The sequence below is a fragment of the Klebsiella sp. C360 genome (assembly GCF_048822415.1).
Classification (GTDB): Bacteria; Pseudomonadota; Gammaproteobacteria; order Enterobacterales; family Enterobacteriaceae; genus Klebsiella; species Klebsiella quasipneumoniae.
The window spans coordinates 114,187-157,412 of sequence record NZ_JBMEZZ010000010.1 but is presented as its reverse complement, the minus strand read 5'-3'; the positions used below and the strand labels follow the sequence as shown (position 1 = coordinate 157,412).

Genomic DNA, 43,226 nt, shown 5'->3' with positions numbered 1-43,226 from the left:
GCGGGGTTTTTTGCTGTGTGGGGTATATTTCCCCGCTGGCGCTGCGCTTACCGGGGCTACGGATCCTCGGCCACCTGCTGGCCGAGGGGACATCAATGCCGCAAAGTTACCGACGTCAATCGTAGTCTGCTTCAGCCTGCTGCTCATGTATCAAATTCAATAACGGATACGGTTGACCCAGATCGTCCGTTTCAGAGCGACCTGTCACTTTGAAACCCATTCTCTGATAAAACCCGACCGCTTGTTCATTCTGCTCATTTACGTTGGTCGTCAGTGTTGGCGTTAACGACAGCGCATGCGCGATCAGCAATCTCCCCACACCGCAGCCGCGGACATCAGGATCGACGAACAGCGCATCCATATGATCTCCGGTCAGCAGCATAAAGGCGATCGGCTGGTCCTCCGTGTTAACCGCCACCCACAGCGGAGCCTCCGGTATAAAGGCACGTACCAGCTCCTCCAGCTCTCTCCGATACGCTTTTGACAGAAAATCGTGCGTGGCGTCGACTGACCGACACCAGATCGCAATCAGTTTATCCCCTTCATCAGGCCGGGAACGGCGGATGCTAATAACCATATTTTCTCCTTTTCTTCATTCTTATATTCTAACTCAATGCGCGCCGTGAAATTTTCTCACCGTGAACATGCAGACTCGACATTCACCCGATTCCTGGTTATCTTCAGCTATCTGGATGTCTAAACGTTTATACGTATGCTATGAGGTAATAGAGTTATGCCAATTCGGGTGCAGGACGAGCTACCAGCCGTCAATTTCTTGCGCAATGAAAACGTCTTTGTGATGACGACAACGCGTGCAACAACTCAGGAAATCCGCCCCCTGAAGGTGTTAATCCTCAACCTAATGCCGAAGAAAATCGAGACGGAGAATCAGTTCCTGCGTCTGCTGTCGAACTCTCCGCTACAGGTGGACATCCAGCTATTACGTATCGATGCGCGTGAGTCACGTAATACGCCGGCGGAGCATCTGAATAACTTTTACTGCAATTTCGATGAGATCTGCGATCAGAACTTCGACGGCCTGATCGTCACCGGCGCTCCCTTAGGCCTGGTTGAATTTAATGATGTCGCTTACTGGCCGCAGATCAAACAGGTGCTGGAGTGGGCCAAGGATCACGTCACTTCGACGCTGTTCGTCTGTTGGGCGGTTCAGGCCGCGCTGAATATTCTGTACGGCATTCCCAAGCAGACCCGCGCCGAAAAGATTTCTGGCGTTTATGAACACCATATTCTTCATCCACACGCTTTACTGACCCGCGGTTTCGACGACTCTTTCCTGGCCCCACACTCACGCTATGCTGACTTTCCTGCAGGGCTTATCCGGGATTATACCGATCTCGAGATCCTCGCGGAGACGGAAGAGGGCGATGCGTATCTGTTCGCCAGTAAAGATAAGCGTATAGCCTTTGTCACCGGCCACCCCGAGTACGATGCCAATACCCTGGCAAGTGAATATTTCCGCGATGTGGAAGCCGGTTTGAACCCTGAGGTTCCCCACAACTATTTTCCGCAAAACGACCCGCAGAACAAACCGCGCGCCACCTGGCGGAGCCACGGTAATCTGCTGTTCGCTAACTGGCTGAACTATTACGTCTACCAGATTACACCATACGATCTGCGTCATATGAATCCAACGCTGGAGTAATACTCCGCACGAAACGATCCTAAAGCGTTTCAGCACTTTGCCTCTGGCACCTTCGGGTGCCTTTTTTATTTCCGAAATTCACCTCATGGCTGATGATAACTTTAATTTCATTGTTATCAATATGTTAATCTCATTTTAAAATTAAAATGGAAATTGTTTTTGATTTTGAAAATTAATTGAGTAGTCTTAATTGTGCTGAGCGAAAACTGCACAACGATCTTTCGCTCGCTTCCAGCGGATCAACCAAGAGGAGCAGCACAATGACGCAGCAGGCGACAATCACCGATGAACTGGCCTTTAGTCAGCACTATGGCGAGCAGGAGAAGCAGATCTTAACGCCTGAGGCGGTAGAATTCCTGACGGAACTGGTGAGCCGCTTTACGCCGGCGCGCAATAAACTGCTGGCCGCGCGTCTGCAGCAGCAGCAGGCCATTGACGATGGGCAGCTGCCGGATTTTATTTCGGAAACTGCTTCCATTAGAAATGGCGACTGGACCATTCGCGGTATCCCGGCGGATTTGCAGGATCGCCGCGTTGAAATTACCGGCCCCGTCGAGCGCAAGATGGTCATTAACGCGCTGAATGCTAACGTAAAAGTCTTTATGGCGGACTTTGAGGATTCGCTGGCGCCGGACTGGCGTAAAGTCATTGATGGCCAAATCAACCTACGCGATGCCGTGAACGGGACCATCAGCTACACCAATGAGGCTGGCAAAATCTACCAACTGCAGCCCAATCCCGCTGTGCTGGTATGCCGTGTGCGCGGCCTGCACCTGCCGGAAAAGCATGTGACCTGGCGTAATGAGGCCATTCCCGGCAGTCTTTTCGATTTTGCGCTCTATTTCTTTCATAACTACCAGGCGCTGCTGGCGAAAGGAAGTGGTCCCTACTTCTATCTGCCAAAAACCCAGGCCTGGCAGGAGGCGGCATGGTGGAACGATGTCTTCAGCTTTACTGAAGATCGCTTTGACCTGCCGCGCGGCACCATCAAGGCCACGCTGCTGATTGAAACACTGCCGGCGGTGTTCCAGATGGATGAGATCCTGCATGCGCTGCGCGATCATATTGTCGGCCTGAACTGCGGCCGCTGGGACTATATCTTTAGCTATATCAAGACGCTGAAAAACCATCCTGACCGCGTACTGCCGGACCGCCAGGTGGTGACGATGGATAAACCCTTCCTCAGCGCCTACTCACGGCTGTTGATTAAGACCTGCCACAAACGCGGGGCGTTTGCGATGGGTGGAATGGCGGCCTTTATCCCGAGTAAAGAGGCCGAGCGTAACCGTCAGGTGCTGAATAAAGTCACCGCCGACAAAGAGCTGGAGGCGAACAACGGTCACGATGGCACCTGGATCGCCCATCCTGGACTGGCGGATACCGCCATGGCGGTGTTTAACCGCGTGCTCGGCGACAAGCCGAATCAGCTCTCGGTGACCCGTAGCGAGGACGCGCCAATTACCGCCGAACAGCTGCTGGCCCCCTGCGAGGGCGAGCGCACGGAAGCCGGGATGCGCGCCAACATCCGCGTGGCGGTGCAGTACATCGAAGCCTGGATCTCCGGCAACGGCTGTGTACCGATTTATGGCCTGATGGAAGACGCCGCGACGGCCGAGATCTCGCGCACCTCTATCTGGCAGTGGATCCATCATCAGAAAACCCTGAACGACGGCACGCCGGTCACGAAAGCGCTGTTCCGCCAGTGGCTGGCGGAAGAGCTGATGGTGATTCAGGAGGAGCTGGGAGAGCACCGCTTCAGCCATGGCCGCTTTGACGATGCGGCGCGGCTGATGGAGCAGATCACCACCTCCGACGAACTGATTGATTTTCTGACATTACCGGGCTACCGCCTGCTGGCCTAATCGCCAGATGGTGTTGTTCGCCATTTAGTCCTTCACCAATGACGCCTGGGGAGCCAGGAAATAATATGGAGCATCTGCACATGAAAACCCGTACCCAACAAATCGAAGAATTAAACAAAGAGTGGACGAACCCGCGCTGGGAAGGGATTACCCGCCCGTACAGCGCGGAAGAGGTGGTGAAATTACGCGGCTCGGTGAACCCGGAATGCACGCTGGCGCAGCTTGGCGCAGCGAAAATGTGGCGTCTGCTGCACGGTGAGGCGAAGAAAGGGTACATCAACAGCCTTGGCGCGCTGACCGGCGGCCAGGCCTTGCAGCAGGCGAAGGCCGGCATCGAAGCCATTTATCTCTCCGGCTGGCAGGTGGCGGCGGATGCTAACCTGGCGTCCAGCATGTACCCGGATCAGTCGCTGTACCCGGCCAACTCGGTACCGGCGGTGGTGGATCGGATCAACAATACCTTCCGCCGCGCCGATCAGATCCAGTGGTCAGCCGGGATTGAGCCGAACGATCCGCGCTTTATCGACTACTTCCTGCCGATCGTGGCGGATGCGGAGGCCGGTTTCGGCGGCGTCCTGAACGCCTTTGAGCTGATGAAATCGATGATTGAAGCCGGTGCAGCGGCTGTTCACTTCGAAGATCAGCTGGCGTCGGTGAAGAAGTGCGGTCATATGGGCGGTAAAGTGCTGGTTCCAACCCAGGAGGCGATACAGAAACTGGTGGCGGCGCGTCTGGCTGCCGACGTGATGGGGGTCCCGACGCTGGTGATCGCCCGTACCGATGCTGACGCTGCCGATTTAATTACCTCTGACTGCGATCCGTACGATCGTGAGTTTATTACCGGAGATCGCACCAGCGAAGGGTTCTTCCGCACCCATGCCGGGATCGAGCAGGCGATCAGCCGCGGGCTGGCTTACGCGCCGTATGCGGACCTGGTGTGGTGTGAAACGTCGAAACCGGATCTCGAGCAGGCGCGTCGCTTTGCCGAAGCCATTCATGCGCGTTTCCCGGGCAAACTGCTGGCCTATAACTGCTCGCCGTCGTTTAACTGGAAGAAAAATCTCGATGATAAAACCATCGCCAGCTTCCAGCAGCAGCTGTCGGACATGGGGTACAAATACCAGTTTATTACCCTCGCCGGGATCCACAGCATGTGGTTCAACATGTTCGACCTCGCCCATGCCTACGCTCAGGGTGAGGGGATGCGCCACTATGTTGAAAAAGTGCAGCAGCCGGAATTCGCCGCCGGGCCGGAAGGCTATACCTTCGTCTCGCATCAGCAGGAGGTGGGCACCGGCTACTTCGACAAGGTCACTACCATTATCCAGGGCGGCGCCTCGTCGGTGACGGCGCTGACCGGCTCGACCGAAGAAGATCAGTTTTGAGCCATGCCCGGTGGCACGACGCTCACCGGGCCTGTGAAGGGATCCAGACCGGATAAGCGAGCGCGCCATCCGGCCTGACGTGGTACCGGATGGGGGAGTTCGATGACGCGTGGTCTGGAATTACTGATTGCCCAAACGATATTGCAGGGATTTGACGCTCAGTATGGGCGTTTTCTCGAAGTGACTTCCGGCGCGCAGCAGCGCTTTGAACAGGCCGACTGGCATGCGGTGCAGCAGGCGATGAAACAGCGGATCCATCTCTATGACCACCATGTGGGTCTGGTGGTGGAGCAGCTGCGCTGCATCACGGAGGGAAAAAGCACGGATGCCGACTTTTTGCTGCGGGTGAAAGCCCACTACACCCGTTTGCTGCCGGATTACCCTCGTTTTGAAATTGCCGAGAGCTTTTTCAATTCGGTCTACTGCCGCCTGTTTGACCACCGCTCGCTGACCCCCGAGCGGCTCTTTATTTTCAGCTCGCAGCCCGAGCGTCCTTTTCGCACCCTTCCGCGCCCGCTGGCGAAAGATTTCTATCCAGAGCGCGGCTGGTCGCACCTGCTGGGTAAAGTGCTGTCCGATCTGCCGCTGCGGCTGCCGTGGCAAAATAAAGCGCGGGATATCGGCTATATCATTGCCAGTCTGCAGGAGGCGCTGGGGGAGGAACCGCTCGCCACCTGTCATCTACAGGTCGCCAATGAGCTGTTCTATCGCAACAAAGCCGCCTGGCTGGTGGGCAAACTGGTGATGCCGATGACCACGCTGCCCTTCTTGCTGCCGATCCATCGCAGCGACGAGGGCGAGCTGTTTGTCGATACCTGCCTGACCACCCATGCCGAAGCGAGTATCGTTTTTGGCTTCGCGCGTTCCTATTTTATGGTTTATGCGCCCCTGCCCGGCGCTCTGGTGGAATGGCTGCGCGAGATCCTGCCGGGTAAAACCACGGCCGAGCTGTATATGGCGATTGGCTGCCAGAAGCACGCCAAAACCGAAAGCTATCGCGAATATCTGCACTACATCGCTCGCTGCGATGAGCAGTTTATCGAGGCGCCGGGCATTCGCGGGATGGTGATGCTGGTGTTTACCCTGCCGGGGTTTGACCGGGTGTTCAAGGTGATCAAAGACCGCTTCGCGCCGCAGAAGGAGATGACCGCCGCCCACGTGCGCGCCTGCTATCAGCTGGTAAAGGAGCATGACCGCGTCGGGCGGATGGCGGACACGCAAGAGTTTGAAAATTTCGTGCTGGAGAAACGACAAATCGCGCCAGCGCTGCTGGCGCTGCTGCAGGCGGAAGCGGGGAACAAACTGACCGACCTCGGCGACCGGATTGTCATCAGTCATCTGTATATTGAACGGCGAATGGTGCCGCTCAACCTGTGGCTGGAGCAGGTTAACGGCCAGGCGCTGCGCGATGCGGTAGAAGAGTATGGGAATGCTATCCGCCAGCTGGCCGCCGCCAACATCTTTCCCGGCGATATGCTGTTTAAAAACTTCGGCGTCACCCGCCACGGCCGGGTGGTGTTCTACGACTATGATGAAATCTGCTATATGACGGAGGTGAATTTCCGCCAGATCCCGCCGCCGCGCTATCCCGAGGATGAGCTGGCCAGCGAGCCGTGGTACAGCGTCTCGCCGGGGGATGTGTTCCCGGAGGAGTTCCGCCACTGGCTGTGCGCCGACCCGCGCATTGGGCCGCTGTTTGAGGAGATGCATGCCGACCTGCTGCGTGCCGACTACTGGCGCGAACTGCAGACGCGGATTAAAAACGGTCATGTGGAAGATGTCTATGCTTACCGGCGTAAGCAGCGTTTTAGCGTGCGCTATGGCGCCGACAGTAGGCCGGATAAGGCGTTTACGCCGCCATCCGGCAAGGTGCGCCGATCTGCCTGATGGCGCTACGCTTATCAGGCCTACTTAAAATGCCCCTGCGGGGCATTTTTTTATTTAACCCCGCCGTATGCCAGCGTGACCTCTTTCGCGGCCTTAATGACCAGCGCGCCCAGCTCGGTCACCCGATCATCGGTCATGCGTGAGATGGGACCGGAGATGGAGATTGCCGCGAACGGTTCGCGGTGTTCATCATAAATGCAGGCGGCGACGCAGCGCAGGCCGAGCGCGTGCTCCTCGTCATCGAACGAGTAGCCCCGCTTGCGGGTCTGCGCTAAATCTTCCTTCAGATGCAGCGGCGAGACCAGCGTGGCATGCGTATAGGCATGCAGCCCTTTACGGTGCAGCAGGCTGGTCACCTGCTCTTCGCTCAGCTGCGAGAGGAACGCCTTCCCGGCGCCGGAGGCGTGCATCGGCAGTTTTCCGCCGATTGGCGCCGACATACGCATCAGCTGGGTGCACTGCACCTGGTCGATAATGATCGCCTGGTGGTCGCTCTGGTCAAGCACCGCCAGATTCACCGTTTCACCGGAATCCTCCATCAGCTGGCGCAGGATCGGGTGGACAATCGCCAGCAGATTGCGGCTTTGCAGAAAGCTGCTGCCGACCACGAAGGCATGCGCGCCGACGGCCCAGTGGCCCAGCTCGCCGACCTGGCGAACGAAACCCAGCTGCTGCATGGTGGTCAGCAGACGGTGAGTGGTTGAGTTGGGCAGACCCGCCTGCTGCGCCAGCTCGGTCAGCGCGACGCTGCTGTGGGACTCGGCAATCCATTCGAGCAATTTCAGGCCGCGGGTCAGCGACTGAACCTGACCGCCAGCCTGCTGGGCGGTGGCAGCCGCGGGTTTTCTGCCGCGTTTCGCGGGAACGGGGGTAGTGGCCATCGCGGACTCCTTTTTCTGTATCGTGGAAATGATTTTCGTTTTATTTGGCGATAATGCAATCACAACCGGACTCATCGGAGGAGTGAAGCTGAACATGTCTCATATTGCCCGTTGTTGTCTTTTCCGCTCCGGTGGTTTATGCCAGTATGGTTTGTTGGCTATTTGGCCTGTGTTGAGCGTTGTCGGGAGCAAGTGTGAGCAGCAAAGTTGAGCAACTGCATCAGCAGTTAAAAGAACGTATTCTGGTTCTGGATGGGGGCATGGGCACCATAATCCAGGGCTACCGTCTGAGTGAGCAGGACTTTCGCGGTGAGCGCTTTGCTGACTGGCCGTGCGACCTGAAAGGCAACAACGACCTGCTGGTGCTCAGCAAGCCCGAGGTGATCCGCGAGATCCACGACGCCTACTTCGAGGCCGGCGCGGATATCATTGAGACCAACACCTTTAACTCGACGACCATTGCGATGGCGGATTACCAGATGGAATCCCTGTCGGCAGAGATCAACTTTGCGGCGGCGAAGCTGGCCCGCGCCAGCGCCGACGCCTGGACGGCCCGCACGCCGGAAAAACCGCGCTACGTCGCGGGCGTGCTTGGCCCAACCAACCGCACCGCCTCTATTTCGCCTGATGTGAACGATCCGGCGTTCCGCAATATTACCTTTGACCAGCTGGTGGCTGCGTATCGCGAATCCACCCGAGCGCTGGTGGAAGGCGGCGTGGATCTGATCCTGATTGAAACGGTATTTGACACCCTGAACGCCAAAGCGGCCATCTATGCGGTGAAAGAGGAGCTGGAGGCGCTGGGCGTTGACCTGCCGCTGATGATCTCCGGGACCATTACCGATGCCTCCGGCCGCACGCTTTCCGGGCAGACCACCGAAGCTTTCTATAACTCGCTGCGTCACGCCGAAGCCTTATCGTTTGGTCTGAACTGCGCCCTCGGGCCGGACGAACTGCGCCAGTACGTCCAGGAGCTGTCGCGTATCGCTGAGTGCTACGTTACCGCCCACCCGAACGCTGGCCTGCCCAATGCCTTCGGCGAATACGATCTGGATGCCGATACCATGGCGGCGCAGATCCGCGAATGGGCGGAAGCCGGTTTCCTCAATATCGTCGGCGGCTGCTGCGGCACCACGCCGGAACATATCGCCGCCATGAGCCGCGCGGTGGCCGGCCTGCCGCCGCGCCAGCTGCCGGAGATCCCCGTCGCCTGCCGTCTTTCCGGCCTGGAGCCGCTGAATATCGGCGATGACAGCCTGTTCGTTAACGTCGGCGAACGTACCAACGTTACCGGCTCGGCGAAATTTAAACGCTTAATCAAAGAAGAGAAGTACAGCGAAGCGCTGGACGTCGCGCGTCAGCAGGTGGAAAGCGGCGCGCAGATCATCGATATCAACATGGACGAGGGGATGCTCGACGCCGAAGCGGCGATGGTGCGCTTCCTCAACCTGATTGCCGGCGAGCCGGACATTGCCCGCGTGCCGATCATGATCGACTCCTCCAAATGGGAGGTCATCGAAAAGGGCCTGAAATGCATTCAGGGCAAAGGCATCGTTAACTCGATTTCGATGAAAGAGGGCGTCGAACCCTTTATCCACCATGCGAAACTGGTTCGCCGCTACGGCGCCGCGGTGGTGGTGATGGCCTTTGACGAAGTGGGCCAGGCTGATACCCGCGAACGTAAAATTGAGATTTGCCGTCGCGCCTACAAAATCCTCACCGAAGAGGTCGGCTTCCCGCCAGAAGATATTATCTTTGACCCGAATATCTTCGCGGTGGCGACCGGTATCGAAGAACACAATAACTATGCCCAGGACTTTATCGGCGCCTGCGAAGACATCAAACGCGAGCTGCCGCACGCGCTGATCTCCGGCGGCGTCTCCAACGTCTCCTTCTCTTTCCGCGGCAATGACCCGGTACGTGAGGCGATCCACGCGGTATTCCTCTACTACGCGATCCGTAACGGCATGGATATGGGCATCGTCAACGCCGGCCAGCTGGCGATTTACGACGACCTTCCCGCCGAGTTGCGTGACGCGGTTGAAGATGTGATCCTCAACCGCCGCGATGACAGCACCGAAAGATTGCTCGAGCTGGCGGAAAAATATCGCGGCAGTAAAGTTGACGACGGCGCCAATGCCCAGCAGGCGGAATGGCGCAGCTGGGAGGTGAAAAAACGCCTCGAATATTCGCTGGTGAAGGGCATTACCGAATTTATTGAACAGGACACCGAAGAAGCGCGTCAGCAGGCCGCTCGCCCGATTGAGGTGATCGAAGGGCCGCTGATGGACGGCATGAACGTGGTCGGCGATCTGTTCGGCGAAGGCAAAATGTTCCTGCCGCAGGTGGTGAAATCCGCCCGCGTCATGAAACAGGCGGTGGCCTACCTGGAGCCGTTTATTGAAGCCAGTAAAGAGCAGGGCTCCAGTAACGGCAAAATGGTGATTGCCACGGTAAAAGGCGACGTTCATGACATCGGCAAAAACATCGTCGGCGTGGTGCTGCAGTGCAATAACTACGAAATAATCGATCTTGGCGTGATGGTCCCGGCGGATAAAATTCTCAAAACCGCCAAAGAGGTGAACGCGGATCTCATCGGCCTTTCCGGGTTGATTACCCCGTCGCTCGACGAAATGGTTAACGTGGCGAAAGAGATGGAGCGCCAGGGCTTTACCATCCCGCTGCTGATCGGCGGCGCGACCACCTCTAAAGCGCATACGGCGGTGAAAATCGAGCAGAACTACAGCGGCCCGACCGTTTACGTACAGAACGCTTCGCGCACCGTCGGGGTGGTGGCTGCGCTGCTCTCGGACACGCAGCGCGATGAGTTTGTCGCCCGTACGCGCAAAGAGTATGAAACCGTGCGTATCCAGCATGGGCGTAAAAAACCGCGCACCCCGCCGGTGACCCTGGCCGCCGCACGGGAAAACGATCTGGCCTTTGACTGGGAGAGCTACACTCCGCCGGTGGCCCATCGCCTGGGGATTCAGGAGGTGGAAGCCAGTATCGAGACGCTACGCAACTACATCGACTGGACGCCGTTCTTTATGACCTGGTCGCTGGCGGGCAAATATCCGCGCATTCTGGAAGATGACGTGGTTGGGGAAGAGGCGCAGCGCCTGTTCAAAGACGCTAACGAGCTGCTGGATAAGCTGAGCGCAGAGAAAACCCTCAACCCGCGCGGCGTGGTGGGCCTGTTCCCGGCCAACCGCGTGGGCGACGATATTGAAATCTATCGCGATGAAACCCGCACCCACGTGCTGACGGTGAGCCATCACCTGCGCCAGCAGACGGAGAAGGTCGGCTTCGCCAACTACTGCCTCGCCGACTTTGTGGCGCCGAAGCTGAGCGGCAAAGCGGACTACATCGGCGCTTTCGCCGTCACCGGCGGCCTGGAAGAGGACGCGCTGGCGGAAGCCTATGAAGCGCAGCATGATGACTATAACAAGATCATGATCAAGGCCATCGCCGATCGTCTGGCGGAAGCCTTCGCCGAGTATCTGCACGAGAAAGTGCGCAAGGTCTACTGGGGGTATGCGGCCAATGAGAACCTCAGCAATGAGGAGCTTATTCGCGAGAATTACCAGGGGATCCGTCCGGCGCCGGGGTATCCGGCCTGTCCGGAGCACACCGAAAAAGGCACCATCTGGCAGCTGCTGGACGTCGAAGCCCATACCGGCATGAAGCTCACCGAATCGTTCGCCATGTGGCCGGGGGCATCGGTTTCCGGCTGGTACTTCAGCCATCCGGACAGCAAATACTTCGCCGTGGCGCAGATCCAGCGCGACCAGGTCGAAGACTACGCGCTGCGTAAAGGGATGACCCCGGCGGAAGTCGAGCGCTGGTTAGCCCCTAATCTGGGATATGATGCGGACTAGTCGTCATCTTTCCTTACAACAAACAAGGCGCTCTGTGAGCGCCTTGTCTCTTTATTGAGGTTAACCCCTTATACTGAGATAGGTTCCAGAACGTCGGAACACCTATAACGATAAGGAGAAGCTGATTCCGTGTTAACTCTGCTACACCTGTTGTCCGCGGTCGCTCTGCTGGTGTGGGGCACGCATATCGTGCGTACCGGGGTGATGCGCGTCTATGGCGCTCGCCTGCGTACCGTTCTCAGTAGCAGCGTAGAGAAAAAGCCGCTCGCCTTCTGTGCGGGTCTTGGCGTGACTGCGCTGGTGCAAAGCAGCAATGCCACCACCATGCTGGTGACCTCGTTTGTCGCCCAGGATTTAGTGGGCCTCACGCCGGCGCTGGTGATGGTGCTAGGGGCCGACGTCGGTACGGCGCTGATGGCGAGGGTGCTGACCTTCGACCTGTCGTGGCTGTCGCCGTTGTTGATATTTATCGGGGTGATTTTCTTCCTCGGCCGCAAGCAGACCCGCGCCGGGCAGCTGGGGCGAGTGGGGATTGGCCTTGGGCTGATCCTGTTGGCCCTGGAGCTGATTGTGCAGGCCGTCCACCCCATTACCCAGGCCAACGGCGTGCAGGTGATTTTTGCCTCGCTGACCGGGGATATTATGCTGGATGCCTTGATTGGCGCCGTATTCGCGATCATCAGCTACTCCAGCCTGGCGGCGGTGCTGCTGACGGCGACGCTGACCGCGGCAGGAGCGATCTCTTTCCCGGTGGCGCTGTGCCTGGTGATTGGCGCCAACCTGGGATCGGGGCTGTTGGCGATGCTCAACAACAGCGCGGCGAACGCGGCGGCGCGCCGGGTGGCGCTGGGCAGCCTGTTGTTTAAGCTGGTGGGGAGCCTGATCATTCTGCCGTTCGTCCATCCGCTGGCCGCGGCGATGCATAAGCTACCGTTGGCCGAGTCCGAGCTGGTTATCTACTTCCACGTTTTTTACAACCTGCTGCGCTGCATCGCGATGGTGCCTTTTGCCGGACCGATGGCGAAGCTGTGCCAGCGCATGATCCGCGATGAACCCGAGCTGGATAACCATCTCAAACCCAAGCATCTCGACCCGTCGGCGCTGGACACCCCGGCGCTGGCGCTGGCCAATGCCGCGCGCGAGACGCTGCGCATTGGTGACGCGATGGAGCAAATGCTGGAGAGCCTGCATAAGGTGATGCATGGCGAACCGCGTCAGGAGAAAGAGCTACGCCGCATGGCGGACGATATCAACGTGCTCTACACCGCCATTAAGCTCTATCTGGCGCGAATGCCAAAGGATGAGCTGGCGGAAGAGGAGTCCCGGCGCTGGGCGGAAATTATTGAGATGTCGTTAAACCTCGAGCAGGCCTCCGATATCGTCGAGCGGATGGGCAGCGAGATCGCTGATAAATCGCTGGCGGCGCGGCGCGCCTTCTCGGTGGAAGGGTTAAAGGAGCTGGACGCCCTGTACGATCTGTTGCTCAGCAACCTGCAGCTGGCGATGTCGGTCTTCTTCTCCAGCGATGTGCCCAGCGCCCGTCGCCTGCGGCGCAGTAAACACCGGTTCCGCATTCTTAACCGCCGCTACTCGCATGCGCACGTTGACCGTCTGCATCAGCAGAACGTGCAGAGTATCGAAACCAGTACGTTGCACCTGGCGCTGCTGGGGGATATGAAGCGTCTGAACAGCCTGTTCTGCTCGGTGGCTTACAGCGTGATGGAGCAGCCGGATGAAGACGACGAAAGGGATGACTACTGAGACGGATTATTTTTCCGTCTATGTCGCTTCTTTTCTGGCGAGGTAGCCCTCCCGGGACGTGGCTGACGCCTTCCCGGGAGGGACATCCTAGCTTCTGGCAAACGCCGAGGCCTCTGCCACCAGCACGTTATCCGGTCGTACGCCGGTATAAAGGGCGAACTGCTCAACGGCTTGCAGGGCAATGACTTCCGCACCGCTGATGGTTTGCTTACCCCGTTGTTGCGCCAGGCGTATCAGCGGGGTTTCCGCCGGCAACGCGACCACGTCAAACACGACGCTGGCCTGGGCCACCATGGCCTCGCTGAACGCCAGCGTGTTGCTTTCCGCTCCCCCCGCCATGCCCAGCGGTGTGACATTGACCAGAATCTCGGCTGCGATCCCTTCCGGCAGGGGCTGCCACTGAAAGCCATACTGTTTTGCCAGCGCCAGGCCGCGCTGGCGATTGCGGGCCGCAATGATCACGTCACGGAAACCGGCATCACGGAAGGCGGCAATGACGGCTTTCCCCATGCCGCCGCTACCCTGAATCATCACTCTGGCGTTGGTATCGAGCCGATGGCTGGCGATCAGGCTTTTGACCGCGATGTAATCGGTGTTCAGCCCGGTTAACTTCCCGTCGTCATTGACGATGGTGTTGACGGAGTCGATGACTTTTGCCGACGGATCGATAGCGTCAAGAAACGGTATGCAGCTCTCTTTAAACGGCATGGAGACCGCACAGCCGCGGATGCCCAATGCGCGAACCCCTTTTACCGCCGCCTCAATATCCTTAGTCGTAAAGGCTTTGTAGAGGTAGTTCAACCCCAGCTTGTCATACAGATAGTTATGAAAGCGGGTGCCGAAGTTGCCGGGGCGACCCGCCAGGGAGATGCACAACAGCGTATCGCGGTTAATCATGCATAATATCCTCCGCGTGGGCCAGCAGATACGCTTCAGCCTCCTGGGACCAGATCCCATGGTGACGCGCCACAATCGCTGCCAGTTCGGGATCGGCGATCTCGCCCAGCGGCGTGAGCGGGAAGGCTTTTCCGGTATACACCAGCTTTTTTCCCCCGCCGATGGCAGGCAGATCGAGGGTGGTTTCGCCCGCAGCGTTCAGGCCGAGAATATGGGTGACCACTTTCGCCGTCTGGACCTTTTTCGCCTGCATCAGCGCCACCGCGGCGCGCATATCGTCAGTATTACCGCCGGAGGTGCCGACGTAGTGGGTAAAGGCGTAGTGCACGTCGTAGAAGTTGATCGGGGCGCTGAATTGCTTATCCTGGGGGCCAGCAAAGAAATTCAGGCAGCCGTCCGGGGCCAGCAACGAGGAGGCCAGGGTGATCAGCTGTTCGTTTGGCACAAACACGAAGATATCGTCGAAGCCATGGCCGCCGCTGAGCGCCAGCAGCGTATCGCGACTGGCCTCATGGCCGTCGAGGTAGTGGATCAGCGTCTGCGGCTCAGAGGGGTAATGACGGCGGGCGTAGCTGAGCTTCGGCTTATTGGTATCGGTCACTACCAGTAGTGAAGGATTGATGGGGCCGTGCAGCGCATAGTCGATGGCCAGCAGCCCCATCGGCCCCGTCCCGCCCAGGATCAGGGTGCGTCCCTGAGGACGGATCCCCATCACGTGGTTGTAACTCCCCTCCTGCAGATGATAGTTGGCGTTGAAGGCGCCAATGACGCAGGAGAGCGGCTCCACCAGCGATCCTTCAAACCAGGTATCCCCCTCCCAGGTGAGCAGGCAATCCTGCGCCATCACCTCATTGGGGATCACCACATGCGTGGCTTCGCCACCGATCCATGGGAATGAGTAGCCGGGGCAGTCGGGTCGGTCGGGCAACTGCAGGTTGGCCTGGATCACGTAGCGCTGCCCCGGCTGAAACTTATGCTGCCACTTTTTACCGACGGCAAGGATTTCGCCGCAGAATTCATGGCCGATAATAATAGGCCTGGTGGCCACATCATCAGGCACCTTTTTATGATCGGCACCCTGATTGGCCTCTTTCCATGAAGAAAGGCACAGGCTGTCAGTGACCACCCGGGCGAGGATCTCATCGTCCTGCATCGCCGGGAGGGTAAAGGTTTCCAGGCGCAGGTCACGTTTGCCATACAGGCGCAGAGCCGTTGTTGTTTGCATAAACCACCTCATCCCCTTCATCTTTCGGGGCTATGTTGTTGACGTCACCCCGGCATCGCCGGGGCGGAATAATCAGGACAGAAAGCCGAGGGCGTTGCCGATAATGCCTAAGCCGAAAAGGGCGAAAATCAGCCAGACCGGATTCACTTTCTTGTTCAGCAGACGCACCATCAGTAGCGTCAGGCCCAGCGCCAGCAGGCCGGGGCAGAGCTGATCGAGGATGTTCTGGACGGTCATCGTGACGGTGGCGCCGTCTGCACCGGGCGTTTGGGACACCACCAGCGGCACATTGATGGTGGTCCATTTGGTCACCAGCACCCCCATGACAAACAGGCCGAGAATGGAGGCGCCTTCGGTCAGCTTCTGCAGCAGGTTACCGCCCATATCGCTGACGATATTGACCCCTTTACGGAAGCCCAGTTGCAGGCCGTACCACTTCATTGCCAGCCGCACTGCATTGAAAATAAAGAAAAATAACAAAGGTCCCAGAATATTGCCGGAGAGGGCCAGCGAGGCGCCAAGGGCCGCGGTAATCGGCCGCAGCGTGCCCCAGACCAGCGGGTCGCCGACGCCGGCCAGCGGGCCCATCAGACCCACTTTGATGCCGTTGATAGCGCCATCGTCAATGGCCGCGCCGTTAGCCCGGGCCTCCTCCATGGCGGCGGTGACGCCGATCACCGGGCCACACACCGCCGGCGTGGTATTAAAGAACACCAGATGACGCTTCAGCGCCGCGACCTGATCGGCTTTGAGCGGATACAGGCGTTTGATCGCCGGGATCATGTCGTAGCAAAATCCCAGGCCATGAATACGTTCGAAGTTAAAGGAGGCCTGCTGGAGGTTGGAGCGGAGAAACATGCTCACCAGGTCGCCTTGCGTGATTTTTTTCTGTTCCATTTTCGGCTCCATTAGTCGTCAAGCTGGTCAAGGGCGGGGGCAGAGGGGGCAGTGGAGGCGGCGGGTTCAGCCTTACGCCACTGTGGATTGAGCTGGATGTAGATCAGCGCGATGATGACGCCCACGCCGCCGAAGGCCAGCAGACTGAAGTCGAGATAACCCCCGGCGAGAAAACCGAGGAAAAAGAAGGGCATCAGGTACTTCACACCCATCATTCGCAGCACCATCGCGTAGCCCACGACGACAATGAAACCACCGGCAATCTGCAGGCCGCGGGTGACGAATTCCGGGATCGCGCTGAGCATACTGCTGACCATATCCGCGCTAACGAACAGCGAGACCACCAGCGCCGGGATTGCCACGCGCAGTGCCTGCACCCCCAGTGCGGAGACATGCAGCAGGTCGATTGTGCGAAAGCGCGCCTCCTCGGCCGCTTTGTCCGCGGCGTGCTGGAACACCACGGTAATGGTACGGGCGAAAACGGTCAGCACCTGCCCGGCGGCGGCCACCGGCAGAGCAATGGCGATACCGGTGGCAATGCTCTGGTGGCCCACAATCACCAGAATGGCGGAGATAATGCTGGCCAGCGCCGAATCTGGCGACTGCGCTGCCCCCACGTTCATCCAGCCGAGGGCGATCAGCTCCAGCGTACCGCCGAGCATAACCCCGGTTTTTAAATCACCCAGGATGAGGCCAATCACGGTACAGGCGATAAGGGGCCGATGGGTCTGAAATTCATCCAGCACGCTGCCCATTCCGGCAATACAGGAAAAAATAAATATGGCTATTATCTGTAGGGTACTAATTTCCATAATTTATGACCTTTAAGGTGTGAGTCATCCTGCCTGCTACGGCATATCACAACAGGCGCTATTTTTTATTCGCAGAAAGCTGTTTCGTTAATTTTGTCGAGAATATTGACTGACGGATCTGATGCGACCACGCGTAAATCGAGTTTTACGCCCAGTTTATCGAGTTCACGGAATGCCTGAATATCCTGCTGATCCAAAGAAACGGCTTTGGTTAGCTGTTTTTTCCCGGGTCGCCAGGCCATGCCACCAATATTTAACGTGGCGATCTGCACGCCCTGGCGCACCATCATTAAAACATCGTGTGGATTGGTAAATAAATAAAAGACGGTCTCGTCCTGATATTGCGGGTTATGATAGACCGCAACCGCTTTTTCCAGACTGACAACGTTTACCTTCATGCCTGGCGGAGCCGCCTGGCGCAACAGGGTCCGGCGAACCTCATCGTTAAATACATCGTCATTGCAGATAATTATCCGCTGGGCGTTGGCGACTTTTGACCACACGGTGGTAACCTGGCCATGAATCAGTCGGTCATCAATACGGGCGAGGGTAATTTGCATCAGAACTCCTCCTCAACGGTTTCTGGCTGCTGCCAGACCACACAGCACTGACTGGCGATGGCCTGCAGATGCTGGCATAAGTCATCGGCGCTCAGGGTATGCTGGTTATCCACCAGCTCGAGCGCCAGCGGTAGCGACAGGCCGCTAATCACCCGGATCTGCGGGTGACGCATTGCCAGCCCGGCTGCGGCATTCCATGGGCTTCCGCACTGCAAATCTACCGCGATTACCCACTCCCCATCGGTGTGGGCGCTTACTAACTTTTCCAGGTTAATGGCGATATCCGCCGCGTTTTCGCCGGGGACAAACGCGACGGCGCTGACGTTAACCTCGCCGTACACCATGCGTACCGAATCAAGCATGGCCCCGGCCAGCTGGCCGTGGGCGCAGAAGATAGCGTGAACCATACTGCCTCCTTAACCGCGCGTTTTTCCGCCGGCAATGTTAGTGGTGACTCCGGTGATGTAGCTGGCGCGCGCTGACAAGAGATAGCAAACAAAATCAGCCACTTCCGAGAGCTTTCCTGCCCGCCCGATGGGAATGGCGTTTTTGGTATATCCCTCGCGAAGTTGCTCGACGGTGATATTGCGCGTCCAGGCCAGCGCCTCTTCATATTCCGGTGTCCGCAGGCCGGTTTTTTCGAGGATCCCCGGCGCAACGCCGACCACGCGGATCCCATATTTACCCAATTCTTTGGACCAGGAGCGGGTAAAGCTGTTGAGCGCGGCCTTGGTCGCGGCGTAGCAGCTTTGACCTTCAGAGCCTTCCAGGCCGCTCTCCGAAGAGACATTGACAATCACACCGGCGCGCTGTTTGATCATTTGACGCGCCACCGCCTGCGACATGAAAAACACCCCTTTCTGGTTGATATTGACCATTTTTTCAAAAGCGGCTTCGTTTAATTCATAGCGGCCGGCCGGTGCTTTTTCGTCGACTAATAAACGCGGGAAATTCACGCCGGCGTTATTGACCAAACCATCAATACGCGACCATCGCTGAATAATGGCATCGATAGTCTGTTGCACCTCTGTCGCGCTGGAAATATCCGTCGGCCAGAAGTGATAATTATCGCCGTTGTGATGACGATCGCCGCCATGAATATCAATCATCTGTACGTGAGCACCTTGTGATAATAATTCATCGACAATGGCCAGCCCAATTCCCGAGGCGCCGCCGGTCACGATAATGACGTTATCTTTTAAATTTAACCATGTATTCATTATTTACTCCCATTTCTTTAGATAAAGGGATCCCCCGCAGCGGGTGCTGCGTGAAATCATATCCTGTGTGTTATTTCAGTAATAACTCAGCCGTTTCTCTGTTTGTCACCAGACAATTAATATAGCGTCCGTGCAATGCGCCAAGAATGCCAGAGTATTTCTCTTCACCCATGGCGATGCCGATGGAATAGCGAGCCTGGCGCAGCTTCGCCATTTCGATCGACAGGGTTTTTTCGCTCATATTGGTATCGACTAACCCGCCGTTAATATCGTAGAAACGCGAGCAGATATCCCCGGCGACGTGGCGGGCGTTGAGATCGTCGCTCTCTTCGCTGCCGTAGAAGGCATGCCAGTTTGCGCCGTCGCGAATGGCCGGTGAACCAATACCCACCAGCGCCACATCCAGGCTGTCCCAGTAGGATGAGATGGTTTTAAAATGCTGGGACTGCATGATGCCGTTGCGGATCAGCGGGTTATCCAGCAGGGCTGGAAAATCGGCAAGGTGGGATTCCGCTTTCAGCCTGGCTGCCGCGCCGTAGGTTAAAGTGTTCACATGGTAGCGGCTCTCCAGTTTACCGGAAGGACCACCGATGATGGGGACACAGATCACCTGGCGTGACTGGCTGGCCTGCGGCAGGTTCTCCACCAGCGAACGCACGGCGCGGCCCCATGAAAAACCGATGATATCGCCTGGCTCCAGCAATCGGTCGACAAGCAGGGCGCCATGCTGGCCCATCGCACTCAGCTGTTCTTCTTCCAGCAGCCCATCGCTACTGGCAACCACCGCCTCTTTCAGGCCAAATTTTTGCTTGAGCTGTTGCTCGAGCCACAGGTTTTCATTGTAGTCATAGTTGATGGCGATGGTAACAATGCCCTGCTCGCGGCCGCGCTTCAGCAGGCGACTGATGGTGGTGCGATAGATCCCCAGCTCGCGAGCAATTTGCGCCTGAGTCATATCCTGCTCGTAATAGAGCTGGGCGATTTTGACAATCAACCGGATATCATCGCTGTTTTCCATGGTCATCTGCAGGCTCCTGCACATTTGTGCAAATCGCGGGTTTGTGCTGTTGATCTGATATAACCCTATTAGAGCCACCGTTTAAAGCGATTTTCTTTTATTTCATCACCCTAATCTGGCGAATAATCTTGCACATTTGCGTTATCAATAGCTGGTTGTTGGCACCTTTGTGCATTGCACGCTAAATCGCTGATTCTGTGATATTTCAGCGTGCAAAGTTGCCAGGCGTTGAGCGAGACACTTTTGTGAAAAAAGGCGTAGTCGATCACACCTTGCGCCGGAGGGCGCAAAGGCACATCTTTTTTCTCGCCCGCAAGGTAGGGTATATTTCGCTTTTACAGGAGAATCTATGCTGCCCGACTCATCAACCCGATTAAACAAATACATCAGTGAAAGCGGCATCTGCTCGCGTCGCGAAGCGGACCGCTTTATTGAACAAGGCAACGTCTTTATCAATGGCAAGCGCGCCACGATTGGCGATCAGGTGAAGCCTGGCGACCTGGTCAAAGTTAATGGACGGTTGATTGAGCCGCGCGAAGCGGATGATCTGGTGCTGATTGCGCTGAATAAGCCGGTCGGCATTGTGAGCACCACGGAAGACGGCGAGCGCGACAACATTGTCGATTTCGTCAACCACAGCAAGCGTATCTTCCCTATCGGCCGTCTGGATAAAGACTCCCAGGGGCTGATCTTCCTCACCAATCACGGCGACCTGGTGAATAAGATCCTGCGCGCCGGCAACGACCATGAAAAAGAGTATCTGGTTACGGTCGATAAGCCGGTGACCGATGAGTTCATTCGCGGCATGGGCGCGGGGGTACCGATTCTCGGGACCGTGACCAAAAAATGTAAGGTAAAGAAAGAAGCGCCGTTCGTTTTCCGCATCACTCTGGTGCAGGGGCTGAATCGCCAGATCCGTCGCATGTGCGAGCACTTTGGCTATGAAGTGACGAAGCTTGAGCGTACGCGGATTATGAACGTCAGCCTGACGGGGATCCCGCTGGGTGAGTGGCGCGATCTGACCGATGACGAGCTGATCGATCTGTTCAAGCTGATTGAAAACTCTTCTTCCGAAGCGAAGCCGAAAGCTAAGCCGAAGGCCAAAGCGGCGACCCCCGGCATCAAGCGCCCGGTGGTGAAGATGGAAAATAGCAACGATAAGGGCCGCCCGACTGGCAACGGCAAACGTTTCACCCAGCCGGGACGTAAAAAGAAAGGGCGTTAACGCCTGCCTCGGGTCGGCGTATTCGCCGACCAGGAAAAGGTCGCTTCCTTATCCGTCTTATAAGCCTGCTGTTTTTTCACCTGGCGGGCTTTCTTCGCTTCCGCTTCACGCTGGGCCATCAGCTTATCGATATATTCCTTTTTTACGCTGTTCGTTTCCGCATTGCTCAGCGGGCGGCCGTGCGCAATGCGCGCGCGGTCAAGCAGCGTTTTCAATTCGCGCTGTTCGCGCTCGGTCATCTCTTTTTGTGTAATACGGGGGAGTGCCATGGTGGTGCCCTCAGTCAGACCAGAGCACCCAGTGTACGGCAATGAATATTTTACTGATAGCCTGTATGGCAACTAAAGCAGGCACACGTCCGGGCCGGCGCCCGGACGTGTCACGCTCAGCGCTTGCTGGTTTTTTTGGCGATGGGCTTCCCTGACCAGTATCCGGCCAGCAGCGAACCGGACAGGTTATGCCAGACGGAGAACAGGGCTCCCGGCAGCGCCGCCAGCGGGCCGAAGTAAATTTTACCCAGCGCGGCCGCCAGGCCGGAGTTCTGCATCCCCACCTCGATCGCCAGCGTACGGCAGGTGGATTCATCAAAACCAAACAGACGTCCGCCCCAGTAGCCGCCGAGCAGGCCAATGGTGTTATGCAGGATCACTGCGATAATCACCACCAGGCCGACGGACGCGATATGGGCCGCGGAACCCGCCACCACCGCGCTGATGATCGCCAAAATGCACACCATCGAGAAAGCGGGCAGGAACGGCTCCACCGCTTTCACCACCTTCGGCAGCAGATGATGGACAATCAGCCCCAGGGCGATGGGAATGACCACAATCTGCAGAATGCTCAGCAACATCCCCATGACGTCGACCTGAATGTGCGCGTCGACGTACAGACGGGTCAGCAGCGGCGTCGCGATGACGCCGACCAGGGTGGAGACCGAGGAGATGGTCACCGACAGGGCCACATCCCCTTTGGCCAGAAAGATCATCACGTTGGAGGCCGTCCCGCTGGCGACGCTGCCCACCAGCACCATCCCGGCGGAGAGCTCCGGCGGCATATGAAACAGCAGCGCCAGCAGCCAGGCGGCGAGCGGCATCACCAGATAGTGCAGAAATATCCCTGCGGCGACCGGCGCCGGACGCGACAGGACGCGTTTGAAATCCGCCAGCTTCAGATGTACCCCCATACCGAACATAATCAGCATCAGCAGGGTGGTAACCCACGGGCCGATCGGGGTGAAGGTGGTGGGGGTGTAATAGGCCAGAACGGAGAGCAGCAGTGCCCATAACGGGAACAGCCGCGTCAGAGTTGCGAGCATGTTGTGTTCCTTGCGATACGCAAACCGGCCGCGCCGTCCCGGTAGGGCGGCGAGCAGGTCAGCTGGTTGTGTTGATGTTGTTATAAAAAAGCCGGGTTCGAGCCCGGCTATAGGTATTGTTTATCGTGCTAAGGAATTTTATTCAAACAAATTATGATGCAACGTCTGCACCACCTTCTCCGCATCGGCGCCAGGCACCAGGAAGCAGAGGTTGTGGCTGGACGCGCCATAGCAGATCATGCGGATGTTAAACGGATCAAGGACGCCAAACACCTCTTTGCCGACGCCGCAGGCTTTCGACAGTTCGTTGCCGATCAGGGCAACCAGCGCCAGGTCTTCTTCCACTTCCACGCGGCACAGCGAGGAGAGCTCGGTCAGCAGCGCCTGGGTCAGCAGGGTATCGCCCGCAGAGGTTGAGCCAGTGGTGTCCATGGTCAGGGCCACGCTCACTTCGGAGGTGGTGATCAAATCGACGGAGATGTTATGGCGCGCCAGAATACCGAACACTTCGGCGAGGAAGCCGCGGGAGTGCAGCATATTCAGGCTGTGCAGCGTCAGCAGCGTCTGGCGGCGACGCAGCGCCAGCGCGCGGAACAGCGGCGGGTTCTCGGTGGTTTTACACACCAGCGTACCGCCCGCTTTAGGTTCTTTACTGGAGCCGACAAATACCGGGATATCGCTGCGCACGGCAGGCAGCAGGGTCGCCGGGTGCAGCACTTTGGCGCCAAAGGTGGCCATTTCCGCCGCCTCTTCAAAGGCGATGACGTCGATGCGTTTCGCCGCAGGCGCGACGCGTGGGTCGGTCGTATAGATCCCGGGCACATCGGTCCAGATATCGACGCGGGTGGCATTCAGCGCTTCGCCGAGCAGAGCGGCGGTATAGTCGCTGCCGCCGCGGCCGAGGGTGGTGGTGCGGCCTTTCGCTTCGCTGCCGATAAAGCCCTGCGTCACCACCAGGCCTTCCGCCAGACGCGGCGTCAGCTGCTGCTGAGTCAGTTCGGCGACGGCGGCGATATCCGGTTCGGCGCGACCAAAGCGATCGTTAGTGCGCAGCACTTTACGGGCGTCAAACCACTGCGCCTGAATTCCGCGCTCACGCAGAATCTCCACAAACAGCAAGGTGGACATCAGTTCGCCATGGCTGACCAGTTCGTCAGTCAGCGCGCTAGAGGAGGCGAGCGCGGCGGCTTCCGCCAGCGTGGTGATATTTTCCAGCAGGCGCTCAATCTCTTCGCGGATCACGTTGGGATAGCGCAAACGCTCCAGAATATTGAACTGGATCTGGCGCAGAGCGTCCAGCTGGGAAAAACGTTCGGTGGGTTCCAGCCCTTCCGCTAAGGCCACCAGAATGTTGGTCACGCCGGCAGAGGCGGAGAGCACAACAATACGGGTATTGGCATCGAGCAGCGCCACATCAATGCTGCGGTTCATCGCGTCAAAATCAGCAACGCTGGTGCCGCCAAATTTGGCGACGACTAAATCTGTCATAACAACCTCGTGTCAGGGGGCCTGACTTATTAAAACGATTCCTGAACACCGATCCTGACAGGGGCTGGATGCCGCCGGATCGCAACAAAATGTCTTAATAAGCCAGGCCAAATTATTCAGCCATGGCACAAGGGAAGAGCGATAAACAGGGTGGCGCAGAATGATAAACAACTACGATGTCACCCAGAAGTGCTCCACCTTGTAGACCCGACTCACCGCTCTGGGCGCTGAAGTGTTCGGGTATGAAACGCCCGACTGCGAACGTTTCTGGTGACAACCCAGGGGATTCAGCCCCTGTGGCCGGTGAGGAGCGTAACCAGACGCTCTTTCACCTCGGCGTTGCTCCCCCTCACGTATTTTCGCCGGACTGGTTCCTCCAATACGGTTACCTGGGCAACGCACCTCTTCTGGCAATTACCGACGTCTTTCACCTGGCCGGGGGAATAAGGACATTATATCCCCCGCGAATACCCTTTCGCTGTAGCGTGAAATGCGCGAGCAATAGATACTTACAATACGTAAGCACTGCGGATATATAAAGGCTTAACGCCAGCTATGTCAACGCTGCGGTTATGCGGATTTTTCATGCCCCTGCCGCTAACAGAAAAAAGCCTTATGATAGCTATACTAATGGGGCTTTTTACTCCGTTTTGACCCGATTCCTGACCGGCGTCAGGGACAAGTCACAAAAATCATCACAATTTTCCGTCACCGGCGCTACAATCGACCGAAGTCACAATCTCAAATCAGAAGAGTATTGCTAATGAAAAACATCAACCCAACGCAGACCTCTGCCTGGCAGGCATTACAGAAACACTTCGACGAAATGAAAGATGTCACTATCAGCGAGCTGTTCGCCAAAGATAGCGACCGTTTTTCTAAGTTTTCCGCGACGTTCGACGATCTGATGCTGGTGGACTTCTCCAAAAACCGCATCACCCAAGAGACGCTGGCTAAACTGCAGGATCTGGCGAAAGAGACCGATCTCGCAGGCGCCATCAAGTCGATGTTCTCCGGTGAAAAGATCAACCGCACCGAAGATCGCGCGGTACTCCACGTCGCGCTGCGCAACCGCAGCAATACGCCGATTGTGGTTGATGGCAAAGATGTGATGCCGGAAGTGAACGCTGTGCTGGAGAAGATGAAAGCCTTCTCTGAAGCGATTATCTCCGGCAGCTGGAAAGGCTACACCGGCAAACCGATCACCGACGTGGTCAACATTGGTATCGGTGGCTCCGACCTCGGTCCGTTCATGGTCACCGAAGCGCTGCGTCCGTATAAAAATCACCTCAACATGCACTTTGTCTCCAACGTCGATGGCACCCACATCGCCGAAGTGCTGAAGAACGTCAACCCGGAAACCACCCTGTTCCTGGTCGCGTCCAAAACCTTCACCACTCAGGAGACCATGACCAACGCCCACAGCGCGCGCGACTGGTTCCTGGCGACCGCGGGCGACGACAAGCATGTGGCTAAACACTTCGCGGCGCTCTCCACCAACGCGAAAGCGGTTGGCGAGTTCGGCATCGACACCGCCAACATGTTCGAATTCTGGGACTGGGTTGGCGGCCGTTACTCCCTGTGGTCGGCGATTGGCCTGTCCATCATTCTCTCCGTGGGCTTCGACAACTTCGTTGAGCTGCTGTCTGGCGCGCATGCGATGGATAAGCACTTCTCCACCACCCCGGCGGAGAAAAACCTGCCGGTGCTGCTGGCGCTGATCGGTATCTGGTACAACAACTTCTTCGGCGCGGAAACCGAAGCGATTCTGCCGTACGACCAGTACATGCACCGTTTTGCCGCCTACTTCCAGCAGGGCAACATGGAGTCCAATGGTAAGTATGTCGACCGTAACGGCCACGCCGTGGACTACCAGACTGGCCCGATTATCTGGGGCGAGCCGGGCACCAACGGTCAGCACGCGTTCTACCAGCTGATCCATCAGGGCACCAAAATGGTACCGTGCGATTTCATCGCCCCGGCTATCACCCACAACCCGCTCTCCGATCATCATCCGAAGCTGCTGTCCAACTTCTTCGCCCAGACCGAGGCCCTGGCCTTCGGTAAATCCCGTGAAGTGGTGGAGCAGGAATATCGCGATCAGGGTAAAGATCCGGCGACCCTGGAGCACGTGGTGCCGTTCAAAGTGTTCGAAGGCAACCGCCCGACTAACTCTATCCTGCTGCGTGAGATCACCCCGTTCAGCCTCGGGGCGCTGATTGCTCTGTACGAGCACAAAATCTTCACCCAGGGCGCGATCCTTAACATCTTCACTTTCGACCAGTGGGGCGTTGAGCTGGGCAAACAGCTGGCTAACCGCATCCTGCCGGAGCTGAAAGACGGCAGCGAAGTCAGCAGCCACGACAGCTCCACTAACGGTCTGATTAACCGTTATAAAGCCTGGCGCGCATAACGCTTGTGCCGTTAAGACGAAATGCCGACCTTATGGTCGGCATTTTTTTTACAGCCGCCGCAGCAGGCGGGCTGGATTCCCCGCCCACACGCCTTTCTCGGTGATGGACTTCGTCACCACGCTGCCCGCGCCAATCACCACGCCGTCGCAGATGCTGACGGCCAGAATCGTGGCGCCGCTACCGATCGACACGTCATCGCCAATCTCAATCCGCCCCCAGCTGGCGCGGTCGGCGTTTGGTTTGCCGTCGCGAAACAGGTCGTTGGCGAACATCACCCCGTGACCGATAAAACAGCGCCGGCCAATGGTGACGTACTCGCAGATAAAGGTATGCGACTGGATTTTACTCTCCGCGCCGATGCGGGTATTCCCCTGGATCTCAACGAACGGTCCAACGAAGACGTTATCACCCAGCGTGCAGTCGTACAGGTTGGCGGGCTGGTAAATAACGACATTTTTCCCACAGACGACGTTACGTACGCCGGTATCACGAAGCTCAGGCATAGTTCCTCTCACAGCGGTTTGGCCAGAATATGTAAGGTGCTTTGCTGGCTGGCGGAATGGAAAGTCGTGTCTCTGATGTGCTGCATCCCCTGGCGTTCGTAAAAACGGCGCGCGGCGGGATTCGCGGCGAGTACTTCCAGCCACAGCCAGCGTTCGCCGGCCGTTTTTGCTCGCGTCTCGACGGCGTGAAAAATCTGCTCGCCGTAGCGGTGGCCAGTCTCCCCCGGCATCAGGTAGAGCTTATGCAGCAGCGTACCCATCGTGCCATCTTCAGCCATTCGCTGCTGATAGCTATATTTAGCGAAACCAACGGGGGAAGCGGCTTCGGCGATGAGCCAATGATGGTTGGCATCGGTAAGACTCCGACGTAGCGCATCTTCGGCATATTCTTGCTTAAGAAATAACGCCAGTTCATCGGCATTGCGCCAGAGATGGGCGAAGTGGTGCTGGTAACTGGCATAACCCATCGCGCTCAGTTGTGGCGCGTCCTCGGGCAATGCCTTTCGGATAGTTAACATGCTGCGTTCCTCGGGTCGTTCAGTGGCTATAGTGCCTGTAATATGAACAACGTGGAACGACAAAAATCGGTGGGGAAGGGGCTGGAGGTTCTTCCTCCAGCCGGGGGGATTAACGGGCGAAAGCGATCGCTTCGATTTCGACGCCAGCGTCTTTCGGTAACCTGGCTACTTCCACGCAGGAGCGCGCCGGAAAGGCCGCCTGATGTTCGGTAAAGAAGGCCTCGTAGGCGGCATTAATGGCGGCAAAATCCGCCAGGTCTTTCACAAACACCGTGGTTTTGACGATCTGACCAACGGTGAGGCCGGCGGCTTCGACGATGGCTTTCACGTTCTCCAGCGACTGGCGCGTCTGTTCGGCAATGTCGTCGGGCATGGTGCCGTCCTGCGGATTAATGGGCAGCTGGCCGGAGGTGAGGGTCATCGCGCCGAGATTGACGCCCTGAACGTACGGACCAATCGCGGCGGGCGCGTCAGCGGTAGTAATAATCATGTGGTTACCCCTTCAAACAGTTACAGAAAATAATTCAACAGCACCAGCGAGCCGACGCCGCTCACCACCACCCACACCAGACCTAAACGGAAGCTGGCGAGCGTACAGATAATGGCGGCGATCACCTTCGGATTTTTTAAGTCGAACTCCATGCTGGAATTCACGCTCAGGATCTGAATGGTGATGATGGCCGGCAGGACGGTGACCGGCACGAAGCGCAATGTTTTGGTCACCCGCTCAGACATCTGGATCTTGCCGGCCAGGCCGATAAACGAGAAACGAATAAGAAAAGTGACCGCGGCCATGCCCAGCGTCAGGGCGATAAAATAGCTATTACTCATTTTCCAGCGCCTCCACTAACGGCATATCGGATTCGGTTGTTGCCCTCTGCTTGCGCTCTTCCGCCAGGTCGACGCACAGGCCGGCGAGGACGCCGAGCACGGAGGCGACGACGATACCCAGCGAGTAGGGCAGGACCACTAACAGCACGCCGGAAACGGCGGCCACTACCGCGGCGACGGTGCAGGCCTGGCTTTTAATTTGTGGCACCACGATGGCGATAAAGGCGGCGACCATGGCGAAATCAAGACCGTATTTCTCAATGTGGGGAAACGAGGCGCCGACCAGCGCGCCAAGAAAATCGGCCAGCACCCAAATCGCCCAGAAGGTGACCATCGCGGAACCATAAAACAGATATTTTTCCTTTTTATTTCCTTCCATCTCTTTAACGGTGGTGGCATACACCTCGTCGGTGAGCGCATAGGACATAAAGCATTTTTTAAAGAATGAGGCTTCGCGCACGGTGCCGGAAATAGAGGCGCTATACAGCACATGGCGAAGATTAATAATTAATGTGGTGAAAATAATCACGCCGAGCGTGGCGCCGGTTTTTAACATATTCAGTGCCAGCATTTGCGCCGAACCGGCAATCACAATCGCCGACCACGCGGTACTTTGCCAGACGCTCATGCCGGCGCTGACGCTTAATGCGCCAACAATGAACGAGAAAGGAAAGTCCCCGATGCACAGGGGCATAATGGCGCTGGCGCCGCGTAATATGACTTTTTTATTCATCGTAAAATACCTGTTGGTGCAGGCAATAAATCATTATTGCGTAGGGTACAAAAGGGCTGGTCTTATTTGCTGACCATAATGCGAATGATCTCTTTATCGGTTTGCGCCATAGGCTTAATCACGAGGCGGCACAGGTTATTAATCGACTGTTCGACGTCGGCGCAGACAATGCCGTCGTTGGCGCTGGCGCAGCGGTTTTGCATCGCCATCAACACAGATTTAAAGGCGCTGGAAACCACCGAGGAGACCTTCATCGCGCAGCTGTTGGAAGCGCCATCGCAAATCATGCCGGTAACATCGCTAATCATATTGATGATGGCGGTGTTGATGGTTTCGATATTGCGGGTAAACAGCCATGCCATACCGGCGGCGGCGCCCATGGCGGCGGTAGAGGCCGCGCACAGTGCGGACAGGCGGGTATAGCGCGAATGGATGGAAATGGCCGTCAGATGCGAGAGCGCCAGCGCGCGAGCGAGCGTCTCTTCATCGGCATTCAGATGCTCGGCGACGGTAACTACCGGCATGGTCGCCGCGATCCCCTGGTTGCCAGAGCCGAAGTTCGACATGGCGACCACCGGGGCTCCGCCCATACGCGCATCGGAAGCTGCGACGGTGTTGATAATGACCTCGCTCATTAAGTCATTACTTAACAAACCATTTTTAACGGCTTCAGAGAATGTTCCGTTAATATTCAACCCATACTTTTTCGATTTGCCTTCTGCAGCCAGTGCGCTATTGAGGCGGGCGGCTTCCAGAATAAACGTAATATTCTCAACCGGGGTGGAGATAATAAAGTCATACGCTTCCTGGAGAGAGAAAGTTGGCAGTTCAGTCTGCGCTGTGGCGCTATTTTCCCCGGCGTGTAATGGCTGCTGTTCGCCATTAATATATAACTCGACCACATTGGTATGCGTGCCTTTTACCACGACGCGACAGGTCTGGTCACCGGCGCTGAGGGTGAGATCGAGATGAATAAAGTCAGGCGTATCCTGGACGTCAATAGTAACGTGGCCGGCATCCACCAGCGCTTGTGCCTGTTCCACATGCTGTGAAGTAATGCCTGCCAGGGTCTGTAATCCCTTATCGGCATCGCCACCAAAGGCGCCGATGGCGGCGGCCAGCGCGACGCCATTAACTGTCGTGCCGGGAATCGTGACGCCCGTGGCGTTTTTATACAGGTTGGCAGAAATAAAACCGCTAATTTTTTCGCAGGGTGTCGCTAAATGTTTCGCGGCGTAAGCGGTGGTAAATGAAATAGCAACAGGTTCCGTACAACCTAATGCTGGTGCGACTTCTCGCTGTAGCCAGCGAATAAAAAGTGAGGATGCTTGGTCAGACATTATTATGATTCCTGGACGTAAGATGATGAGGAAATATGCTAAGGGAATCGGCAGAAAAAAACTTTCTCAAATAACCCTTTATTTATTGAGGTCTGGAGAAAAATTTTATTTTTAGCCTTATCTAAACATGCAGGCCTGTATGTAAATTAACTTATTGATTAACAATGATTGTGCAGGGATAGTTTTATACAAAAAAGGGGATTCAGTTATGTCGATCACACGCCGTTAAGGAGAGCATTTTTCTCTTTTGCCGAAATCCTGTCCTGAGGGCGCAAACGTGGAAAGCCCACGCGGTGAGGGGTAACTGTAGATCTGGATCACACTTTTGCGCTATACCGGACGCAACAAGGACTGATTATGAGGTGTGAATATGTCGTCGGTTTATCGCCCACTGGTGAATTTTATCGCCACTGCGATGCAAACGGTTTTGAATCTGGGGCTGCTGTGCCTGGGGATTATCCTGATCGTCTTCCTCGGTAAAGAGACGCTGCATCTGGCCGATGTCCTCTTTACCCCGGAGCCGACCAGTAAGTACCGGCTGGTGGAAGGACTGGTGGTCTACTTTCTCTACTTCGAATTTATTGCGCTGATCGTCAAGTATTTTCAGTCGGGGTTCCACTTCCCGCTGCGCTATTTCGTCTATATCGGCATCACCGCGATTGTGCGTTTGATCATCATCGATCATGAATCGCCGATGGCGGTGCTCATATACTCCGCCGCGATCCTGATCCTGGTGATTACGCTCTGGCTGTGTAACTCCAATCGCCTGAAACGCGAATAAAAAAAAAGCGGCCTCCAGGGCCGCTGACCAACAGTCACAAATAGAATTTATGTAGGGTCCAGTTGAGGATAGCAGTGGCATTGGCCTTACTTTTTCAGCTGAGGGCGACGGCGACAATACCCGGTTGGGGTCGTGTATTGCGGCTAGACCGTCGGCCCCCATCTGAAATTTGGGGCCGGTGTTACAAAAAAAACTTAACCTTTCACCCCACCCGCCGTCAGGCCGTTCACCAGCCAGCGCTGCGCCAGCAGGAACACTACCGTGATTGGGATGGCGGAGAGCACCGCCGCGGCGGCAAAATCGCCCCACAGATAGTTCTGCGGGTTGAGATACTGTTGCATACCTACCGCCAGGGTATAGCTGTTCACATCGCGCAGCAGCAGCGAGGCGACCGGCACTTCGGTGATGGCGGCGATGAACGACAGAATAAAGACCACCGCCAGAATCGGCACCGACAGCGGCAGCAGCACGAGGCGGAACGCCTGCCATGGGGTCGCGCCATCCAGCGCCGCCGCTTCTTCCAGCGAGCCATCGATGGTTTCGAAGTAGCCTTTAATCGTCCAGACGTGCAGGGCGATACCGCCCATGTAGGCAAAGATCACGCCGCCGTGGGTGTTGAGGCCGACGAACGGGATGTACTGGCCCAGGCGGTCAAACAACGCGTACAGGGCAACCAGCGACAGCACCGCCGGGAACATCTGGAAAATCAGCATCCCTTTCAGCAGGGTCGCTTTCCCCGGGAAGCGCATACGGGCAAAAGCGTAGGCACAGGTGGTGGAGAGGGCGACGATGCCGATCGCGGTAATCCCGGCGACCTTAATCGAGTTCCACAGCCACAGCAGGACCGGGAACGGCGGCGGCGTGACGCGGCCATCCGCGTGTTCGACGCTGAAGCCTAACGCCAGACGCCAGTGTTCCCAGGAGATGGTATCCGGGATCAGGCTGCCGGTGGCGAAGTTGCCTTCGCGCAGCGAGATGGCGATAACCATCAGCAGCGGAAACATAATCGCGGCGATAAAAATCAGTAGCAGGAGATGCGTGGTAAATAAACGTAGCTTCTGCGATTTGGGTTGGACCATAGCCATTATCGTTATCTCCCTTAATCAAACTTCATGCGTGTGGCTTTCAGGTTCACAATCGCTAACGCGCCAACCAGCAGGAAGATAAGCGTTGCGATAGCCGCCGCCAGGCCGAAGTCCTGACCGCCGCCGCCTTCAAAGGCGATACGGTAGGTGTAGCTCACCAGCAGGTCGGTATAACCGGCCGGGGTGGTGGTACCGAGACGGTCCGGACCGCCGTTGGTCAACAGTTGAATCAGGACGAAGTTGTTAAAGTTAAAGGCGAAGCTGGCGATCATCAGCGGCGTCAGCGGCTTAATCAGCAGCGGGAAGGTAATTTTAAAGAAGTTCTGGAACGGGCCGGCGCCATCCATTGCCGACGCTTCGTACAGATCGTCCGGAATCGCCTTCAGCAGCCCCATGCACAGGATCATCATGTACGGGTAGCCCAGCCAGGTGTTGACGATGATGATCATGGTGCGCGCGGTGGTCGGGTCGCTAAACCACGCCGGTTTAATGCCGAACAGCGCGCTGAGCATCATGTTGATTTCACCAAAGCTCTGGTTGAACAGGCCTTTGAAAATCAGAATCGAAATAAATGACGGTACGGCATACGGCAGAATCAGCAGGACACGGTAAATTGCTTTGCCTTTCAGCGCTTCCCACTGCACCAGGCAGGCGAGGATCATCCCCACCGCGACGGTCAGCACCACGGTCAGAACCGAGAACACCACCGTCCAGACGAAGATGGCGAAGAACGGTTTCTGGATGCCTTCATCGTGGAAGACGCGGGTAAAGTTATCCCAGCCGATAGTCACGGTGTAGCCCGGGCTCAGCTTTTCTGTGCCCCAGCTACCGTCGGCGTTGATTGCCTGGTAGAAACCAACGTCGTTGTTCGGGCGGTATTTGACGTGGGTTTGATTGTTGGTCAGCTCGCCGTTTTCGCCAAGCGTATACAGCGGTTGGGTGCCGGAGAACTGGCGCAGCGAGCTCATGATCACTTTGCTGTCATCAGGCAGTACGGCGGTCAGCTGGTTCAGCGCGGTGCGGTTCTGGGTAATGACGCGCAGGTTGGCGCGCTCGCCTTCCGGCAGGGCATCAGTTTCTTTTAACGCCAGCTTCTGCTCGCCGCCGAATTTAAAGGCGTCGGAAAGGTAGTTTTTACCGCTCTCGCCATCGGTCAGGGCCAGCTTCCACTCGTCGCCTGCCGGGATCAGCGTGAAGTTATAGGCTTTGCCGGCCTGGAAGGAGCGATCCATCAGCACCTGCTGCGCGCGCTCAAAGGTCAGCTGGTTGGTGCTGCTGTAGTTGGTGAACGCGATAGCGATAGTACAGATCAGCGGAAACAGGACAAACAGGCCCATGCCGGCGAGGCCGGGATAGACATAGCGCCAGGCATAGGCCTTGCGATTAGCGAAAATATACAGGCCAACTGAGCTTAAAATCAGCGTCATGATGGCGAACAGGTACTCCCCCTGGGCGTACATCAAAACAACAAGGTAACCCACCAGCAGGCACAGTAAGCCAATCACAGACCATGTGAGTTGCGGACTTTGCCACCAGTGTCTCTTTTTAACGGCATCCATGGGGATCATCCTCTACAGCGTTAAACATCTGTCGGCGTCAGTGCCTGATGGCGCTGCGCTTATCCGGCCTACGGATTGTGTAGGCCGGATAAGGCATTCATGCCGCCATCCGGCACGTACGCTACAGCATTACTTAGTGATACGGCTCTGGGCATCCTTCAGCGCAGCATCGACAGTCTGACGACCGCTGGCGGCGTTGATAACCGCGGTACGAACGGCATACCAGAAGGCAGACATCTGCGGGATGTTAGGCATAATTTCGCCTTTCTGGGCGTTCGCCATGGTGGCAGCGATGCGCGGATCTTTTTCCAGTTTTTCCTGGAAGGATTTCAGCGCCACCGCACCCAGCGGTTTGTCGTTGTTAACGGATTCCAGACCCTGATCGGTCATCAGGTAGTTTTCGAGGAACTCTTTCGCCAGCTCTTTGTTCGGGCTGGCGGCGTTGATCCCCGCGCTCAGCACGCCAACGAACGGTTTCGATGGTTTGCCTTTAAAGGTCGGCAGCAGGGTTACGCCGTAGTTAACCTTGCTCTTATCGATGTTAGACCACGCCCACGGACCGTTGATGGTCATCGCGGTTTCACCTTTGTTGAAGGCCGCTTCTGCGATGGAGTAATCGGTATCGGCATTCATGTGCTTGTTCTTGATCAGGTCAACCAGGAAGGTCAGGCCCGCTTTCGCGCCTGCGCTGTCCACGCCGACGTCTTTCACATCGTACTTGCCGTTTTCAAACTTGAACGCGTATCCGCCGTCGGCAGCGATCAGCGGCCAGGTGAAGTACGGTTCCTGCAGGTTGAACATCAGCGCGCTCTTACCTTTCGCTTTCAGTTCTTTATCCAGCGCCGGGATCTCTTCCCAGGTCTTCGGCGGGTTCGGCACCAGGTCTTTGTTGTAAATCAGGGACAGCGCTTCCACCGCGATCGGGTAGGCGATCAGTTTGCCGTTATAGCGAACGGCATCCCAGGTGAACGGATAGAGTTTGTCCTGGAACGCTTTGTCCGGGGTGATTTCCGCCAGCAGGCCGGACTGCGCGTAGCCGCCGAAACGGTCATGCGCCCAGAAGATGATGTCCGGGCCGTCGCCGGTCGCCGCAACCTGCGGGAATTTCTCTTCCAGCTTGTCCGGGTGTTCTACAGAAACTTTAATGCCGGTGTCTTTTTCAAACTTTTTACCCACTTCAGCGAGGCCGTTGTAGCCTTTGTCGCCGTTAATCCAGATAACCAGCTTACCTTCTTCAATTTTCGCGAGGGCAGAGGCGGAAAACATCATCGTGGTCAGTGCCGACAGCGCGAGGATGCGAGCGCCAGTTTTGATTTTCATATACCCGTCCTTTTTGGTGTTGTACTCGTGGATACACTTCGGTGGCTTAACGATGATGAGTTTCCTTTTTTAACAACCCCTTTCCATCCTCCCCAGGTCTACGCCCCACCCGCTGGTTGTGTGATCTCCATTGCAAAAACGGCCGTATTGCGTCCTGGAGCACAGAAAAAAGCGCCCAATTTTGTCGCCTCCATCACGAAATCACCCGCTGCCCGCCATCCCCCGCGGCGAGAGCCAATCTCTCATCCTCCCATCTCCTCCCCCATAAAAAAGCCGGGGGGTGGAGGATTTGCCCGGCTAATGAATGCCGCATAGTCGACCCATCTTGAATGTGACTGTTAGTGACAGGTTGTAACGAAGGGAGAAGGGCATGGCGAGCGTACAGCTGCGAAATGTAACGAAAGCCTGGGGTGACGTGGTGGTATCGAAAGATATCAATCTCGATATCCACGAAGGGGAATTCGTCGTGTTTGTCGGGCCATCGGGCTGCGGCAAATCTACCCTGCTGCGTATGATTGCCGGGTTAGAAACTATTACCAGCGGGGACCTGTTTATCGGTGACACCCGCATGAACGAGATCCCACCGGCAGAACGCGGCGTTGGGATGGTATTCCAGTCTTATGCGCTCTATCCCCACCTTTCCGTTGCGGAAAATATGTCGTTTGGCCTGAAGCTGGCCGGCGCGAAAAAAGATCTGATTAACCAGCGGGTGACCCAGGTGGCGGAAGTGCTGCAGCTGGCCCATCTGCTGGAGCGTAAACCGAAAGCCCTCTCCGGCGGTCAGCGCCAGCGTGTGGCGATTGGCCGTACGCTGGTGGCTGAGCCGAGCGTCTTCCTGCTGGATGAGCCGCTCTCCAACCTCGATGCCGCCCTGCGCGTTCAGATGCGTATCGAAATCTCCCGTCTGCATAAGCGACTGGGCCGCACCATGATCTATGTGACCCACGATCAGGTGGAAGCGATGACCCTCGCGGACAAGATCGTGGTCCTCGACGCCGGCCGTGTGGCGCAGGTCGGGAAACCGCTGGAACTCTATCACTATCCGGCTGACCGCTTCGTCGCCGGCTTTATCGGTTCACCGAAGATGAACTTCCTGCCGGTCAAAGTCACCGCGACGGCTATCGATCAGGTGCAGGTTGAACTGCCAAACCGTCAGCAAATCTGGCTACCGGTGGACAGCGCCAACGTTCAGGCGGGCGCCAACATGTCCTTAGGTATCCGCCCGGAGCATTTACTGCCCAGCGATATCGCCGATGTGACCCTCGAAGGCGAGGTTCAGGTTGTCGAGCAGTTAGGTCACGAAACGCAAATTCATATCCAGATCCCCGCCATCCGTCAAAACCTGGTCTACCGCCAGAACGACGTGGTGTTGGTAGAAGAGGGAGCCACATTCGCTATCGGTTTGCCGCCAGAACGTTGCCATTTATTCCGTGAGGATGGCACCGCTTGTCGTCGGCTGCATAAAGAGCCGGGCGTGTAAGGCTTCCCATTAAAAAAAGGCGCGAACCCGGCTGGCGGTACACCGGCGAAGCGTGCAAAGAAAAGCAATGATCTCAGGAGATAGAATGATGATTACTCTGCGCAAACTTCCACTGGCGGTCGCCGTCGCGGCAGGCGTTATGTCTGCTCAGGCGCTGGCTGTCGATTTCCATGGCTACGCGCGTTCCGGCATTGGCTGGACCGGCAGCGGCGGCGAGCAACAGTGCTTCAAAGCGACCGGCGCTCAAAGTAAATACCGTCTTGGTAACGAATGTGAAACCTATGCGGAACTGAAGCTGGGCCAGGAGCTGTGGAAGGAAGGAGATAAGAGTTTTTATTTCGATACTAACGTTGCCTATTCCGTGAATCAGGAAGATGACTGGGAAAGCACCTCTCCGGCGTTCCGTGAAGCCAACATCCAGGGTAAAAACCTGATCGACTGGCTGCCGGGCTCCACGCTGTGGGCGGGTAAACGCTTCTATCAGCGTCATGACGTTCACATGATCGACTTCTACTACTGGGATATCTCCGGCCCGGGTGCAGGTCTGGAAAACGTTGACCTTGGCTTCGGTAAGCTCTCTCTGGCCGCTACCCGTAACTCAGAAAGCGGCGGCTCTTATACTTTCTCCAGCGATGACACCAAGAAATATGCTGCGAAAACTGCCAACGACGTCTTTGACATCCGTCTGGCGGGCCTGGAAACCAACCCGGGCGGCGTGCTGGAGTTAGGCGTCGATTACGGCCGTGCGAACCCGCAGGATGACTATCGCCTGGAAGACGGCGCGTCGAAAGACGGCTGGATGTGGACCGGTGAACATACTCAGTCCATCTGGGGCGGCTTCAACAAGTTTGTGGTTCAGTACGCCACTGACGCAATGACCTCCTGGAACAGCGGCCACTCTCAGGGAACCAGCATCGATAACAACGGCAGCATGATCCGCGTTCTGGATCACGGCGCGATGGACTTCAACGATGACTGGGGCCTGATGTACGTTGCGATGTACCAGGACGTGGATCTGGACAGCAAAAACGGCTCCACCTGGTACACCGTGGGTGTTCGTCCGATGTACAAATGGACGCCGATCATGAGCACCCAGCTGGAAATCGGTTACGACAACGTGAAATCTCAGCGTACCAGCGAAAACAACAACCAGTACAAAATTACTCTGGCTCAACAGTGGCAGGCAGGCAACAGCGTCTGGTCTCGTCCGGCTATCCGTATCTTCGCAACCTACGCGAAGTGGGATGAAAACTGGGGCTACAGCAACACCTCTGGTCTGCAGACGAAAGACAGCAGCGGAAGCGGCGCTTTCACCTCCAGCCGCGGTGACGACAGCGAAGTTACCTTCGGTGCCCAGATGGAAGTGTGGTGGTAATACCGTCCGCAGGACGGGTGTAACCTGGGAGGGGCATCGGCCCCTCCTGACTATTCAGGGTTAGCGCGCTATTGCCTGGCTACCGCTAAACCGATGCTATCCAAGGTGAGAAGAATGAAAATGAAGAAAACTCTCGTCGCTCTGTGTTTATCCGCAGGGATGTTGGCATGCGTGCCGGGGATGAGCCTTGCCGATGTTAACTTTGTACCGCAGAACACCAGCGCCGCGCCGTCTATTCCAGCCAGCGCGCTGCAGCAGCTGATCTGGACGCCTGCCGATCAATCGAAGACGCAGAGCGTAGATTTAACCACCGGCGGTCAACGCCTGGATGTTCCAGGGATCGTCGGACCGGTCGCCGCCTGGAGCGTGCCGGCCAATATCGGTGAGCTGACCCTGACCCTCGACAGCGAACTGAACAAACATAAACAGATTTTTGCGCCGAACGTGCTGATTCTCGACCAGAACATGACGCCAGCGGCGTTCTTTCCCAGCAACTACTTTACCTATCAGCAGCCGGGCGTGATGACTGCCGATCGCCTGGGCGGTGTGATGCGCCTGACCCCGGCGCTGGGCCAGCAGAAGCTCTATGTGCTGGTGTTTACCACTGAGAAAGATCTCCAGCAGACCACCACCCTGCTGGATCCGGCGAAGGCCTATGCCAAAGGCGCAGGCAATGCGGCGCCGGACATCCCGGATCCGATCGCCAAACATACCACCGATGGCGTGCTGAAGCTGAAAGTGAAAACCAACAGCACCTCCAGCGTGCTGGTGGGGCCGCTGTTCGGCTCCTCCGGCCCGGGCCCGGTCACCGTCGGTAACACCGCGGCGCCGGTAGCTGCGCCAGCCGCCGCAGCCGCTGCGGCGCCGGCCGCCAAAAGCGAACCGATGCTCAGCGATACCGAGACCTACTTCAACAACGGTATTAAGCAGGCGGTGAAACAAGGTGACATCGACAAAGCCCTGAAATTGATGAACGAAGCTGAGCGCCTCGGCTCCAAATCCGCTCGTTCCACCTTTATCAGCAGTGTAAAAGGCAAGGGGTAATCGTCTCCCCACAATGCTGATGTTTAGGCACAGCCTTTAGGTGCATCCTCCGGGATGCACCTTTTTTTGCACGCGCGGCGGTCTGTTGCATGGCTGTTGCGTGAATGATCGTATATTGACGTTTGCCCGCCACCAACCGCCTATTCTGCGATACAATGCTCTCACGTTATGTACCGGAGAATCAGGCATGTCCCATCCTGCGCTTACGCGACTGCGTGCGCTGCGCTATTTTGCCGTTATGCCGCCCCTGGCGACGCCCCTGAGTGACTGGCTGCTGCTGGAGGACTCAATGACCCAGCGTTTTGAGCAACAAGGAAAGCAGGTCACCGTCACCCTGGTTAACGAAGGGTATATCGGGCGTGAGGCGCTGGCTGACGAAGCGGCGCTGTTGCCCGACGAGCCGCGCTACTGGCTGCGGGAGATTATACTCAATGCCGATGGCGAGCCCTGGCTGGCCGGGCGCACGGTGGTGCCGGAGTCGACGCTGTGTGGGCCGGAGCTGGCGCTACAGCAGCTCGGGCAGACCCCGCTGGGCCGATACCTGTTCACGTCGTCGACGTTAACCCGCGATTTTATTGAAATTGGTCGCGATGCAGCGCTGTGGGGGCGTCGTTCCCGCCTGCGGCTGAGCGGCAAACCCCTGCTGCTGACCGAGCTGTTTTTGCCTGCGTCGCCGTTGTACTAAGAGGAAGAAAAAATGGAGTGGAGTCTGTCGCAGAATAAGCTGTTGGCGTTTCATCGCCTGATGCGCACTGACAAACCGATCGGCGCCTTGCTGCTGCTGTGGCCGACGCTGTGGGCGCTGTGGGTGGCCTCGCCGGGCGTCCCGCCGCTGTGGATCCTGGCGGTATTCGTCGCCGGCGTCTGGCTGATGCGCGCCGCCGGCTGCGTGGTGAATGACTATGCCGATCGAAAATTTGATGGTCACGTAAAGCGTACCGCCCGCCGTCCGCTGCCGAGCGGCGACGTCACCGAGAAAGAGGCGCGAACGCTGTTTATCGTTCTGGTGCTGCTCTCCTTCCTGCTGGTGCTCACCCTCAACACTATGACGATTTTGCTGTCGGTGGCGGCGCTGGCGCTGGCGTGGGTCTATCCGTTTATGAAGCGCTACACCCATCTGCCGCAGGTGGTGCTGGGGGCGGCCTTTGGCTGGTCGATCCCGATGGCCTTCTCGGCCGTCAGCGAATCGCTGCCGCTGAGCTGCTGGCTGATGTTCCTCGCCAACATTCTGTGGGCGGTGGCCTACGATACCCAGTATGCGATGGTGGATCGCGATGATGACGTCAAGATCGGCATTAAATCGACGGCGATCCTGTTCGGCGAAAACGATCGTCTGATTATCGGTATCCTGCAGGTGGCCGTGCTGGCGCTGATGGGCGCGGTAGGCTGGCTGAACGGGCTGGGCTGGGAATACTACTGGTCGCTGTTCGTGGCGGCGGGTCTGTTTGGCTGGCAGCAGAAGCTTATCTTCAATCGCGACCGCGATAACTGCTTTAAAGCGTTTATGAACAATAACTACGTCGGGCTGGTGCTGTTCCTCGGCCTGGCGATGAGCTACCTGTAAAATCCCTGTCCCCATCCCCCCGGTTTGCCGGGGGGCGAGGAGGACAGCAAACGCCGCGTTACGCGTCGTCCTGCGTGACGCTTTCGATCGTCAGACGTACATCCGACGTAATCAAATCCGCCAGCATCCGATAGACCTTCAGGGTCTCTTCCGGCTCGGCATCGCCCGTATCGCTGATATAACCTTCATCGCGCAGGGTCAGCACCAGGGTACTGAATACCGCTTTATCGAAGAACTCCGGCGCGTTGATGCCATGCAGCACCGACAGGCGCTGAGCCACGGTACGGCTCTCTTTCTCCAGCGAGCTGCGGTTGATAGACGGGTTAGCGCTCAGCAGCCAGAAGGTAATGGCGTAGCGCTGCAGCGTCTCGCGGGCGCCTGCGGCCAACAGCTGCAGAGAGCGAGAGTGCGACGGGTTGAGGCTCATCACATCGCCATCGATGACGATCAGCTCCTGACGCAGCATCTCGGCAATCAGCGCATCCATCACTCCGGCCAGCTCCGCTTTCTCCCAGCGCAGGAACAGCTCGGCTTTGAGGAACGGATAGAGCGTTTCCACATGGCGCAGCACTTCGGCGCGGCTGAGATGACGATGCTGAGTCACCAGGGCGGCTAACAGCGACGGCATCACCAGCATATGGGCGATGTTGTTGCGATAGTAGGTCATCAGCACCGCCTGCTCGCGCGGCAGAATGATGATGTCGCCAATGGTGTCTTTCTCGACTTCAAACTTGTTCATCTGCAGCGCGTGGTCGATAAGTTCGCTGGCCGAAGCGGACGGCGCGGTGGCATCCGGCGAATAGGGCACATTGCGCAGCAGCGCGAGGTAACACTCCAGCTGCTGGGTGAGCTGCTCACGGGTCAGCGAACGCTGGCGGGAGGCCAGCAGCGCCGTACAGCAGAGGTTCATGGCGTTGGCCGCGCCGGCGTTGTTGATGCGTACCATCAGGTCAGCGGCGATGTTATTCACCGTCGGCGTCAGCCAGGAAGGGCGGACCGCTTCGATCGGGTCAATCGCTTCCCGCCACTCCGGCACATGGTGGTTCAGATAGGTCATCAGCGGCAGCGGTTCGCCGAAGTTAACGTAGCCCTGGCCAAGATTGCGCAGCTTGCTTAAGCCGCGCACCATCTGCGGCAGACTCTCTTTCTCTTTGGTGGCGCCGCGCAGCTCTTTGGCATAGGTCCCTACCTCCATCACGTGCTCGTAGCCGATGTAAATCGGCACCAGGGTGATCGGCCGGGTGCCGCCGCGCAGCATCGCCTGGATGGTCATCGACAGCGTACCGGTCTTCGGATCGAGCAGACGGCCGGTACGGGAGCGGCCGCCTTCGACGAAATACTCTACGGAATAGCCGCGGCTGAACAGTTCGCCAAGGTACTCGCGGAACACCGTGGAGTAGAGCTTATTGCCCTTAAAGGTGCGGCGAATAAAGAACGCGCCGAGGCGGCGGAAGATTGGCCCGGCTGGCCAGAAGTTAAGGTTGATACCCGCCGCGATATGCGGTGGCACCAGCCCCTGGTGGTACAGGACGTAAGAGAGCAGCAGATAGTCCATGTGGCTGCGGTGGCAGGGGACATAGACAATCTCATGGCCATCGTGCGCCAGCTGGCGTACGCGCTCGGCGTTATGCACGTTGATGCCCTGGTACAGGCGGTTCCAGGTGAAGCCGAGAATGCGGTCGGTCAGGCGGATCATCTCGTAAGAGAAGTTCGCGGCAATCTCTTCCATCAGCGCAATCGCGTTCTGCTGGGCCTTCTCGTGGGAAATTTTCTTGCTGCGCGCTTCGTCTTCCACCGCCCGGGCAATGGCCTTCGACGCCAGCAGCTTGTTAAACAGATCCTGGCGGGCCGGCAGACGCGGGCCGACGGCGGCCAGGCGCTGGCGGGCAAAATGCATCCGCGCGACGCGAGCCAGTTTCTGGGCGATGATCTTATCGGTACCGTGCTCATCCGCCATGCGGCGCAGCGATACGGAAGGCGAGAAGCGCACGAAGCTGTCGCGGCCGAGCCAGGAGACGGCGAAAAATTTCTGAATGCCGTTAAGCATCCGCAGCGGCGGATTAACTTCCCCTTTCTCACGACCCGGCGAGCGGCCGAACATCACCGACACCGGCACCATTTGCACATCGAGATCCGGATGGTTGCGGTGCAGATCGAGGTAGTCGTGGAACAGCTTGATGGACTCTTCTTTTGGCGTGTAGTAGGTGAATACGCGCGGCCCGCCGTGGATGAATACGTAGCGCGGCAGCAGGGCGCCGTCGATTTCCAGCGGTTCAAGCGGGTCAGGTAAATCATGCGCCAGACATTGGGCGCGCAGCGTCAGCAGGTCCGCCTTGGAGTTATAGGGCAGGACGTACATGACCGGACGCGAGGTATCGAGTCCTAATTCCTGAGCAGGCTCTGCCGGAATAGACTTGCTTTTTACCAGCACCCGTAATGGTAAATTCAGTAATTTATAGTAAATTCGTTGCCAGCCGGACATAAACGATGTGAAGCCTCTGGTTAATCATGCAAATGCGCGGCAAGAATAACAGAAAGCGGGCAAAATTTCCGTTACCGCGCGGCAAACGCGTACACTCATCGACGTCATTTACATAAAAAGGTTTTGTGATGGCCAATAATACCACCGGGTTAACCCGAATCATTAAGGCGGCAGGTTACTCCTGGAAAGGATTTCGCGCGGCGTGGATCAACGAGGCCGCGTT

The 43,226-nt window shown here is 57.2% G+C and carries 38 protein-coding genes and 1 riboswitch (1 of these 39 running past the window's edge); of the genes, 15 read left to right on the top strand and 23 right to left on the bottom strand.

Annotated elements, in window-relative coordinates; genetic code table 11:
* Positions 1 to 115: 115 nt before the first annotated feature.
* Positions 116 to 577 (bottom strand): acetyltransferase, encoded by a 462-nt coding sequence (locus ACOI7D_RS22065; protein WP_060591288.1) that lies wholly within the window; start codon positions 575 to 577, stop codon positions 116 to 118.
* Between the two features lie 156 nt (positions 578 to 733).
* On the opposite strand from ACOI7D_RS22065, the gene metA reads away from it, so the two are divergent.
* The 4 genes from metA to aceK all read left to right on the top strand — a co-directional run bounded on the left by metA (position 734) and on the right by aceK (position 6,797).
* Positions 734 to 1,663 (top strand): homoserine O-acetyltransferase MetA, encoded by a 930-nt coding sequence (gene metA / locus ACOI7D_RS22060; RefSeq protein WP_004206830.1) that lies wholly within the window; start codon positions 734 to 736, stop codon positions 1,661 to 1,663.
* Positions 1,664 to 1,923: 260 nt separating this feature from the next.
* Positions 1,924 to 3,525 carry a malate synthase A gene (gene aceB / locus ACOI7D_RS22055; RefSeq protein ID WP_048296420.1) on the top strand — a complete coding sequence of 534 codons (1,602 nt, stop codon included), beginning with the start codon at positions 1,924 to 1,926 and terminating at the stop codon, positions 3,523 to 3,525.
* A gap of 80 nt (positions 3,526 to 3,605) precedes the next feature.
* Positions 3,606 to 4,910 carry an isocitrate lyase gene (gene aceA / locus ACOI7D_RS22050; RefSeq protein WP_004206828.1) on the top strand — a complete coding sequence of 435 codons (1,305 nt, stop codon included), beginning with the start codon at positions 3,606 to 3,608 and terminating at the stop codon, positions 4,908 to 4,910.
* Positions 4,911 to 5,012: 102 nt separating this feature from the next.
* Positions 5,013 to 6,797, top strand: coding sequence for a bifunctional isocitrate dehydrogenase kinase/phosphatase (aceK, locus tag ACOI7D_RS22045; RefSeq protein ID WP_023291610.1), 1,785 nt, complete (start codon positions 5,013 to 5,015; stop codon positions 6,795 to 6,797).
* 50 nt (positions 6,798 to 6,847) lie between these two features.
* Here the strand turns inward: aceK and iclR are convergent, their stop codons facing one another.
* Entirely contained in the window at positions 6,848 to 7,678 is an 831-nt protein-coding gene (iclR, locus tag ACOI7D_RS22040) for a glyoxylate bypass operon transcriptional repressor IclR (RefSeq protein WP_004206826.1), read from the bottom strand.
* Between the two features lie 194 nt (positions 7,679 to 7,872).
* Here iclR and metH point away from each other — a divergent pair, with 194 nt between their 5' ends.
* Entirely contained in the window at positions 7,873 to 11,556 is a 3,684-nt protein-coding gene (gene metH, locus ACOI7D_RS22035; protein ID WP_109546754.1) for a methionine synthase, read from the top strand.
* 129 nt (positions 11,557 to 11,685) lie between these two features.
* On the top strand, positions 11,686 to 13,317 hold the full coding sequence (locus ACOI7D_RS22030) for a Na/Pi cotransporter family protein (protein ID WP_004206824.1): 1,632 nt from the start codon (positions 11,686 to 11,688) through the stop codon (positions 13,315 to 13,317).
* An 87-nt stretch (positions 13,318 to 13,404) separates the two neighbouring features.
* Here ACOI7D_RS22030 and ACOI7D_RS22025 read toward each other — a convergent pair whose 3' ends face one another.
* From ACOI7D_RS22025 to ACOI7D_RS21990, 8 genes are all read right to left on the bottom strand, one after another.
* The gene (locus ACOI7D_RS22025; RefSeq protein ID WP_044525118.1) at positions 13,405 to 14,214 is read right to left on the bottom strand and encodes a shikimate 5-dehydrogenase; all 810 of its coding nucleotides are present in this window, start codon (positions 14,212 to 14,214) and stop codon (positions 13,405 to 13,407) included.
* Positions 14,207 to 15,439, bottom strand: coding sequence for an L-sorbose 1-phosphate reductase (gene sorE / locus ACOI7D_RS22020; protein ID WP_048296423.1), 1,233 nt, complete (start codon positions 15,437 to 15,439; stop codon positions 14,207 to 14,209). Before sorE ends, ACOI7D_RS22025 begins: the two co-directional genes overlap by 8 nt.
* A gap of 72 nt (positions 15,440 to 15,511) precedes the next feature.
* Complete coding sequence (locus ACOI7D_RS22015) at positions 15,512 to 16,336, bottom strand: PTS system mannose/fructose/sorbose family transporter subunit IID (RefSeq protein ID WP_002884590.1); 825 nt, start codon at positions 16,334 to 16,336, stop codon at positions 15,512 to 15,514.
* Between the two features lie 11 nt (positions 16,337 to 16,347).
* Positions 16,348 to 17,148 (bottom strand): PTS mannose/fructose/sorbose transporter subunit IIC, encoded by an 801-nt coding sequence (locus ACOI7D_RS22010; RefSeq protein WP_002884608.1) that lies wholly within the window; start codon positions 17,146 to 17,148, stop codon positions 16,348 to 16,350.
* 65 nt (positions 17,149 to 17,213) lie between these two features.
* Complete coding sequence (locus tag ACOI7D_RS22005) at positions 17,214 to 17,708, bottom strand: mannose/fructose/sorbose PTS transporter subunit IIB (protein WP_109546753.1); 495 nt, start codon at positions 17,706 to 17,708, stop codon at positions 17,214 to 17,216.
* Entirely contained in the window at positions 17,708 to 18,115 is a 408-nt protein-coding gene (locus tag ACOI7D_RS22000) for a mannose/fructose/sorbose PTS transporter subunit IIA (protein ID WP_072413974.1), read from the bottom strand. Before ACOI7D_RS22000 ends, ACOI7D_RS22005 begins: the two co-directional genes overlap by 1 nt.
* A gap of 9 nt (positions 18,116 to 18,124) precedes the next feature.
* Positions 18,125 to 18,928, bottom strand: a complete 804-nt coding sequence (locus ACOI7D_RS21995; protein ID WP_044525122.1) for an SDR family oxidoreductase — start codon at positions 18,926 to 18,928, stop codon at positions 18,125 to 18,127.
* 70 nt (positions 18,929 to 18,998) lie between these two features.
* Entirely contained in the window at positions 18,999 to 19,946 is a 948-nt protein-coding gene (locus tag ACOI7D_RS21990) for a sugar-binding transcriptional regulator (protein ID WP_002884616.1), read from the bottom strand.
* Between the two features lie 349 nt (positions 19,947 to 20,295).
* On the opposite strand from ACOI7D_RS21990, the gene rluF reads away from it, so the two are divergent.
* Entirely contained in the window at positions 20,296 to 21,171 is an 876-nt protein-coding gene (gene rluF, locus ACOI7D_RS21985; protein ID WP_044525123.1) for a 23S rRNA pseudouridine(2604) synthase RluF, read from the top strand.
* On the opposite strand, the gene ACOI7D_RS21980 is transcribed toward rluF, so the two are convergent.
* The 3 genes from ACOI7D_RS21980 to lysC form a co-directional block, all read right to left on the bottom strand.
* Positions 21,168 to 21,440, bottom strand: a complete 273-nt coding sequence (locus tag ACOI7D_RS21980; RefSeq protein ID WP_004177859.1) for a DUF3811 domain-containing protein — start codon at positions 21,438 to 21,440, stop codon at positions 21,168 to 21,170. The two genes, rluF and ACOI7D_RS21980, sit on opposite strands and share 4 nt — an antisense overlap.
* A 116-nt stretch (positions 21,441 to 21,556) precedes the next feature.
* The gene (panS, locus tag ACOI7D_RS21975) at positions 21,557 to 22,486 is read right to left on the bottom strand and encodes a ketopantoate/pantoate/pantothenate transporter PanS (protein WP_023291615.1); all 930 of its coding nucleotides are present in this window, start codon (positions 22,484 to 22,486) and stop codon (positions 21,557 to 21,559) included.
* A 138-nt stretch (positions 22,487 to 22,624) separates the two neighbouring features.
* Positions 22,625 to 23,974 (bottom strand): lysine-sensitive aspartokinase 3, encoded by a 1,350-nt coding sequence (lysC, locus tag ACOI7D_RS21970; RefSeq protein ID WP_017900129.1) that lies wholly within the window; start codon positions 23,972 to 23,974, stop codon positions 22,625 to 22,627.
* Positions 23,975 to 24,153: 179 nt separating this feature from the next.
* Positions 24,154 to 24,389, bottom strand: a riboswitch (Lysine riboswitch).
* Positions 24,390 to 24,737: 348 nt separating this feature from the next.
* Between lysC and pgi the strand changes: the two genes are divergently transcribed.
* Entirely contained in the window at positions 24,738 to 26,387 is a 1,650-nt protein-coding gene (pgi, locus tag ACOI7D_RS21965) for a glucose-6-phosphate isomerase (RefSeq protein WP_109546752.1), read from the top strand.
* A gap of 48 nt (positions 26,388 to 26,435) precedes the next feature.
* Here the strand turns inward: pgi and ACOI7D_RS21960 are convergent, their stop codons facing one another.
* The 6 genes from ACOI7D_RS21960 to ACOI7D_RS21935 all read right to left on the bottom strand — a co-directional run bounded on the left by ACOI7D_RS21960 (position 26,436) and on the right by ACOI7D_RS21935 (position 30,313).
* Positions 26,436 to 26,891, bottom strand: coding sequence for an acyltransferase (locus tag ACOI7D_RS21960; protein ID WP_032454553.1), 456 nt, complete (start codon positions 26,889 to 26,891; stop codon positions 26,436 to 26,438).
* An 8-nt stretch (positions 26,892 to 26,899) separates the two neighbouring features.
* A complete protein-coding gene (locus tag ACOI7D_RS21955) occupies positions 26,900 to 27,409 on the bottom strand; it encodes a GNAT family N-acetyltransferase (RefSeq protein WP_101977424.1) in 510 nt (169 codons plus the stop codon).
* A 109-nt stretch (positions 27,410 to 27,518) separates the two neighbouring features.
* Positions 27,519 to 27,899, bottom strand: coding sequence for a RidA family protein (locus ACOI7D_RS21950; RefSeq protein WP_023291620.1), 381 nt, complete (start codon positions 27,897 to 27,899; stop codon positions 27,519 to 27,521).
* A gap of 20 nt (positions 27,900 to 27,919) precedes the next feature.
* Positions 27,920 to 28,240 carry an AzlD domain-containing protein gene (locus ACOI7D_RS21945; RefSeq protein ID WP_004206276.1) on the bottom strand — a complete coding sequence of 107 codons (321 nt, stop codon included), beginning with the start codon at positions 28,238 to 28,240 and terminating at the stop codon, positions 27,920 to 27,922.
* Entirely contained in the window at positions 28,233 to 28,973 is a 741-nt protein-coding gene (locus ACOI7D_RS21940) for an AzlC family ABC transporter permease (RefSeq protein WP_109546751.1), read from the bottom strand. The genes ACOI7D_RS21945 and ACOI7D_RS21940 overlap by 8 nt, the downstream gene beginning before the upstream one ends.
* A 62-nt stretch (positions 28,974 to 29,035) precedes the next feature.
* Positions 29,036 to 30,313 (bottom strand): serine dehydratase subunit alpha family protein, encoded by a 1,278-nt coding sequence (locus ACOI7D_RS21935; RefSeq protein ID WP_023291622.1) that lies wholly within the window; start codon positions 30,311 to 30,313, stop codon positions 29,036 to 29,038.
* A 370-nt stretch (positions 30,314 to 30,683) separates the two neighbouring features.
* Between ACOI7D_RS21935 and psiE the strand changes: the two genes are divergently transcribed.
* Entirely contained in the window at positions 30,684 to 31,094 is a 411-nt protein-coding gene (gene psiE, locus ACOI7D_RS21930; RefSeq protein WP_004206282.1) for a phosphate-starvation-inducible protein PsiE, read from the top strand.
* A 194-nt stretch (positions 31,095 to 31,288) separates the two neighbouring features.
* Here the strand turns inward: psiE and malG are convergent, their stop codons facing one another.
* From malG to malE, 3 genes are all read right to left on the bottom strand, one after another.
* Positions 31,289 to 32,179 carry a maltose ABC transporter permease MalG gene (gene malG, locus ACOI7D_RS21925; RefSeq protein ID WP_002884725.1) on the bottom strand — a complete coding sequence of 297 codons (891 nt, stop codon included), beginning with the start codon at positions 32,177 to 32,179 and terminating at the stop codon, positions 31,289 to 31,291.
* A gap of 14 nt (positions 32,180 to 32,193) precedes the next feature.
* On the bottom strand, positions 32,194 to 33,738 hold the full coding sequence (malF, locus tag ACOI7D_RS21920; protein WP_023291623.1) for a maltose ABC transporter permease MalF: 1,545 nt from the start codon (positions 33,736 to 33,738) through the stop codon (positions 32,194 to 32,196).
* A gap of 129 nt (positions 33,739 to 33,867) precedes the next feature.
* On the bottom strand, positions 33,868 to 35,058 hold the full coding sequence (gene malE / locus ACOI7D_RS21915) for a maltose/maltodextrin ABC transporter substrate-binding protein MalE (protein WP_004206285.1): 1,191 nt from the start codon (positions 35,056 to 35,058) through the stop codon (positions 33,868 to 33,870).
* Positions 35,059 to 35,428: 370 nt separating this feature from the next.
* Here malE and malK point away from each other — a divergent pair, with 370 nt between their 5' ends.
* From malK to ubiA, 5 genes are all read left to right on the top strand, one after another.
* Positions 35,429 to 36,538 (top strand): maltose/maltodextrin ABC transporter ATP-binding protein MalK, encoded by a 1,110-nt coding sequence (gene malK / locus ACOI7D_RS21910; protein WP_002884743.1) that lies wholly within the window; start codon positions 35,429 to 35,431, stop codon positions 36,536 to 36,538.
* Between the two features lie 85 nt (positions 36,539 to 36,623).
* Positions 36,624 to 37,913, top strand: a complete 1,290-nt coding sequence (locus tag ACOI7D_RS21905; RefSeq protein WP_002884747.1) for a maltoporin — start codon at positions 36,624 to 36,626, stop codon at positions 37,911 to 37,913.
* Between the two features lie 114 nt (positions 37,914 to 38,027).
* On the top strand, positions 38,028 to 38,957 hold the full coding sequence (malM, locus tag ACOI7D_RS21900) for a maltose operon protein MalM (RefSeq protein WP_008807310.1): 930 nt from the start codon (positions 38,028 to 38,030) through the stop codon (positions 38,955 to 38,957).
* 187 nt (positions 38,958 to 39,144) lie between these two features.
* Positions 39,145 to 39,642 (top strand): chorismate lyase, encoded by a 498-nt coding sequence (ubiC, locus tag ACOI7D_RS21895; protein WP_048296430.1) that lies wholly within the window; start codon positions 39,145 to 39,147, stop codon positions 39,640 to 39,642.
* Positions 39,643 to 39,654: 12 nt separating this feature from the next.
* Entirely contained in the window at positions 39,655 to 40,521 is an 867-nt protein-coding gene (gene ubiA / locus ACOI7D_RS21890; protein WP_002884808.1) for a 4-hydroxybenzoate octaprenyltransferase, read from the top strand.
* A gap of 58 nt (positions 40,522 to 40,579) precedes the next feature.
* On the opposite strand, the gene plsB is transcribed toward ubiA, so the two are convergent.
* The gene (gene plsB / locus ACOI7D_RS21885) at positions 40,580 to 43,003 is read right to left on the bottom strand and encodes a glycerol-3-phosphate 1-O-acyltransferase PlsB (RefSeq protein ID WP_017900122.1); all 2,424 of its coding nucleotides are present in this window, start codon (positions 43,001 to 43,003) and stop codon (positions 40,580 to 40,582) included.
* 128 nt (positions 43,004 to 43,131) lie between these two features.
* Between plsB and ACOI7D_RS21880 the strand changes: the two genes are divergently transcribed.
* On the top strand, positions 43,132 to 43,226 hold the beginning of the coding sequence (locus ACOI7D_RS21880; RefSeq protein WP_004206290.1) for a diacylglycerol kinase. Its footprint extends 274 nt past the window's final position; 95 of the gene's 369 nt are visible here — the first part of the coding sequence; the start codon lies at positions 43,132 to 43,134; the stop codon falls past the right edge of the window.

Bases quoted from the DNA above. Each gene is read 5' to 3' on its own strand.
- ACOI7D_RS21950 (WP_023291620.1), bottom strand. From the start codon at position 27,899: ATGATTATTACTACCGCTGACGCGCCCGCCGCGATTGGTCCGTACGTT.
- metA (WP_004206830.1), top strand. From the start codon at position 734: ATGCCAATTCGGGTGCAGGACGAGCTACCAGCCGTCAATTTCTTGCGC.
- ACOI7D_RS21955 (WP_101977424.1), bottom strand. From the start codon at position 27,409: ATGTTAACTATCCGAAAGGCATTGCCCGAGGACGCGCCACAACTGAGC.
- ACOI7D_RS21940 (WP_109546751.1), bottom strand. From the start codon at position 28,973: ATGAATAAAAAAGTCATATTACGCGGCGCCAGCGCCATTATGCCCCTG.
- lysC (WP_017900129.1), bottom strand. From the start codon at position 23,974: ATGACAGATTTAGTCGTCGCCAAATTTGGCGGCACCAGCGTTGCTGAT.
- malM (WP_008807310.1), top strand. From the start codon at position 38,028: ATGAAAATGAAGAAAACTCTCGTCGCTCTGTGTTTATCCGCAGGGATG.
- rluF (WP_044525123.1), top strand. From the start codon at position 20,296: ATGCTGCCCGACTCATCAACCCGATTAAACAAATACATCAGTGAAAGC.
- ACOI7D_RS21945 (WP_004206276.1), bottom strand. From the start codon at position 28,240: ATGAGTAATAGCTATTTTATCGCCCTGACGCTGGGCATGGCCGCGGTC.
- psiE (WP_004206282.1), top strand. From the start codon at position 30,684: ATGTCGTCGGTTTATCGCCCACTGGTGAATTTTATCGCCACTGCGATG.
- ACOI7D_RS22005 (WP_109546753.1), bottom strand. From the start codon at position 17,708: ATGCAAATTACCCTCGCCCGTATTGATGACCGACTGATTCATGGCCAG.
- plsB (WP_017900122.1), bottom strand. From the start codon at position 43,003: ATGTCCGGCTGGCAACGAATTTACTATAAATTACTGAATTTACCATTA.
- ACOI7D_RS21935 (WP_023291622.1), bottom strand. From the start codon at position 30,313: ATGTCTGACCAAGCATCCTCACTTTTTATTCGCTGGCTACAGCGAGAA.
- ACOI7D_RS22025 (WP_044525118.1), bottom strand. From the start codon at position 14,214: ATGATTAACCGCGATACGCTGTTGTGCATCTCCCTGGCGGGTCGCCCC.
- malE (WP_004206285.1), bottom strand. From the start codon at position 35,058: ATGAAAATCAAAACTGGCGCTCGCATCCTCGCGCTGTCGGCACTGACC.
- aceB (WP_048296420.1), top strand. From the start codon at position 1,924: ATGACGCAGCAGGCGACAATCACCGATGAACTGGCCTTTAGTCAGCAC.
- sorE (WP_048296423.1), bottom strand. From the start codon at position 15,439: ATGCAAACAACAACGGCTCTGCGCCTGTATGGCAAACGTGACCTGCGC.
- panS (WP_023291615.1), bottom strand. From the start codon at position 22,486: ATGCTCGCAACTCTGACGCGGCTGTTCCCGTTATGGGCACTGCTGCTC.
- ubiC (WP_048296430.1), top strand. From the start codon at position 39,145: ATGTCCCATCCTGCGCTTACGCGACTGCGTGCGCTGCGCTATTTTGCC.
- malK (WP_002884743.1), top strand. From the start codon at position 35,429: ATGGCGAGCGTACAGCTGCGAAATGTAACGAAAGCCTGGGGTGACGTG.
- iclR (WP_004206826.1), bottom strand. From the start codon at position 7,678: ATGGCCACTACCCCCGTTCCCGCGAAACGCGGCAGAAAACCCGCGGCT.
- ACOI7D_RS21960 (WP_032454553.1), bottom strand. From the start codon at position 26,891: ATGCCTGAGCTTCGTGATACCGGCGTACGTAACGTCGTCTGTGGGAAA.
- pgi (WP_109546752.1), top strand. From the start codon at position 24,738: ATGAAAAACATCAACCCAACGCAGACCTCTGCCTGGCAGGCATTACAG.
- ACOI7D_RS22065 (WP_060591288.1), bottom strand. From the start codon at position 577: ATGGTTATTAGCATCCGCCGTTCCCGGCCTGATGAAGGGGATAAACTG.
- ACOI7D_RS22010 (WP_002884608.1), bottom strand. From the start codon at position 17,148: ATGGAAATTAGTACCCTACAGATAATAGCCATATTTATTTTTTCCTGT.
- ACOI7D_RS22000 (WP_072413974.1), bottom strand. From the start codon at position 18,115: ATGGTTCACGCTATCTTCTGCGCCCACGGCCAGCTGGCCGGGGCCATG.
- ACOI7D_RS21995 (WP_044525122.1), bottom strand. From the start codon at position 18,928: ATGAATACATGGTTAAATTTAAAAGATAACGTCATTATCGTGACCGGC.
- malG (WP_002884725.1), bottom strand. From the start codon at position 32,179: ATGGCTATGGTCCAACCCAAATCGCAGAAGCTACGTTTATTTACCACG.
- ACOI7D_RS22015 (WP_002884590.1), bottom strand. From the start codon at position 16,336: ATGGAACAGAAAAAAATCACGCAAGGCGACCTGGTGAGCATGTTTCTC.
- ubiA (WP_002884808.1), top strand. From the start codon at position 39,655: ATGGAGTGGAGTCTGTCGCAGAATAAGCTGTTGGCGTTTCATCGCCTG.
- ACOI7D_RS21905 (WP_002884747.1), top strand. From the start codon at position 36,624: ATGATGATTACTCTGCGCAAACTTCCACTGGCGGTCGCCGTCGCGGCA.
- ACOI7D_RS21980 (WP_004177859.1), bottom strand. From the start codon at position 21,440: ATGGCACTCCCCCGTATTACACAAAAAGAGATGACCGAGCGCGAACAG.
- aceA (WP_004206828.1), top strand. From the start codon at position 3,606: ATGAAAACCCGTACCCAACAAATCGAAGAATTAAACAAAGAGTGGACG.
- ACOI7D_RS21990 (WP_002884616.1), bottom strand. From the start codon at position 19,946: ATGGAAAACAGCGATGATATCCGGTTGATTGTCAAAATCGCCCAGCTC.
- malF (WP_023291623.1), bottom strand. From the start codon at position 33,738: ATGGATGCCGTTAAAAAGAGACACTGGTGGCAAAGTCCGCAACTCACA.
- aceK (WP_023291610.1), top strand. From the start codon at position 5,013: ATGACGCGTGGTCTGGAATTACTGATTGCCCAAACGATATTGCAGGGA.